The organism is Rossellomorea sp. YZS02 (genome assembly GCF_033963925.1).
Classification (GTDB): Bacteria; Bacillota; Bacilli; order Bacillales; family Bacillaceae_B; genus Rossellomorea.
Genome location: NZ_JAXBLY010000010.1, coordinates 57,672 through 115,342, shown reverse-complemented (window position 1 = coordinate 115,342; position 57,671 = coordinate 57,672). Strand labels below are relative to the sequence as shown.

The following is a 57,671-nucleotide window of genomic DNA, read 5'->3' as shown; positions in this document are numbered from 1 at the left end:
TCTAATTTACGAACGACAATAGTACTTTAGGATTTACCCATATATTGATTTGGTTAGAAGAGTCCGAGGAACTTCTTCTTCTTAATCAACTCAGGTATTTCTTTATAGATTGTTTTTCCATCTACGAGCATCTCTGCATTTTCTGTAAAGTAATAGACCATGTCTATTCCATACTTTTTCTCTGTATAATCCATGGCTTCTTCCATCTTGAACGTGCGATTATGTATATTATGTGCATCGGATGCAATGAAGTGTGTCAGGTTGGCTTGGATCAGCTGCTGTGAAAATTTCTGGATGTTCTTGCCGAAGTAGCCGACGAGACTGGATGCGGTTAGCTGTGTAACGGCTCCGTTTTTGACCAGTTTGTAGAGTTTGTCCGGTCGTTCGATGAGTTCCGCGTTTCGTTCCGGGTGGACGATGACGGGTGTCAGGCCTTCTACTTGGATATCGTAGAGAAGGCGGTCTGCGTATCTTGGTACGGAACTGGACGGAAATTCTATGAATATGTATGGGCTAACTTGGTTTAAAGGTAAGATATCTCCCCGATGATAATCTCCTAGGATCTCTCCATATATTCGGCACTCCTGCCCAGGCAGGACAGCCAAATCAATCTTTTCACTTCTCAATCTCTCATTCAACGAATCTACTAAGTGAAGGATATCAGGCCTTCTATTCTCGTATGATCCGTTCATATGATGGGGAGTCGCGATGATCGTATGAATGCCTTCTGATACGGCTTTTTTTGCCATGTCGATACTGTCCTCGATCGTTTTCGCACCATCATCGATTCCAGGAAGGATATGGCTGTGTATATCGATCATGTTGACTCCTCCTTTAATAGGTCATTCGACTTATTTTTACTTCATCTATCATTTTACTCTACTGGGTATCGATGTAAAGGGGTGAAAATTGTCGAAACTCTACTATTTTTTCCCATAATAGTAATAATAGCTCGTATCTTTGAATTCACGGTTATTTAAAACGACGCCGAGCAGTTTTGCTTTGGCAGCATCCAAGGTTTCTTTCGCTTTCTGGGCACCTTCAATTTCAGTGGTACCTGAGCTGATCACAAGGATTGTACCATCACATTGATTCGCCAGAACCTGTCCATCGGATACGGCCAGGATCGGTGGGGTATCAAAGATGACCTTGCTGTAGTTCTTATATGCTTCTTCCAGGAAATGAACCATGGCTCTCGAGCTCAGAAGTTCAGCAGGATTCGGCGGAATCGGCCCACATGTGAGCACGTCCATATCAGATAAATCCGTTGTATTTGTTACGTCCATCAGCTCTTTTTGTCGTGTCAACACGTTGGTCAGTCCAAATGTGTTGTTCAATCCAAATGTATAATGAGCCGTTGGTTTACGCATATCCGCATCTACCAGCAGGACTTTCTTGCCTTCCTGGGCAAACACCACTGCCAAGTTAGCTGCCGTAGTTGACTTCCCTTCACCGGGACCAGCGGAGGAAACCATGAGGGAGCGAATTTCATCATCCACTGAAGAGAAATTAATATTCGTTCGGATCGTCTTATACTGCTCAGAAATAGGAGACTTCGGTTGTGTCTTGGTAATCAGTTTCCGTTGATTGTTTATCTGCTTCGTTTTCTTAGCCAATGGTCTCACCTCTTACGCTCGATTTCTGATTGCTTCGACGACTCTTCTTCTCATGCTGATCTTCTATCCGGGTAATGGAACCAAGAACCGGTACTCCCAATAGCTTTTCAACTTCCTGTTCTGTTTTAATCGTATTGTCAAGGAATTCGAGTAAAAATGCTAATCCGACACCCAACATTAATCCAACGACTGCAGCGATGGCAATGTTCAGTAAAGGCTTAGGCTTGATCGGAGACTGCTTCTCCCCAACTTCTGCTTTGGCTAGAATACTGACGTTATCAACATTCATAATATTCGGAATTTCTTTTTGAAAGACTGAGGCCGTTTTATTGGCTATTTCAGCGGCTACTTCAGGATCAGTATCCTGAACGGATAGATTAATAACCTGTGAGTCGCTTTCACTTCCAACCGTGATTTTTTCATTCAATTGAGAGGTGGTCATATCAAGATCTAAGTCCGATATGACTTTATCCAGAATGGTAGGACTTTTAATAATGACATTATACGTTTTCATCAATTGGAGATTCGCCTGGATTTCACCTTGATTCAGAATAGGTTGATCAGACTTCGCTTGGTTAACTAACAGCTGTGTTGAAGATTGGTAAACAGGGGTCAATAGAAAATAGCTTACCCCTCCGCTTACTAAGATGGCTGTCAGGGTAATCAGAATGATTAATTGCATTCGCTTCTTTAATGTATCCATCAACTCGCGTAAGCTTATTGTTTCTTCCATAATTTCCTCCTAAGGGCAAAAATATGTATTATTATATCATATCATGTTGTTTTTCTTGTGGAATCTTGTCATAATTTTAATATACTTGTAAAAATACTTTACTCTATTAAACTATAGAACCAAATAATTGAAAACCCCTTTGCCAAAACTGGCAATAATTACTTCTACGGGTATCGATACGGAGGACCAATCTATGAAGAACTTATCTCTATTTTTATTAGCCGCCCTTACCATCGCCTTTCTGATACTCGGGAATATGTACTGGCAGGATCGAACGAATATTTCTGCTGAAGCTCCTGACGATACAGAGGTGACAGATACTGAAACTGTTTCTAAAACAACTGCTAAAGACACGGATGCTGAACCGGTCTATGAAGAACTGACAAGTAAATGGCCTGAGAACGCCCGTGCACAGTTTCTGGAGGCTCTTAAGGCAAAGAAAGTCTATAAGGTTGCCGTTGTCGGCTCGCCGTCACTTGGTACCGAATCAGGTGGCTGGAGTGAACAGCTAAAACAGAACTTAATGGATACGTACGGAGATCACATCGAAGTGATGCTGTTTCAAACGGATACCACCTCCACTGAGTTTGTGACAGGATCTGTTGCTGAAGAAGTCACCGCTTATCAGCCTGACCTTGTTCTGTGGGAGCCTTTCACATTGAAAGACAATACAGTCGGTGTCTCTCCTGAAGACACAGCTTATAGTGTGAATGTGTTCCTTGCAGACTTACAGGAAGCAAATGAAGATGTCACGCTGATTCTGCAGCCGGGGCAGCCGCTGTTCGGTGCTGTCTACTACCCTCAGCAAGTAGGGGAATTGAAAGCTTTTGCGGAAGAGAATGGCTTGACCTACCTTGATCACTGGACTGCGTGGCCGAAGAGTGATGATGAAGACTTGCAGGGGTATTTGACTGAATCACGGGATGTGCCGAGTGAAAAGGGGCATGAAGTGTGGACCGGGTATTTGACGGACTATTTTATTTCTCAATAATTTATATTATGAAAGACCTGTGACGAATGTGGTTTAGTCGTTTCAGGTCTTTTCATGTTAGGAAGGGAATAGGTCCTTTTTCTCATTTGTAAATTCAACATTGTAATTGAAGAGTCATCATCCCAATTTCATCCAAAAAAGTACTATACTTGTATTATCACAGTTTAGGAGGGAATTTATGGGCAAGCTATCGAAAAAGAGTTTCATTATTATATTGGTTATGATGTCGCTCGCACTAACCGGTTTCTCATCCGGCGCATTGGCAGAAGAAACGACGTTTAAGGACGTAAAGGAGTACACGTCGTTTTATGAAGAAATTATGTTCCTTCACGGGGAAGAGATCATCTTTGGGTACGAGGATGACACGTTTCGCCCGACTGACGGGGTGACACGTGCTGCAGCAAGTGCGATGATCGGCCGTGCACTTGGATTGGACGGCACGAAGAGGGATTCATCATTTGAGGATGTGCCTGAGCAGAGCTTTGCTTCAGGTTATATCGCATCAGCCGTTGAAGAAGGAGTTATTAATGGGTACAATGACGGGACTTTCCGTCCGAATCAATTGGTGACTAGAGGCGAGATGGCCATCTTCATCTCACGCGCCTTTGAGTTGACGTCTGACACTGAGGCTGTCTTCCAGGATACGACTCCGAGCATGGCTTCGTTTGAAGCGATCCAAGCCGTCTACGGCAACGGAATTGCCAAGGGATTCTCTGATTATCGCTTCTATCCTTATAAAACGATAACAAGGGGGGAATTCAGTGCCTTCCTGGCAAGAGGAGGCACAGTATCATTTCAACAGCCGGTTGAGGACGTGAAGGCAGTTGAAGTTAAGCTGGATGTGGATAAAGATTTCAACCTGACACTCACTTCTCACAAAAATGGTGAGGTGATTCATGCGAATCCCCTGCAACCTATTAAAATCGTGACATCGACTGAAAGCGATAAGCCAAGCTTTAAGTATCCTGGTGGTGTCTTAACGGAATTTGAATACGGTTCATACTACGCACCCCGGGCTTTAGGTGTGGGAGAAATCACTGCTGGCCTTGTCGGGGACCCCGTCACCATCCCAGTCACGTATATTCCAAAGACAGCTGAAAACCAAAAGCCCATCAACGGCTACGTGGCGGAACTGGCATCCCATAAAATCATGACAAGCTGCCCAATGTCCCTTAACGGAAGTACGGCACAGGATGTGATGGATTATTACGGAACAGAGCCGGACTCCGAAGGTTATTTAGGTGGAGGATATGGCAGAACATACGGCCAATGCACCTATTATTCCGAAAGTGATACAGATCTGACCAAGAAGATCGTCACGATTGATTTTACGAACGAAGATGATTCCGTTACTGCTCCTGCCTTCAAGAAGATCGTCGGCACTCCGGATTGGGAAGGAATCAGTGAACTGGACGGTTACTGGACTCAGCTTTATCGCCTGGATGGAATGGAGTTGTATGCTTCTTACTTTGATAAGGGCGCTCCGCTTCATACCTTGCGTTTGAAACATCAATAAATATGATCAAAGGGACGGACCTCGTGGAGGTCCGTCCCTTTTTATTGGGCCATGCATTAGTATTCACTTACATTTACGCCTTCCGCGTTCACTAACCGGGCTGTATCTCCTTCGTTGTTCCAGATATAGCCGCCAGTCCACTTTAAGTACGCAGGCGGGTTGTGGACTGCGTTTTGACCAGATGTTACATGAACGGTGCTGCCCGCTTTCAGGATAAAGTTAGCGGGGAAATCATACGTTTGATTCCCTTCTACGCTGACTAATTTCCAGCCGGTCATGTTCACATCATTGTTTCCGTTGTTCTTGATTTGAACCACTTCTGTGTCTAAATTGACGCTGGTAATGGTTAGATTTCCTGGTACGGGTACCGGGTCTTGCTTGAAACGGTCATCCAGTGCTCTTGCTAAGAAGGCAGAGAATTGATCACGTGTGACATCCTGGTTTGGTCTGTATGTACCATCGGTGTAACCGCTTGTGATTCTTTCAGCCAGGATTTGAAGGATCGAATCCGAAGCGGCCATGCTTGGAGAGACGTCACTGAAAGAAGTCTCCGCCTTGACGGTTAAATCAAAGGCTCTTGCAAGGAAAATCGCCATTTCCCCACGCGTGACGATTTTACCGGGCTTAAACGTCCCATCCGTGTATCCGGAAATAATCTTGGATTCCACCGCTGACTGGATATAGCCGGAAGCAAAGTTGGATTCACCTACATCATCAAATGTCGTGGCTCGTTGTTCTCCATCCAATCCAATCGCTCTTCCGATCATTGCAGCCGCAGCAGCCCGTGTGACCGGTTTGCCTGGCGCAAAGGTACCGTCATTGAAACCATTGATGATTTCTTGATCGGATAAGTATGTAATTTCATCAAAGAATGTGTGAGTGGTCGGAACGTCTGTAAAGCCTTTTGCAGAAGCAGAAAATGGCGTTATGATCCCAATCACCATTACAGCTGCTAATAAAGAAGTTGCCAATCGTTTCATATTCTTCTCTCCCTTCTATTCTTCTACACAAGTAAAGACACTTATCGTTAGGTGCCTTTGTCATAATTCTATAATACTATTAATGTCTTTGGTGGGACAAGGGACCTGTCCCTCTGTCCCACCTGGATTTAATTGGTTAAAGTTACCATTTGCATTAGTGGGTTATCATTCCAATTTTCTTTAAAAACATACTATACTTGTAATATCACAGTATAGGAGGGAATTTATGGGCAATCTACCAAAAAAGAGTTTTATCGTATTGGTTATGACGCTGCTCGCACTGACCGGTTTCTCGTCCGGTGCATTGGCAGAAGAAACGACGTTTAAAGATGTGAAGGAGTACACCTCGTTTTATGAAGAGATTATGTACCTTCATGGAGAAGAAATCATCTTTGGCTACGAGGACGACACGTTCCGCCCGACTGACGGTGTGACTCGCGCTGCAGCAAGTGCGATGATCGGCCGTGCGCTTGGATTGGATGGCACGAAGAGGGATTCCTCATTTAAGGATGTGCCTGAGCAGAGCTTTGCATCAGGTTATATCGCATCAGCTGTAGAAGCAGGCATTATCAATGGATATAATGACGGGACGTTCCGTCCGAATCAATTGGTGACCAGGGGCGAGATGGCCATCTTCATCTCACGTGCCTTTGAGTTGACGACTGACACGGAGGCAGCCTTCCTAGATACGGCTCCGAGCATGGCTTCGTTTGAAGCGATCCGGAAGGTGTATGGAAATGGGATTGCGAAAGGGTTCTCGGATTATCACTTCTATCCATATAAAACGATTACGCGTGGCGAATTCAGTGCCTTTCTTGCGAGAGGGGTAGAGGATTCGTTCAAGCAGCCGGTGGAGGACGTGAAAGCCATTGAGGTTACCCTTGCTGAGGAAGAAGACGGCAGCCTGACTCTTACCTCACATCTGAGGGGTGAGGTGATTCATGCGAACCCACTCCAGCCTGTGAAGGTGGATACTTCCACTCTGAGTGATGTGCCAAGCATACGCCATGCTGGCGGCATCTTCAGGACATTCGATTATGGATATTACGGACCGAGTGCTTTAGGTGCAGGGGAAATCAATGTATTCCTTGATGGAAACTCTATTACTATACCGGTCACCTATATTCCGAACACAGCTAGGAACCAGAAGCCGATCAATGGCTACGTGAAGGACTTGGCTTCCCATAAGATTATGACAAGCTGCCCGATGTCCCTTAATGGCAGTACCGTCCAGGATGTATTGGATTACTATGGGACAGAACCCGAATCGGAAGGTTACTTAGATGGGGGCTATGGAAGAACATTTGGTGACTGCACTTACTATGCTCAAGGAGAGACCGATGTCACGAAGGAAATCTTAACCATCGATTACAAAAATGAAGATACTTCCATCACACCATTTTCCTTCAGGAGTATAGTCGGCATACCAGACAGGGAGGGTGTCAGTGACGTAGATGACCGCTGGTTGCAATACTACCGAATAGGCGAAATGGAATTGTATGCCTCCTACCTTAAGCAAGATACACCACTTCTTTATTTACGTTTGAAGAGTCATTAATGAATGAATGGGACGGACCTTGCGAGGTCCGTCCCTCTTTTTTTGTGGGACAAGGGGACAGGCACCTTGTCCCACCTCGAAGACGGTTGGTCTTAGCTGGGACGAGGGACCTGTCCCTCCGTCCCAGCTTCTAATTGTTTGATTCTCGGGGCAATAAGGGGAAGGTATTTCTGATCTTCCATCAGCTCAAAGATGAGTTCTGATTTTTTAAAATAGCGGATGGCTTCCTGAATGTCTTTTTGCAGCTCCAGGATATACCCTTTTTGATAATGGAATTCTCCTAGCAGATACATATTTTCATGCTCTAGGCACCATTTGATTCCTTCATTGCAGTATGTCAGAGATTCTTCATCATTTCGGAGGCGGGTGTGTACCCTGGCAATGTTATAAAGAAGCTTCGTTTGAATGCGGATATCATTCAGATGAGGGTGGGTCTTCAAGCGATGTGCTACTCGATCATAGAGAGTCAATGCCTCTTCATACTGCTCCAAGGAGAACTTGATGACCCCCATGGAAAGGATGATTTCCATTTCTCTTTCTGATAAGACCTTTTTGTCATGGCCAGTTACATTCAGTGCATATATTAACGTGTTGAATGACTTCTCTCCTTGATTTTCCACTTCTTTTTCGTAGATTCCCTTATGCCAGTAGAGAAGCTGAAGGTGAGTAGGATTCGTATGAAAGAGTGGGTTCTTCTCCTCTACTCTTACAATGTCCATCATCTCTTCATACTCCATCGCCTTTCTCAGGCGGGTCAGCTGCTTTTCTACTTCTTCGATATAATCAATCCTTGGAGTGGACCCCACTTCCAGGAAGTAATTAAGATTCACGCCCAGTTTATTGGCTATTTCATACAACGTCGAGGCATTCGGATAAATGTCACCCTTCTCAATCCGGCTGATCAGGGCCTGTGTACAAATCCCCTTCGCGAGCTCTTTCTGCGTGAACCCAAGAGCTTTGCGCATCTGGACGATTTTCTTTCCAATCGCTTCATAATCCATGTGGTCATTCCTCCTTTGCGATGGGACAGGGGGACAGGTTCCTTGTCCCGGGTGTGTGGGAAGTGGGACGAGGGACCTGTCCCTATGTCCCACTAATCCTCCTTGGTGGTGAGTTCGCTGATTTTGTTTCGTAAGAGCTGTGCATATTTGTCGTCGTTTTGAAGTTCGAATACGATTAGTGCTTTATTGAGGTAGTCTTTGGTGAGATCGAGTTCTCCTTTGAGTTCATAGTTGTAACCGATGTGATAGTGGAGTTCTCCAAGGGCGAACATACTGTCTTTCTGGATACACCACTGGATACCCCGTTTACAGTACTGGATGGACTCATCGAATTTTTGGATTCTCGTCAGGACTCTGGCTATATGATAATGAAGCCTTGTGGTGATGGTTAAATCTATCAAGTGAGGCAATGCTTCTATATGAAGGTTCACTTCTTTAAAGATCTCCAGCGCTTTATGACTATCATCATTGATATAGAACGCTCCCATGGTCATCAGGATCTCGAGCTCTCTTTCTGACCATACCTTACTGGATACCTGCGTTAATTTGATTGCCTCTTCCATTGTAGCCGAGGCTTTAATATGATCCTTCTCCACTTCAAACTGATAAATCCCTTTGTGCCACAATAAAAGCTGTAAATTTTTCTTATTATGTGAGAAGAGCGGATTGCTCACCTCTATTCGAATGATATCCATCATTTCTTCATATTGAAGACTTCTGCGTAGAACCTTTAGCTGATTCTCCACTTCCTGTATATAATCGAGTCTCGGCGTCATTCCGATATCGAAGAAGTAGTTGACATCAACTCCCAGCTTCTGGGATATTTGATAAAGGGTCGATGCATACGGATATACAATCCCTTTCTCAATTTTACTGATCTGGGCTTGTGTGCATATACCTTCTGCAACATCTTCTTGAGATAGACCGATATTTTTACGCAATTCCCTTATTTTTTTTCCGATTGCTGAAAAGTCCAATAGTTTTCACTCCTAAAAATATTCCTAGAGTTATAATTCATGCAGAAAAGTATGTAAATTGCCTTTAAAATGGGGATTAAATAGGTTAAAAGACCTCTGACTGACTTTTTTAGATTTTTAAATTTATGGTTTAATATAGTTAACAATAGGTGTATGCTTATATGATACCGAAATTTCACATTTTTGAAAAAGGAGGAAAGTCCTATGAAAAGACGTATTCTTGCATTTTTAACAGCTTCTATCCTTGTTCTTAGCTTTGCTGGAGTCGGTTCTACAAGTGCTGCGGGAGTTGCTCCAACATCTGCTGAGCTACCTGCTCTATACTAATTTACCAAAATATATTGAACATTCATATAATAAAACATTCACAAAGGCATTTCCTCCACTGGAAATGTCTTTTTTCATTTATTTACCACTTTTATACTGTAATATTCCTATTACATAATTGTAACATTCGTTATATATTATTCTGGTAACTATTTTATATTTCGGAGGAAAAGAAATTGAAAAAAGGGTTTATATCTTTGTTTGTTGCTTTGATGGTTCTTGCTTCCACGAACTTGACCGCATTTGCTGCTTCTTTCACTGACATTGGCGGTACGTATGCCAAGCCTTATATTGAAGCACTATCCGCTAAGAACATTATCAGCGGTTATAACGATGGGACTTATCGTCCACAGGAGAAGGTCACTCGTGCACAGTTTGCCAAAATGCTCGCGCTTGCCCTTGAGCTTCCTGCAAATCCTGATTCAGCTAAAGGATTCAAGGATGTAAAAGATTGGGCAGACCCGTATGTTGGAGCCCTCGTGGATTCTGAAATCACTAAAGGGATTCGTCCGGACTTCTTCGGAGCGGATAACCCGATTACCCGTCAGGAAATGATCGTTATGTTCGTCCGTGCCATGGGTATGGAGGATTACGCACATTTAGTTAACCTTTGGTCTGAATTTGAAGATGAAACTAAAATCTCACAATTCGCCTATACACACGTAGCTTTCGCTGAGCAGATCGGATTCGCTGAAGGAAACAAAAATTTCTTCATGCCGACTCAAACGGCAGACCGTGCCGCAGCAGCGAAGTGGATCTATAATTTCACGATCGATTCAGATAAATACTTTGAAAATTCATTGAATGTCATTGCCTTCAATACGGTCACTCTTGAACACCTGGAATCAGTCAAGGTGATCGACGATACCACCGTCCAACTCCAAAATTTTGACGGAAGTACTGAGAACCGTGAATTGGCTCCATTTATGGATGAGTTGATGGTTCGCTTGAATTATGAATATCTGTACTTCCTTGACGGATATTTCTGGAACGATTCCAACAGCTCAGTAAAAGATAGTATCGTTCAAACAACGGTATCTTTCTGGGAGTCTGAATACAGCAGCTATACGCTGAAGGTAACTTCTGCGGATGCCAAGTCCCAGCTGAAAGCCTATTTGAATACGTTCTACTCAAATGAAAGAAATATCCAAATCTCCATTTTGGAAGATATGGAGTCATTTGCTCAGAAAAAAGGCATCATTGTTCAGAAATAATCTTCAAATCCCACTGATTTCGGTGGGGTTTTTTATTCAGGAAAATAATATTAATATTGGAAATTACTTCTTGTTAATAGATAATAAAGTAGATTCGTATCTTTTTAAGGAGTGATGGATGGTTGAAAAGAGTACTCATTTTGTTTTTGTTCTTATTTATTTATCTTTCTGCCACAGCTTTTGCTGATGATAGTGGCATGTATGTGAAAACAGTCATCAGCACCGAACTTGTGACCCCTGAGAAAACGGTGACTGTGGAGACAGGTACGATTCTTGAAGTGACGAGTCGATCTGGTGATAAAACATATATAAGGTGGAACGATCTTGAAGGATATGTTCCTTCATCTGCCGTCACGGGTGTCACAGATTGGGAAGCTCATCCAGACATAAAGCGTTTTGTTACAACAACAGATGCTCCTTTGTTCTACAAAGAAGGAAATGCCTTCGTTAAGAAAGCCAGGCTGTTAAAGGGGGAGGTCTTTGAAGGGGGCGGGAAAGAGGGCGATTACCACCTTATCAAGCTCGGCACTCACACAGCTTATATCAGACTGAATGACACTTCCCCTCTTTTAACAGGAAACCTTCCTTCAGGTGTTGCGGAAGGAAAGCCTCATAAACGGTTTCGGGTGGTCAGTCATTACACGGCAACATTGTACTACGAAAAGGACGGGAAGCTCACCGCCTTTTCCCGTATCGTACCCGGTGTAAAGCTCCCTCTCCTTGCCCAGCATGAGAACTTTTTCATTGTGGAAATTGGCGGCCGAAAAGCCTACGTGAAGAATTCAGATGTTTCGGTCTACACAGGAGATTATGTCAATCCCCACAAGACTTATACATATGAACAAATGGTCACAGACCTGGTAGAGCTGCAGCTGTGGTATCCTGAATTTGCTTCACTTGAACGAATTGGCACTTCAGTCGATGGGCGTTATCTATATGCCTTTCGACTTGGTACAGGTAAAGAAGAAATCCTGGTAGACGCCTCCCACCATGCACGGGAGCACCTAACAACCAATCTCGTAATGGAAATGATCGATAAGTACTCTTATGCCTACCAGCAAAACCAGAAGATTGGCGGCTATTCCATAAGAGATCTTCTTTCTCAAACCACCATCTGGTTCGTACCCATGGTGAATCCAGATGGCGTGACGTTAGTTCAGCGAGGCCATTCGAGTGCCAAAAATCCGGCTCAGGTTCTTCGTTTAAATAATGGAAAGACAGACTTCTCGGCATGGAAAGCCAATATCCGCGGGGTGGACCTGAACCGTCAGTACCCTGCCGATTGGGAAAACATCTGCTGCAACCCAGGTAAACCCGATCCACAAAACTACAAAGGAACCAAACCATTAACCGAACCTGAAGCACGTGCTTTATATGATTTCACCAATGCCCATACATTCAAAGGGGCTCTCACTTACCATAGCTCTGGAGAAATTCTTTATTGGTATTTCCACCAGGATGCCAAACGGAAAGCAAGAGATCTGGCGATTGCAAAGAAAATCTCCCATAAGACAGGCTATCGACTTGTGAAACCTACGAAAAACCCAAGTGGTGGAGGATTCTCCGACTGGTTTACCATCTCTCAGAAAAAGCCTGGATTCACTCCGGAAATTTCCCCTTATGTAGGGAATAAACCCGTTCCGGTTTCGAGCTTCGATTCGATTTGGAGGGAAAATTACACAGTACCATTGCTTTTGGCGAATGAGAAAATAGATTAATAGAATGAAGCTTAGATCACAGTGCCCCGCACTGTGATCTTTTCTTCTAGTTCACGACACAAAATTGGGACTCCTTATTCATTTTAACTCCGATAAATTTACAAGATTTTTAAATCATTAACAATTTTTATTATTCTTGGACTATTTTATTTATTTTTCCTATGCTATTATTAATCTGTTTGACACTACACAATTAAGGGGAGATTTTTTTTGAAAAAGAAAACACTAGCAGGTGCTGCTCTCGCTTTAGGTTTAATTGTTCCTCAGGTCACACCTTCCATTACATACGCAGAAGTCATGGACAAAGACATTGTTAATCTTCGCATTCTCGAAACAACCGACATCCACGTTAACCTCGTAAACTATGATTACTATCAGGATACAGCGACAGATAAATATGGACTGGCTAAAACGGCTACCTTGATCAAACAAGCCCGTGCTGAATCTCAGAACTCTTTGTTATTTGATAACGGAGATTTGATCCAGGGAAATCCGCTTGGGGATTACGTAGCAAAGGAAGATCCGCTTCAGGATGGGGAAACTCACCCGGTCTACAAAGCCATGAATCTACTAAACTATGATGCTGGGAATGTTGGGAACCATGAATTCAACTATGGTCTTGATTTCCTCGGTACTTCATTGAAAGGATCCAACTTCCCATACGTAAATGCCAACGTGTACGTAGATGATAAAGACGGTAACCCAGACAATGACAAAAACTACTTCACACCATATGAAATCCTTGATCGCACTGTAGTCGATGAAGATGGTGAATCTCATTCCATTAAAGTCGGAGTGATCGGATTCGTTCCTCCACAGATCATGCAGTGGGATAAAGCGAATCTTGAAGGAAAAGTCATCGCCAAAGACATCATTGAAACAGCGAACAAATTCGTTCCTCAAATGAAAGCTGAAGGTGCAGACATCATCGTCGCGATTCCTCACTCCGGTATCGGTAACGTGACACAGGAAGGCATGGAAGAGAATGCAACCTATGACCTTTCTAAAGTAGAAGGAATCAACGCAATCCTGTTTGGTCACTCCCATGGCGTGTTCCCTTCCGCTACATATGACGGAATCGAAGGCGTCGATGTGACAAAAGGAACGATCAACGGCGTGCCTTCTGTTATGCCTGGGTCTTGGGGAGACCATCTTGGACTGGTTGACCTTGAACTCGAATTAAAAGACGGAAAATGGAATGTGACGAATACACAAGCTTCTACTCGTTCCATCCTGAACCCAGACGGGACTCCTGCTGTTGAAGCTGACCAGGCCATCCTTGATGCCGTAAAAGAAGAGCATGACGCTACAATTGAATGGGTACGAAGTGCAGTAGGAGAAACCACTGCTCCAATCAATAGCTATTTCGCTCTTGTAAGTGACGATCCATCCGTCCAAATCGTGACGAACGCACAGAAATGGTATGTAGAAAAGTACATCAAAGGAACGGAATACGACGGAATTCCTGTCTTGTCTGCTGGAGCTCCATTTAAAGCAGGTACCCGCTCTAACCCGGATTACTATACAGACATCCCTGCAGGAGAACTCGCGATCAAGAACGTATCCGACTTGTATCTCTATCCAAATACACTTCAAGCCGTCCTTCTTACAGGTGCTGATGTGAAAGAATGGCTCGAAATGTCTGCAGGTCAGTTCAATCAAATCGATCCTTCTAAATCTGAAGAACAAAACCTTGTGAACGGCAACTATCGTTCTTACAACTTTGACGTAATCGATGGAGTTTCCTATGAAATCGATGTCACCGAGCCTTCTAAATATGATGCTGAAGGCGTATTGGTGAATGAAAACTCCAGCCGTATCAAGAATCTTACTTTCAATGGCAAAGCGATTGATCCGAATCAGAAGTTTATCGTTGCGACCAATAACTATCGTGCAAGCGGTAAATTCCCTGGCGTGAAGAACTCAGAAATCATCGTGAAATCACCAGATGAGAACCGTAACGTAATCATCGACTACATCATGGAGAAAAAGACCATCGATCCAGAAGCTGATGGAAACTGGTCATTTGCCCCTGTGAAAGGAAATGCAAATATCGTATTTGAAACTTCCTTAAAAGCTCAGGATTATATCAAGGATTCCAGCACGTATAAATTCCTTGGTAAACAGGACAGCGGCTTTGGTAAATACTCCATCAAGCTGAAAGAAAGTGACACTCCAACTCCTGGTAAGAGCTTCAAAGATGTAAAGGACGGCCACTGGGCTAAAGACTACATTACGAGCTTAGTTGAAAAAGGAATCGTTAAAGGTAAGACCGATACCACATTCGAGCCGGAAGGAAACATCACTCGTGGAGAATTCGTTTCTTTACTTGCTCGTACTTTAGACTTGAAATCCTCTGGCAAGAATCACTTTAAAGACGTTGCTGGTGTATTACAAGAAGACATCAACGCAGCTTATGAAGCAGGTATCACAACTGGTATCAACAGCACTTCATTCGCTCCACACAGTCAAATCACAAGGGAACAAATGGCTGCGATGTTGGTACGTGCCTATAATACGAAGACAGGGAAAGAATTCAAACCATCCGTGAAAAACACCTATAAAGATGCGAAGAAAATCTCTCCTTCCTTCAAAGATGACGTGTTGGCTGCAATGGAACTTGAATTTATGAATGGTTATAAAAACGGTACTTTTGCCCCTAAACAACAAGCAAACCGTGCCCAGGCTGCGAAGACGATTTATATGTTTTTGAATAAATAATCTATACCATGAAGAAACCCCCGTTTTGTGAATCGGGGGTTTCTTCTATCTTTATCCTTAAAGACTTGCTGGCAGGATTGTATTTTTATTCATCATTATTTATTCTTATAGGAATATTCCTAGAGTTATATAAAACCGGAAAAACAGGCAGAAATGGCACTAATTTAATCTAATATTGTTCATATTGCTTAATAGCCCAAAATACCTCTTTTTTTTATTTCTGATAGGATAAAAGTACAATAACAGAAAGGGGGCTTTACGTTGATACACGAAATCAGCATGAAAGTAACTCCTATTTTTCAGGATAGTGATTTGTCGATCTCGTTCCATTTTGAATTCAAACAATCCAAAAATAAGATCGGTGAGGCCTTTGTTTCGACCTATCAAACCAAAGAGTCCACCGGAGAACTTCGCTCCTTCAAAAACGGAGCACGTATAAAGGAAAATAAAATTGCCATCATCAATCGATTTGAGGTGGTCGGGGGATTGAATGAGCCCTGCCTAAAAAAATTAAAACATTTCCTGGCCGTTATCGGAATCACTGAGATCATTGATGATTCTTCATTGGAGCTGGCTGTTAATTAATGAATAAAAGTGTGGGTTCTGTTGGAACCTGCGCTTTTTTATGTGGACTGAGGGTATTTACGAAGCATGATTGGTGGTTTTATATAAAGTAAACTATTACTGCCAAACTATATATTGAAATATAGACTACGAATCCTATTTTACCTATGATGGCAAATAAGCCTTCCTCCTTCCTAAATATAAACAGCCCCACGATACTTATACAAACAATGATCATAAACATCGGTGAAACTGCAAGCTGCGCTAACTGAGATGACATACTCCATTCTCCCCTCTTTTCATTAACTGGCTTCTGGTTCTTCTATCGGAACGGAAGTTTGAATATCTTCTTCAACAATGATAATGGTGTCTAATTTTTTTTCGGTTTCATGATCTACCTCTATTACAAATGTCTTTGGAGATGCATCCGCAGTACAAGGGCCATCTGGTTCACTTAACAAGATCGTCAAGGCATTTTCTTTTGAATTTTGTTCAATATCACTTAACTCAATGGGACAGCTACCTGACTCTGTAAGACCGATGAAAATGACACTATTTTCTTTAAAATTGACAGTTGGCTTTTCCTTCTCTAAGTTATATAAACTCCAATCATGTTCATATTTTGTCTGATTATCAGCTTTTGTGACTTCATATTGAGAAAAAGGTACTTCTTCTCTTTGATATGCCGTTTGATTAAAGTTTGATGGTAAGGTTTTTTCACTTGCAATTTATTTATATTGGACCATGTCATTGCTACAACTGACCAGCATCATAAGCAAAGCAATGAACAAAATAAATCGATTCATGATTAACCTCCATATTTCGCATCCTGTTTTTTCACCATAATGACTTGGTAGCAAATAATCCAGTTATTAAAACGATTGAGCCTCCTAAGATAATGAAAAGGAACGCTTTCTTCCCATTTACTCTCCATTCTTCGGCTCCGTTAACGATGAAACCCAATCCCATTAGAAGAAAGGCGATAAATCTGAGTATGTAAATATCAAATATTAATGAAATGAACATGGTCAAATAGCCTATATAAATCATTCCGCTCATTAGAATGGGAATAGGATGCTTGATCTCTTCCTTTAGTATTTCTTTCTCAGCTTCTGGTAGTTTTCTATACTCTCTTCTGGCTGTATGTGTTCCTATCATAACCAGTATGATCACCATGGATATAGTAAAAATAATCAAGGGTGTTCCTCCACTAGTTTTTAACTTGATTGATATTTCAGGCGTAAAACAAAAGGGTCGATTACATTTTTCTATTACCTACTATCGGTTCGGTTAAGAACATCGTTTTTATAGCATTCTTTTTAGAGGTAAAGTGATGAAGTGAGTGGAGCATATTGTTATTTCACTTTAATCACGAGGAATTTATAGACGGAGTTGCTGTTATAGTAAATAAGAGCCCGAAACAGATTCACTGGTTTAGCAGTGTTTCTGTTTCGGGCTTTTCCATTCTTACATTTCGTCTAACACGTTAAGCATTCTGTAAAGCATAACAGCTGTTTCGGCACGTGTTGTGTCAGCCTTCGGATCAAAGCTGTGGTCAGCACGTCCTTTGATGATTCCAAGTTCATTTGCCTGATAAACAGATTCTTTAGCAAATGCACTGATGCTGCTGTCATCTTTAAACTTGTTATCGGATTCAAGACCCTTCACAAGTGATGCGTCTTTGTACTTCACAGCACGGACAATCATCGTCGCCATTTCCTGACGGTTGATTTCAGCATCCGGATTGTAAGAACCATCTAGGGATCCTTTTACAATTCCTGCACGGTATGCCGCTTCAATCCCAGCATAAGCCCAAGCTTTGCTCTCTTTCACATCTTTAAAGACTCCTTCATATGAAGTCATCGGAAGGTTTAAAGATCTTGAAAGAAGAACCGCAAACTCTGCACGTGTCAGCTTCTGCTGAGGAGCAAACGTATCTTCTGTCTTACCACTCGTGATCATACGGGAAGCAAGAACTTCGATTTCGTCTTGTGCCCAGTGCTTTTGAATATCTTTGAACGTCTTATCACTTTCCATTACTGCATACGTAGAGAAATGATCTGTTTGGAAAACGAAATTATCTCCAACCACTTTTCCTCCAACATACTCCCATTTGTTCGACTCTTCATTTAAGTAGAACGCAGCTACTTTACGCTTGTCATCGAACGTTTTTCCTTTAACGGATAGCTCAACAGTGACTGGCTCTGTGAATGAGGAAACCTTCGTTTCTTCGCTTCCGTCCAGGAGTGAAATCGTGAAATCATATACGTTTGATTTTAGCATCTGTGAATCTTCTTTCGGAACACCGTTTGAATCTACTTGATTAACACTTACTTTCACTCCATCTTTTGCGTCCTTAGAAAGATCATTCATCACTTGTGATGGGATTTCGATATTTCCTGCTTTTGTCTTAAGGACAGTTGCTTTGTTCGTGTCAGCAAGGGCTTTGACTGCTTGTTTGTTCATAACAGCCGTTACCTTCGATTCCGAACCTTGTGTAAGTTCAACCTCTACCTTTGAATCAGCATTCTTGATCGCTTCTTCAATTACACTGTTATTTACAATGCTTTCGTCCCCACTTAGAATGGAGATTTCTTTTGTCACTTCATGACCTGCTAGATCGGTCGCTTTAAATGTGAATTTATTTTCACCTTCAACCAATTTCAACTTAAGATCAACCGACTTTTCATAGCCTTCCATTACATATGGTTCTACCAATTCGTTGTAGAACACTTCGCTTCCGTCTTGATATAATCGGATTTCATCAAAGTTATCTTTGACTTTTACCGTTACATCAACCGAATCTGTTGAACTTCCAACAGAGGAAGGTACATCCGATATTTCGAGAGTTGGTGCAGTTGAATCGACGAAGAATCTGCGTTGGAACTCAATCTTGTTGTTGTTGCCGTCTACTACAGATACGTCAACCATCTTGACGCCATCTGAATCAAACGTAAGTTTTGTTTCAAACTCATAACGTTGCTTTTCTTCGTTCCATTTTACTTCTACTTTCTTTCCGCCAATCATTAATTCTTTAATACCTGTTTTATCTGTTACATATCCCGTCACGACTGGCTCAAGTGTATCAACCACGCCAAGTGCTTCAGGAGTCATCCAGTGAATATCCGGAATCGTAGAATCCCCCAAACCAGGCACGCGGATCGTAGTCATGTTTCCAGCATAGTCCACTGCTACTACATCAACGAAGTCAATGTCTTTAGCTGCAGTTGTTAAAGAATAAGCTGTAGAGTCACCTGCAAGAGCTTCTTTCGACTCACCATTAACCTTCACATCCAGGTAAGCTACTCCAACACCTTTATCATTCACATCTGAGAATGATAAAGCATTTGAAGCTTTGTCATATTCCACATTAAACGTTGGAGCCGTTACGTCCACCTTCACAGGGAACTTGAATGACTGCCATTCAGCGCCAGGATAGTCAATGATGGCTCTCACTTCATAGAAATAGTCACCTTCTGCAACTGCATCCGACTTCACTTTTCCATCCCAGCTGCTTGCTGATTTGATTGTGTATTCCGTATTTGGCGTTCCATCATAATAATTCTTACGCACATGGTTTTCTGTTCGGAGAGTGCGTAGTTTATTCCCGTCTTTGTCCAGTACATTGTATTCAACCTTCTTTGCATTTCTCAGGAATGAAAGAATCGGCATTGTCGTGTCTGCCACTCCATCTCCATTTGGCGAGAAGGCAACAAGATCTTGACTATACTCCCCTTTTTCACCTGCAAATTGGTCGAATCCAAGGAAATCCAAACCTTCTGGAAGATTGGCTGCCAATCCAGTTAATCCATAGAATGTATTTTCTACATCAGTTAGAGGAGCATCCAGGATAGGTGCTTTTGACCAGTCTCCATTAAATCCTACATAAGGGATGGAAGCTGCGTGCTCCCCTTCACTTGATAGTGTCAGGTAACCTTCAACGAAGTAACCGTTTTTGAAGACTGAATTGATGTCGACAAGGGATTCAATATCATCTCCGTATACTTTCGCTTCAGAAAGATCAATTGCTACATTTACTTTTACCGTTGAATTTGCTGGTATTTCAAGCTTTTCGATTTGTTTGTCATTTGACGTAATAGTTACTTTAGTGTCTTGAATTTCTTGAGCTTCAAGAACGTTGGCTGCGTAACCTAAGAATCCTTCATTAGCAAAGTCTGTTTGAACGTTTGCTGATACATCATAGGTTACTGCTTCATCACTGAAATTCTCTACATCAACAGTGAAATTCACGTTGTTATCCACTTCTTTAAGAGCGACTTTAGCGATTCCACTTTCAGATTCCGTTACAACTACCGGCGTAGCCAGTGCTGAATGAAGTTGCATTACACCGGCACCCTGACGGCGAGGAGAATATGGATTACTCCATCCAAGGGCATTGTTCACTAAGCTCTTATCCATTACCGGCACAGAAGTGTTCATCATAATATTCTTTGCCATATTAACTCGATCTGCACCTGATAAGTTAAATTCCTCATCCACACGCTGAAGAACTAATGCTGCCCCACCGGCAACGTGAGGAGCTGCCATCGACGTTCCACTCATCATGCCATACTGGTCATCATTTAATGTAGAGTAGATTTTACCACCTGGTGCTGTGATTTCAGGCTTGAAATCCAGGTTAGGTGTGACTCCCCAAGAAGTGAATGTCGACATTGTATCGGCAGCTGGATTTACAGCAGCTACTTTTGATCCGTCGAACACTACCTCCATTTTCTTTCCTTCTTTTACTTGAGCTTCTAATTCATTTCCGGCAGAAACACTTAATGAAACCATTGGAAGTGTCTTTGCGTCAAGAGCCATATTTACATAATCACCGTGGCTTTCAGCCCCTCTGACAATGACACCTGCAGCGCCATGTCTAATAGCCGCTTCTTCAATTTTCGCATAGAAGAAACCACCTGTTCTTACAACAAAAACAATCTTCCCTGCAACATCCTTACCTTCATAGTACTGATCTTCTCCAGTACCAACATATACGACTTCTTTTTTCTCATCTTTAAATAAATCCAGGAAATTCGGTGTGTCCTGCTTTTGATATCCGACTGTTCCATGCAGTTCTCCATCAAAGTAAACCTTCATTCCTTCTACATTAATCGTAGAATTTTCTAATGAAGCTACCTGTAATGATTCACTGGAAATACCAGGGGAACCAGCTACCCCGATATCAGGATTAGATGCCATCGGATTATAATATCCATTACCAAAATGGGCAGAGTTACCAGCAGAAATGGACATTAATACTCCATTTTCAACCGCACGGGAGACCGCTTTTTGCTCAGGATCATCCGGTAATACGAAAGATGCCGTGGATCCTAAGCTCATGTTTAGAACATCTGCACCTAAAAGAATCGCGTCATCGATTGCTTTTACATAGATATCACTCCATGTAGATGGCATTTCCGGATCGTTACCAAATACTTTCAGCGCAAGGAGCTGTGCTTCAGGAGCTACCCCTTTGATGCCGCCATTTTCTTCATCACCATTGGCTCCGACTGTACCGGAAACGTGCATGCCGTGCATGGATGCGCCGGCACCAAGGTCACGAATTTCAGAATTTTGGTCCATATAGTTATAACCATACGGAACTTTTTCTGTATAAAATTTACCTGGCAGATCATTTTCAGATACCGAAGCTTTTACATCAGATTCTGTTAGTTTGACTTCTGTATCATCTGATAAAACCATGTCACGGTGACTAGGATCAATTCCTGTGTCAATGACTCCGACAACCATTCCTTGTCCTTTGAAACCGTAATCTCTCCAAGCTTCCTGGGCTTGAACCAGTTCCTTACTGTAGATCATCTCTGGTTGTTCAACGGGACGCTTGTATTCATTTACAATATGTACGTCTTGAACATCAGACAATTTTTCGATGAGTTTGATCTTTCCGTACTCAACCTCGGCACTAAATCCATTAATAACAGTTGTGAAGCTATTAAAATATTTTGCGCCAACACTTGCTTTATTCATTTGATTCTTAATTGTATCTTGAGCTTCTAACGCTTTACTTTGAAGTTTAGATTTAGTGGATCCCGCTAAATCCTTGTATCTTGTTTGCTTTTTGTTAGCATACTCAATGCCTGATTCCCCATCCAATTCTACTATGACACGCACTTTGTCTTTAGCGTCATAGTTTAAACCTTGTTCAGAGATCGTTTTAGGACCTGATGTACTTGGTTTTTGCTGCTTTGGACCAAGTGCCGCAAAAGCTGCATTTGATAGGGTCAGCAATAAAATTAATAGTATTGCAAAACTTTTCTTCGCCACTCTATTCCCTCCTGTTTGTTTTAGTACTATTAAGACCCAAAAATAAATCTTAATATTTAGAAATCTACCACAATTTTCATAGTTTGTATATTTAATATCCATAATTTGATTGATGTTTTTTGTCGTAATTTGGAATTTTAGACATTCATATGACCTATTTCGTGTATTAGAACGAGGAAAAATCTTATTTTAAGATATTAATCTGATAGGTTCAAATTGTTATGAATCTTCAAATTAATACTTTTAGATGCTTTCATAGAATAATTTTTGGTTTACTGAATAAATTGTCTTAAATTTTCTTAAGGTTCATTAAATATAAGTAATTAGAAAGGCCCAGAGTCCATCGGCTCTGGGCCTTTCTATGAAGTCATTCATTTTCCAAGGTTGCTAAGAGGAGCAGGCTTGCAATTCTACTTGTCATGTCTCTAACATCCAGGGTTGGGTCGATTTCTACGATGTCCATCGTACTGACTTTCGGGTGCTGCAGCGCGGTTTGGATCGCCTCTGTGAGGGTATCCGGGTGCATTCCCCCGGGACCGATCGCCGGGCAGCCGGGAGCATATGTCTGATCGAGGACATCCATGTCGACGGATAGGTAGATGGTGTCGACTTGCGATTCTAGTTGGGACAGGGATTTTTGGATGAGTTTCATCATGCGATGTTGTCTGACGTCCTTCATCGTGTAGACCGTCACGCCCTGCTCGATGGCATAGTTATGATAGGCTTTGGCATTGGCATAGTTTCGGATTCCGATTTGGATCAGGTGCTCACCTTGGAGATGGCCTTCTTCTATCAGTCTTCTGAATGGTGTGCCGTTGGTCGGCCCTCCATCCTCCGTGTTTCGGAGGTCGTGATGGGCGTCGAATTGTATGATCCCGACTGTGCCCTTCGTTTCTTTGATGGCTTTGACCGTTGATGTGGTGATAGAGTGGTCGCCTCCTAGGATGATGGTGAAGGGTGAGGCGTTTGCTTTGATAGCCGCTTTGGTTGATTCATAGATTCGTTGATGCGATTCTTCGATGGAGGTCGGGTGCATGATGATGTCCCCGAAATCTATGATCGTTTTCTTGTCTTCGTGGAGGTCCGTCCCTCTCTCGATGTTGTAGGTTGTGAATGAGTTCAGGCACCGCCTGATGGCGTCGGGTGCGAAGCTTGCTCCTGAGTGGGAGATGGAGGGTTTGGATAGGGGAGCGCCGATGATGGCGATATCCCCTTTCTTTCCTTCTTCCCATGGTGTCAGGAGTTCGGCCGCTTTCGTTGTGTAGCGGTCTTTGAACTGTGCCTTTCCTGCCGGTTTAATGTGTTGAAATGTGCTCATGAAGCTTCTCCTTGCGGTAGATAATCCGGCCGTCTTTCATGACGGTGTTGGTATGGTTGACTCCGTAGTGATATGGGACGTAGTGATAGTTCGGTACATCCCAAAGGACGATGTCCGCTTTTCTGCCTGTTACTAGTTTTCCTGCCGAGTCTCCCCTGTTGATCGCATAGGCTGAGTTGACGGTGACGGCGTTCCAGATTTCCTCCGGCGTCATTTTTAATTGTAATGATGCCAGGTTCATGATGAACTGCAGGTTCTCTGTCGGTGAGCTTCCCGGGTTGAAGTCCGTGGAAATGGCGACGGCCGCTCCCGCTTCCAGCATGCCTCTTGCGTTGGCGAATTTGCCTTTGTTCAGATAGAAGGACGTCCCTGGCAGGAGGACGGCGATCGTGTCGGTTTCGCCCAGTGCCTGAATGCCTTTATCGGACGCTCCCACTAAGTGGTCTCCGCTAGTGGCTCCGATTTCCGTTGCCATTTCTGTTCCTCCGAGTGGATCGATTTCGTCGGCGTGGATTTTGACGGAGAAGCCTTTTTCTTTGGCCGCTTTTAGAAACTCTCGGGACTGCTCGACGGTGAATACGCCTGTTTCGCAAAAGATGTCGACGAACTCGGCTAGTTGTTCTTTTTCGATGTCGGATAGCAGATCGAGCATTTCCTGTAGGAATTCATCGGAGCGGTCTTTGAATTCCGGCGGGATGGCGTGCGCTCCAAGGAATGTGGAGACGATTTCTGCTGGGTGCGTGTCGTTCAGTTGTTTAGCTACTTTTAATTGTTTTAATTCGGTTTGGCGATCGAGACCGTAGCCGCTCTTCGCTTCTACTGTTGTGACTCCGTAAGAAATCATTCTATTTAGATGGAATCGTGCTTTTGTAAGTAATTCCTCTTCTGATGCTTCGCGGGTGGCACCCACTGTCGATAGAATGCCGCCACCACGCTTCAGGATTTCTAAGTATGGGACCCCTTGCTGCTTGAGGGCCATTTCGTGTTCACGGGAGCCTCCGAAAACCAGGTGCGTGTGCGGGTCGACGAGACCTGGTGTGACGAGCTTCCCTTCTGCGTCGATTCGTTCCGTTGCTTTAAGGGATTGTGCTTCTTCGTGTGTGCCGATCCAGGCAACAAGGCCGTCCTTGATGGCAATGGCCGAATTTTCTAAGACAGGTAGACTGCTCATTGCCTCTCCTTTTAGAGGTCCGTCCCCATGATCCATTGTCAGGAGCTGGCCGATGTTGTCGATGATCGTGTCGAATTGTTGTGTTGTGGTCATCTTATTCTCCTCCTTTGTTCATTGGGATGTGGATGTTGTGCTTTTCGGCTGTTTTCTCAGCGATGTCGTAGCCTGCGTCGACGTGGCGGATGACGCCCATTCCAGGGTCTGTTGTCAGGACTCGTTCAAGGCGTTCCTGTGCAAGGTCCGTTCCGTCTGCGACAACGACCATTCCTGCGTGTAATGAATAACCCATTCCTACTCCACCGCCGTGGTGGAAGGAAATCCAAGAGCCGCCTGCCGCTGTGTTGATGAGGGCGTTCAGGATTGCCCAGTCACCCACTGCGTCACTTCCGTCCTTCATGCTTTCCGTTTCACGGTTTGGTGAGGCAACAGATCCGCAGTCCAGGTGGTCTCGACCGATGACAATCGGTGCTTTCAGTTCTCCGTTTTTGACCAGTTCATTGATGGCGAGACCCATCTTCACACGCTCGCCGTAGCCAAGCCAGCAGATGCGGGAAGGCAGTCCTTGGAATGCCACTTGCTCCTGCGCCATGTCGATCCAGCGGTTGAGGGCTTCGTTTTCTGGGAAAAGCTCTTTTATGAGACGATCTGTTCTATAGATATCTTCTGGATCACCTGACAGTGCCGCCCAGCGGAATGGTCCTTTTCCTTCGCAGAATAGTGGACGGATGTATGCCGGTACGAAGCCGGGGAAATCGAATGCATTGTCGACTCCTTCATCCTTCGCGACCTGACGGATATTGTTGCCGTAGTCGAATACGATGGAGCCTCTGTGCTGAAATTCGAGCATCGCTTCCACGTGTTTGGCCATGCTTTTTTGTGAAAGGGCTGTGTAGGCTTTCGGATCCTGCTTGCGAAGCTCCGCAGCCGCTTCAAGTGTATACCCTTCTGGTACATAGCCGTTTAATGGATCGTGAGCAGATGTCTGGTCGGTTACGATATCGATTTTGACGTCACGCTTGAGCAGCTCATGATGAACCTCTGCTGCGTTTCCAAGTAACGCGATGGAAAGAGGCTTGCCTTGGTCACGAGCTTCATATGCCATCATCAATGCTTCTTCGATGGAATCGGTTTTCACGTCACAGTATTTTGTGTCGAGGCGTTTTTGGATGCGCTCTGCGTCTACGTCTACAGCAATCACGACTCCTCCGTTCATTGTAACTGCGAGTGGTTGTGCTCCACCCATTCCGCCTAGGCCGGCTGTAAGGGTGATCGTTCCTTTAAGGGAGTTGTTGAAATGCTTCTTCGCCAGTGCCGCGAACGTTTCATATGTCCCTTGCAGGATTCCTTGTGTCCCGATATAGATCCAGCTTCCCGCCGTCATTTGGCCGTACATCATGAGGCCTTTTTGATCAAGTTCATGGAAGTGCTCCCAGTTCGCCCATTTCGGAACGAGGACTGAGTTGGAAAGCAAGACCCTCGGAGCTGCTTTATGAGTTTTGAAGACACCAACCGGTTTTCCGGATTGGACGAGCATGGTTTCATCGTTCTCTAAGTTTCTTAGCGTGTGGACGATGGCGTCAAAGGACTCCCAGTTACGAGCCGCTTTCCCGATTCCGCCGTAGACGACTAGCTCTTCAGGAATTTCTGCTACCTCGGGATCAAGGTTATTGTAGAGCATCCGGAGAACCGCTTCCTGCTCCCATCCTTTACATTCGAGGTCCGTCCCTCTTTTTACGTGTACGATTCGTTTGTCTGCCTTAACCATTTGTCGTTTCCTCCTTTGTTTTGGTTGTTTTGATGAGTGTGCTTAGGGTTGTTTGCTGCAGCCATTCGTTGGCTTTTTCTATGTCTTTCGAGAAGATCCGATCCTTTGTGATGGAAGGAATGACTTTTCTCGCTGCTTCGTAAAATTGTTTTGTCTTGCTTGCCATGAGGTCCGTCCCTCGATGTTCCGCTGCCTGCAAGTTGCAGATGAGCTCGACGGCGAGGACTCTTCTTGTGTTCTGCAAGATTTGATAGGCGTGGCGTGATCCGATCGTACCCATGCTGACGTGGTCTTCCTGGTTGGCTGATGATGGGATCGAGTCGACGCTCGCCGGATGGGCCAGGGTTTTATTTTCCGATACGAGTGATGCCGCGCAGTATTGCATGATCATGGCGCCTGACTGCAGTCCCGGCTGCGGGCTTAAGAAAGGCGGCAGGTCATTGAGCTGCGGGTTCACAAGACGCTCGATCCGGCGTTCTGAAATGTTGGCGAGCTCTGCCACAGCGATCTTCATGAAATCCATGGCAAATGCAATTGGCTGTCCGTGGAAGTTCCCTCCTGAGATGATCTTTTCTCCGTCGTCAAAAATAAGCGGGTTATCCGTCGCTGCGTTCATTTCGATTTCAAGCTTTTCTTTTACGTAGTCAAGAGCCTGCCATGATGCTCCGTGAACCTGAGGGATGCACCTTAGAGAGTAGGCGTCCTGCACTCGGAGCTCCCCTTGCTTCGTTGTAAGCTTGCTATCTTGTAAGTAGTCCCTGATTCTTTGAGCCGTTGCGACCTGTTGAGGATATCCCCTCACTAAATGAATATCTTCGTCGAAGGCATCCATGATTCCTCTTAATCCTTCCAAGGTCAGACTGGCGATCATTTCACTTTGGAAGGCGAGTTCCTCCGCTTCCAGGTATCCGATGACGCCCATTGCCGTCATCGCCTGGGTTCCGTTGATGAGTGCCAATCCTTCTTTCGCCTGTAGCTGGATTGGGAAGATGTTTTCTTTAGATAGGACTGGCAGGGTTTGATGTACTTCACCCTGATAATGGACCTCACCTTCTCCCATCAGTGCCAGTGCCAGGTGGGATAGCGGCGCTAAGTCCCCGCTTGCTCCTAATGAACCCTGCTGCGGGATCACCGGATGGATTCCTTTATTGAGGAATTCAGCTAATCTTTCTACGATGACCGGTCTAACACCGGAATACCCTTTTAACAAAGCGTTACATCTCAGAAGTAGCATCGCACGTGAAACGTTCTCAGGGAATGGATCACCCACTCCACACGCATGAGAATGAATCAGGTTCAACTGGAGCTCCTCCACATCTTCCGCATCGATCAACACATCACTGAACTTCCCAAAGCCCGTGTTGATCCCATACACCACACGCTTCTCCTTCACAATCCTCTCAACCGCCGCGCGACTCTTCCTCACCCGCTCCATACTCAGCGGCGAAAGCTCCACGTGCTCCTTCCCATAAATAACCCTCTTCGCCTCATCCAAACTCAAACTACAACCCGTCAACTCTACCATTTCGGCTCACTCCTTCTATATTAGGGACGGACCTCAGAAAACAAGCTATTTTCGGTTCATTCCCATTGTTATTTGCTTTTATTACTGGTTTTTTTTCTTTAACGCTTTAACTTGCCGAGGGACGGACCTCCCGGCCCACGTTCCCACACAAAAAGGAGACTCGACCAAAGACAGACTTCTGCCTTTGGTCGAGCCTCCTTTCAACTAATATCTCTAGGCTCTCATTATTTAAATATGATTGATTCCAAGTCCGATCGTTTCGTGCTCCAATCCCTTGATGGGCGCACCGATCGTCCCGTATAACGCTACGGCGATCCATTCGCCTTCCTCTTCACTTTCATATGGAGTGCCCCTTACAACAGAGAATCGCAATCCCACGGTTCGAAGGATCTCCCCAAGTTGCGTATGTCCCCGGGTGACTCCGGTCAAGGCTTCCATAATCGCGTGGTACAAAGCGTGCATCTCCCGGTAAAGATCTTCCCGGACAAGGTCACTCCGCTTCGCCGCCGTTTCAATCGCGGCCACGATCTTCTGACTGTCCATCGATCCAATCTTCCCGGTGCAGTAGCTCCAATTCAGTTCATTGAAATGACGGTTCCATTCGTCCTCTTCCCTGTCTACGAGGAGAAGAAGCATGGCATTCTTTCCGATACGAGTATGATCTGTCTTATCCAAGTGGCATTCGCACCTTACATGAAAATTCTAAAAATACTAATAACTACTTTCATTGTATGGTCTGATTCTTAAGAGGTCAACGAAAAAAGTGGTGATTTTAGAAACTTAGAGAGGTAGTTTGGTAGCGTGGTAAAGGGTTTTGTGGCGGAGCAGAAGAACGGGATGTGGAGGTCCGTCCCTCAAAAAAAGACGTACCTATTCAGATTAGGTTCGCCTGATCCTCCTTTACTCTTCTTGTTTTTTGCCTTTTCCTTTGAATATTTTAGGGTTGTTCATGAGGTAGGTGACGGTGCTGTCATCGGACTTCAGGCACAGGTAGGAGAGGATGTCCTGTGTGTCTTCTTGTGAAAGTGGCCCATCCACAGGATAGAGAGGCAGGATTTTCAATTGGTCGACGCCTTCTCGCCTTTCCAGTACAACTTTACAGTCCTTTGGTGTGTTATCCCCGATGCGGACAAACTTAAACGGGATCGAATGCTGTCGGTCGATGGGGACGGCAAACAATGTGGTGAACCCGACTGTTTCAAGAATCTTGTCCGAATACATGATGCTCTCGAGTGCATGGGAGAACCCCGGAGGCTGATTCACAACAACCAGCTTATTGTAATAATGCTGCCCCTGAAAGACGACTAGAGGCTTCTTTGATTTTTTGACACTTCTTTTGGTAACATGAAAATCCTCGAATACCAGAATATATTCTTTTTTCATTGTTTCCTCCCCTTGGAAATAGTTATTTTGTCCTACACAGTATAAATTTCGACATAATTATAGATAACCCTCTAAATTTTTCCAAAAATATTTACTTTTTTTCACTTTTTAATTGTATTTTTGTCGAGAGCTTCGTTCTGGACTTCTTTTACTACGTACTTCTTATAACGTTCGACCTGAGGTACCGGAAAGTAATTGAGAGTGCGTTCCTTTGAAAGAAGTGGGTGATCAATGGAGTGGATGTAGGAAGGATAACTGCTCCAAGGGTAAGACTCGGGGCGGATGGTGAGCTTGCCTTCTACGGGATTTTGATGAATATATCTGCTCGCTTTGATGAAATAGGATGGTGTATCGATTTTAGTGGACCCATACCGTCCTTGGAAAACATGTCCGACATAGTCATATTTTTTGTTGAAATACACGGCATAGCGGGTGTGGAGGCTGCGGATGATCTTCTCCAGCGGGACATCGTGGGTTTCGATCAGCAGATGAATGTGGTTGGGCATCAAACAGTATGCGTGGATCGTAAATGGATATTTGTCCTTCGTCTCTTGCAAATACAATAAATATTTCTTGCGGTCCTCATCATCATGGAACAGATCCTGCTTCCTGTTCCCTCTCGCGGTCACATGATAAGTCGTTCCCGGACTCCAATCCCGAGGGGTTCGAACCATAACATCACTCCTTCTCTAATTTTCATCATCGTACCCTTTAACTATTCGACACAACTTCCCAAAATCCTCTTTTTTGTTTGAGGGACGGACCTTTAAATTCATTCATTGAGCTGAATTCATGAATCGGGTAGAGGTCCGTCCCTCAAGATTTTAGTAGTTGTCCTTTTTGTAGTAGATTAATAGATGATTCCCACTATATTTTGTGCTGAGTACTAAGGATGAGTTTGATTTAAAACGGACCCATGTGACCTGTTTCTTTTCTCCCCTTATGGTCAGAAGTCCGATTCTCCCCTTTTTTCTTTCCCCCATTCCATCTCCACCTTTACCCCCAAATCGACAAAATTACAATTATATTTACATTTTAATACGATTTGCTGTAATTTTGTATACTTTTTCCAATTTATTTATATTCGTAATCAAAATAAGTATTTCAAAACGTGTAATTTTCTAATACCTGCACACAAAACCTTTATCTTGAAGAAAAAAGGGATAGTCGGTGAAAACAATGGATTTACATGTAGAGCTACAACATTACCGCAATGACGTACTAGAACTTACCCAGAGAGAAGCCGCCCTTCGTTTAAATATCAACCAAAGCACGCTATCAAATTATGAAAATGGCACAAGAGACATCCCCTACAAGATGCTCCTTACCTTTAAAGAAGTCTATAAAATCCCGACCCACGAAATGAACAGGATCATGTACGGTGAGAAGAGCGACAGCCTCGGACAAAGTCACGATCCCATGATCCTGCGTGAACACTTCGAAGACGATGAGACAAGAGAAATCATGAAAATCCTTCAAGATTACCCAAAACTCAAGCGAACCCTGTCATCCCTCTCCTACTTCACAGAAAAACGCAAAGAGAAATTCACTTCTCAGGTCTACCACCTCTACCAAACGATGAAGGACTGGTAGAGGGACGGACCTCCATTTCAGGAACCGAAGCCTTGTTAAATCAAGGATTTGGTTCCTTTTTAGCTTTGAGATAGAGGTCCGTCCCTCAAAAAAAGCGCTTAGATCCCTGATTTCGGGGTCTAGAGCGCTTTTTGGTTTGAATCTATGGTATATCCTGATTGTAGTTCTTGTTTGAGCCAGTGGATCATTGTGTTGGTGTCCATGTTTCCTTGTTGACCTTTGTCGAAAGCTTTTTGGATAAGGTTCAGAATATGCTGGTCATTGCTCTCATTTCTCTTCAAAAATGACAACCTCCTACATCATTAAACAGTTTATATCACTTTATTACACTATTAGACGGGTTTTCAAACATCAATTTTATGCTATATTACCAGAAAAACCCACTGATTGGAAGATAAAATTTATTAAGAATACTCTTGAAAAATGACTATTTACCTATTCAATCTCTCTCTACTCTTACCGATATAATAGTGGTATGGACTGATCAAAGGCAAAATCATCGAAAGGTGATGACGCAAAACTATAGGGGCTACTCATGCCAGCCAGTTGCCAAACCAAGGAGGGATTGTTTTGTCGTTTTTGACACCCGAAGAAATAGTAGAGAAAAAGAAAGCTCGTAAAATGTGGATGTACATAGGCTTATTTGTATTTACCATTGCACTAGTAGCAGGAACTACTTTCTTAACCTACAACATGTAAAAAGCGTCTTGTGACGCTTTTTTAATTTTATTAACTTTCATTCTACAATTTATGGAAAGTTTCGTGGTTTTTCGATAGAATAGGAGAAGGAATCTAAACTAGTTGGAGGCAACCATTTATGCATAAAGAAGTTAAACTCATCCGGGGATTGAGACAACCATCCTACTTCTTTTATCAATTGAAGGAAACGGAAGTATTAAAAGGATATAAGCAAAAAGTAATCCTGGTTTTCCTATTATCCACCATCGTCTTTGGACTCGTCTCCTCATTGGGAATCGGAATGGATCCTCTATCAAAGGAACTCACCACCCTCACACCAGTAACATACGAGATGGAGAAGTTCTTGTTTCTATTAGGAAGAATCATCTCGGGTCTATTATATGCGGCCATCATCCTTTTCGTACCGGCCCTGATTTTCTGGACCATTTCAGACGAAGGGGAATATCGTAAGCTTGTCATCACCCAATGTTTGGTCTTACTCATCTTATTAATTGAAAGACTAACCTACATTCCATTGTCACTTTTTCTTTCACTTGATTGGTTCTCGTCCCCTCTATCACTCGGAGTCATCACACAATACATAACAAGTAAACCGTTGTTCATCTATTTACTTGGCAGTTTCTCCTTGTTTAAGATATGGGTCTTTTATATCCAATATAAAGGAGTCAAACGACTTACCCTGCAAAAAAACTGGCTCATCTGGCTCGTTATTCTGTTAACGAATCTACTATTCTGGAGTGTTACTGCATTCCTGGCATACCTTGATTTATCTACATTAATCTAACTATCTAAAGGCTGTGAACAAACATGCATAAACGAACCCTATTCTATACCACCCTCACCGTGTCGCTCCTTTTTATAGGTGCCAATACATATCTCATCGAAAAGGCGGACAGCAAGGTCGACCGGGAAGTCCGCGTCGCCGAATGGGAACCCGTCAACAAAGGGGACCTGGCAAAAGAACTGCCAAAAGCAGGTGTGGTTGCATCAGAAGAAGAAAGCTACCTCTATTTCAATGACGAATTCGGTTCATTCAAAAAGTTCCTCGTCAAAGAAGGAGATCAAATTAAATCCGGGACCCCTCTTTATGAATATGAAGTAACCGATCAAACCCAGCAAAAAAGCGTCCTGGAATCAGAGGCCGATCAGCTGGAAGATGAAATTGAGAGCATCGAAGACAATATTTCAGATTTGAAACGACTGGAATCTTCCCTTCCATCGGACTCTAGCGACGACAAAGAAATTCCCATCGACGCTAGCGCCCTTCAATCGGAATATGACCTAAAGAAAGAGATTGCCGACAAGGAACTGGAAATCGACCGCCTGGAGAGTCAGATCGATAATCTGGAACGTCAAATTAAGGATATTGAATCCTACGAAACGACCCTGACCGTGCAAAGCAGCGTGGACGGAACCATCAAAGACCTTTCACATGCCGTCGAGAATCCTTTAATCACGATTGCATCTCAGTCCACCATCGTCACAACGGACCTTACGGAAAAAGAAATTACGACAGTCGATGAAAACATGAACGCAACCGTCCAATCGGATGTTGAGAAAAAGACCCAAAAAGGTACGGTCACCAAAGTGGCCACCCTGCCTAAAAATGATCCTCACATCCAAACAGACAGCATGTACCCTGTAGAAATCAAGCTTCAGGACACAGAGAACGAGTTGCTCCCAGGACATCACGTCTTCTTATCTATCATCACGGAAGAAGTAAAGGGTGCGTTTGTCGTTCCAGTAACGGCAGTTGAGAAAGATGGAAAATCAAAATATATGTGGATCCTGACTTCAAAAGGCACCGTCGAAAAACGCAAAGTGGAAACCGGACTTGCAGTCGACGGACAGCAGCAGATCACATCCGGAGTGAAGGCTGGGGAATACTATATCGTATATCCTGACGACATTCCCGCGTTACAAAAAGGCGCTGCGTTCATCACGGCCCTCGATTGGGATAAGGTGAAGCTGAGAGATTTGAAGAAATTTAATCGACCGACGATTCTTGAGAATTTATTGTTGGGGATTTTGGAACGGAAATAATACAAAAAACCAAGAATGAGCTGTCACTACATTCTTGGTTTTTTTGTATTTTCAATGATTTCTTCTAATTCTTTCATCCATTATAAAGAATAGGATCGAACAGCACACTGCAGCTGCAGAAATGCCGGGATGATAAAAATACGTCACTGCCCCAAATCCAATATGTATAAGACCAGACACCCAAAGTCGATTTCCCATAAACCTCATTGCTATCGCTTCCGCTACGATTGAAGCAGGTATACCATACAAAAAATTCCCCAGCAGACTAAATAGAAGGATCATCAGCATCGAAAGGAAATCGATACTATACCCATCTCCATCAAAAAGAGAAACGAAAAAGTAAAAGACGAATAATCCAATAGTAAAGCCGATCGATGTATAAAGCGCTGCCCTCACTTTACGGGGACCGTATTTTAATAATATATTCCTCATACCTGGGAGCACCAGGACTCCGAGCGCCAAGGCCACCAAGCCTAAGACCTCTAAAGGAGCTTGCGAGACCATTAAAATCGTCACGACAACCACCATCGAAAAAATAATCATGAAATTCTTTTTAAACACGTTCTTTCACAAACCTTTTTATTTTCATTGTACAACAGCTGAAAACACGCAGAAAACCCCTTTTACATACATACTCCTCCCCAACCAACAAATACTAACTTTTAACACTCAAAAAAAGGAGCGCTCAACCCGCCATGAAAACACTCAAACGCCTAACCACCCTAACCATCCTCCTATCCCTACTCTCCTTCACCCTGCCCTCCACCTGCATATTCGCCGCCCAACCCCACAAAAACGTCATCCTCCTTATCATGGACGGTACCAACTCCGACATCCTAACCCTCTCCCGCTGGTATCGAGGGACGGACCTCCAACTGGATAAGATTCTGACTGGCGGCGTCCGGACATACTCCGCCCAATCGGCAATCACTGATTCCGCTGCAGCCGGATCGGCCATGGCGACGGGTGTGAAAACCAAAGCGGATTTCATCGCAATGAACCCTGATGGACGCCCCGCTCTCACCGTCCTTGAAGGGGCAAAACTGTCAGGCTACCGGACCGGCATCGTGGCGACCTCCCCTGTCCAGCACGCCACCCCTGCCGCCTTCACCTCCCACACCTTGAACCGGGATGAATTCGGGGATATCGGTGAGCAGCAGGTGTACCAGGGTCTGGACGTGGTGTTGGGAGGCGGTGCTGCGTGGCTCAAACCACAATCCAAAGACCACGCAAAAGACGACGACGGCATGCTGAAAACGAAGGAAGTCAGCCGGGAAGACGGGGAAAACCTGGTTAAAGTGATCTCGTCGTCCGGCTATGACATGGCCCTGAGGAGGGACGGACTTCTTAGAAAAGCACAATCCTCTAAACTGTGGGGAGTCTTTGCGGACGAAGACATTTCTTATGAATTTGACCGTGAGACGTTAAAGCCTGATGAACCTTCTCTGGCGGAGATGACAAGCGTTGCCATTAACCGGCTTTCTCAAGGGGAAAAAGGGTTCTTCCTCATGGTCGAAGGAAGCAAGGTGGACTGGGCCGCTCATAAAAACGATCCTGTCGGGATGATCAGTGAGGTGTTGAGCTTTGACGATGCAGTGGGAGAAGCACTCGACTTTGCCCGTAAAGACCGGAATACCTTGGTCGTTGCCGTGACGGATCACGGAAACAGCGGTTTGACCCTCGGGAATCAGGGAACGAATGGGGATTATAAAAATCTGCCTGCCGAGAAGTTCATTGAGCCATTGAAGAAAGCCAAACTGACTGTTAAGGGCGCGACCTCCCAGCTTAAAAAGAATCGGACTAATTTAAAAGAGGTTCTTTCAAGCTATGGGTTGGGGAACCTGAGCAGCAAAGAGTATTGTGCGATGGAAGATGCCAAAAGTGTCGAGGATCTCGAGAGTGAAATGGTGAGGCTGATGGCAAAGCGGGCAAACCTCGGATTTACTACCCATGGTCACACCGGTGAAGATGTTTTCCTTTATGCTTATGGGCCGGGGAAACCGGTGGGGTTAATTGAGAATATAGACATTCCGAAGGTGATATCTTCGTATATGGGATTTTCATTAACGACTGGTAAGTTCGCTACCTGGTACGTGGACGGAAAGGAATATTATCGTGGTAAGGGATTTAAGGTGAAAATTGAGGGACGGACCTCCAAAAATCCAGTAATGGTGGCGACGCGTGATGACCAAGTGCTACGTTTTCCGGAAAATAAAGATTTTTATTGGAGAAACGGTGACAAAGTGGGGTTGAAGAGCGTGAATGTGTATGATGGTGAGACGTTTTATGTGCATGTGGAGGAGTAAGCTGGGGATTGTGTAGGTTTTGTTGTGGGGACATTAGGTTTATTTTCAATTCACCTCACAGCGTATGAAGGAAGATACGACACTTTTGCGTGATCAATACGATATTGATCAGCGACTAGCCGGATGTATTATCGACTCGCCCTCCCCTCCCCACGGTGCCTGGCACCAACATGACCAACCGTGCCAGGCACCACCTCCTCACACCATTCGACAAACTCCCCACCCTCCTTTCCACCACTTCCCCCACCACATGTTCCTTTTCCCCCTCCTTTTGCGTTATAATAAAAGAATGCGATTTTATAGATTGGAGAGGTTGGTTGATGTCGATTCGTATTCAGGAGTTGAAGGATAAGTTGCTTCCCATGAGTCAGTCGATACAGGGTGAGCTGGACCCGAATCTGGATGAGAGCAAAAACGTCGTGTCGAAGGGCCTTCTTTTGTTCCGTCAGAATCTGGTTTCGAATGTGAAGGTCCGGGATGATGAAGTGTCGGCGGAGGTGCAGGATGTGACGCCTGTGACCCTTGAGCTTAACTTGTTATTTCCCTTGTTAAGCAAGTGCTCGTGCCCACAGAATCAATGGTGCCGGCATCAGATGGCGACCTTCTTTATGCTCTATAACAAGGTCGGCCGGGTCAGTGAGTGGATACAGAATTGGCGGAGTCAGTCACAGCCTGCCACTCAACAGGAGCAATCACTGGATGATCTCATGAAGAAGCACGGCAACCTGAAGAAAGCCAGTGATCTATTAAATGAACGGAAAACACGGGGCAACACACCGGAAGAATGGTGGCAGTTCTTTGACTCCCTTTTGAAAAATGAAGATTTGGAGTTACTTGAAAGACAGCCCTATTTAATGGATGTCCTCGTGCAGAATATTACGAAGCGATTTATGAAGGAAGCTCCCTTCGAACGGGAATGGAAGCCCCTTTATCAGCTTTTCGCTACCCTTTATCTATCGATTCACATCGATCTTTATTTGAAAAAAAGGAACGTCGAGCTGAGCCGGGAACAATATAGCATGTATGATTTCCTGTTAGGCGAAATGGAAGATGCTGTGGAGAAGCTGTCCATCCACGCCATGCCGTTCAGCTTCGATCCGTATATTGCTTTTTTGAAAAAGAAGACGATCGAGATGAGCGATTCCACTGAGAACAGTACGATGATGAAGGCGGAAGTGTACCGCTTCCTCTGGTACTACCTGTTCAAGCAGAAATCGTGGCGCCGTGAAGAAGTGGCGCGATTGGAAGAGACGGACAATGAGGATACAACCTTTTACAACGTTGCCCTCCTACATCAATATCTCCTTCTGGAGGATCTGAATAAAGCAATTGAAGTGGTAGATGAGCTCGGGACAGAACTCGTTGCTTTTAGTGAATTCTGGCTCCGTAAATTTTTTGTCGGAAAGCGTTACGAAGTCGGCTTCTTCCTGGTCCGGAATATCCTCTCAAGGATGCCGGATCACCTCGGGACCCTGGATTATTATGAGGCAACCCGGTTCGTCCGCTGGTTCGTACGGATATTGCCGATGGATTGGCTCATGGAAAAGGACAGCGCCCTCGTGAATGAGCTCCTGCTCTCCATGTTGCCGTACAGCTTCTTTTCGTACAATGAGTACTTGATCAGCGCGAAGGCCTATCGTGAGTGGGTCGAGCTTCAGAGATATATGAACTATAGCATCGGTGAAATGGAAGGCATGGGCCTCCGCGACGTGACGAAGGAAGCGCCTGAATTAGCCCTTCCCATCTATTACACCGGCGTCATTACAGCAATCGACCAGAAAAACCGCGACAGCTACAAGCTGGCTGTCCGTTATATGAAGAAAATCCGGACGATTTATAAAAAAACGAAGAAAACGGATAAGTGGGACGTCTATCTCACCTATATCCTCGACAAATACAAGCGATTACGTGCGTTCCAGGAGGAGTGCAGAAAGGGTAAGTTAATCGATGCTTAAACTGTCTTCCGTCAAGATTAATGTCCATACAACTGAATACGAAGACCGTTTCTTCATCACTGCGGAAAACGACAAAGGAGAGCTTCTCCCTCCAAAGGATTGGAAGGGCCAGCTGTTTCTTTGGCATGAAGAAAGCTATTATGGGACCCTGCTTGAGGAAACTGATGGCGGGATTCCCGTCACCCAGTGGCAATTCCTGACCTTACTTGCAGGTGAGCACTTCAGCGGCATGATCCAGTGGGACTGGGATGAAACCGGGCAGGCGTGCATCGCCATCGCCCCGGTCATCTACGAATCGGTAGAAGCCGGACGCTGGCTCCCGCGATTCGAGGAATGGCAGGAAAAAGGACTGCAGTTCCATATTCCGGATGAAGTCTGGTCGAACTTTAACGACGAATTCTGGGAGGAAGAGCTCCCCGGTGGAGGTCCGTCCCTCAAATCATTGACCGAATCCTGGTTTCAGGGTGCGTTGAATGAGGCGATGGCGTCTGGCGGATCGAGTGCGATGAAGCGGATCCAGAAGCTGAAGGAGAGTACGCTGACTTCAGAGGAGTTGGATGCTTACTTTGATGAGAGACGGTGGAGTGAGTGGATTTCAGGCGGCGATGAAGAGCTGCCGTTCTCCATCGGGCTCCGCATAACGGAACCCCTCGACGAGGATCAGTCCTGGGAGCTTGAAACGGTATTGCGGGACAGAAAGAAAGCGAGTCGAATCATATCCCTGACTGAGGACACGGTCCCTCCTTCCTGGAAAAAGCATCTCTCCGACGTTTCGGAAGAACAGGAACGCTGGATGAAGATGATGCCGATTCTCCGTGACACGGACGGTTCCCTGCGGACGGCCCTCGGTGAGCACGATGCATGGGATTTTCTATCCGTTCTGAGCGAGAAGCTCATCGACCTGGATATCGAAATCCTCCTCCCATCCTGGTGGGAAGCGATGAAGGACGCACAGGTACTGGTGAAAGCCAAGCTCAAGAATACCGACACCAGCTACCGCCCTTCTTTCGTCGGATTGAACGCCATGCTCGATTTCGACTGGCGCTTGTCCATGAACGGCGTCAATTTATCGGAAGATGACTTTAATCAACTTGTGGACGATCAACGTCGCTTGGTGAAAATCCGAGGTCAGTGGATGAAGCTCGACCCTGCCATGATCCGCCGTATTCAGCAGATGATGACGAAAGCGAAGGCTGAAGGAATCTCAATTCAGGATATGCTGGAGCAGGAACTGGTCCCACGGGATGGAGATGAGTCAGAGTTGGATCCTGATGACGACGAGCATGATCCATATAAATACGCCCGCATTCAGCTGGAACTCAACCGATCGATGAAAAAAATGATCCATCAACTGACAAATGTGTCATCAATTCCGCTGACGGAAACGCCTGATGATTTTATCGGCGAGCTCCGTCCTTATCAGCAGCTTGGGATGAGCTGGATGCTCTTTTTACGGAAATTTGGATTCGGTGCATGTCTGGCCGATGACATGGGTCTCGGAAAAACGGTTCAGCTGATCACGTATCTGCAACATGTGAAGAAAACCGAGAAACCGGAGACACCTTCTCTGATCATCGCTCCAACCTCAGTGCTCGGAAACTGGCAGCGCGAGTTGGAGAAGTTCGCACCGGATTTGAAGGTTCACCTTCATTATGGACCGACCCGTGCGAAAGGCGAGGACTTCGCTTCTACTATTAAGGATGTCGATGTGGTGCTCACTTCATACGGCTTGTCTCATATTGATTTCGATGAGCTGTCGCTTGTCGAATGGACCTCGATTTCCCTTGATGAGGCGCAGAATATCAAGAATGCCAATACGAAGCAATCCCGGGCGATCCGCAAGCTGAAGGGTAAGCATCATATTGCGTTAACGGGGACCCCGATGGAAAACCGTCTATCGGAACTCTGGTCCATCTTTGACTTCCTGAACCACGGCTATCTCGGTGGTTTCACACAGTATCAGAAAAATTACATCGCTCCCATCGAAAAAGACGAGGACGAAGCAAAGGTCAAAGAGCTTCAGGCCAAGATTAAGCCTTTCTTATTGCGTCGAACGAAGAAAGACCCTGAAGTCGAGTTGAATCTTCCTGAAAAACTCGAGCAGAAAGAGTATTGTCATTTGACGGCTGAGCAGGCGGCACTTTATGAGCAGCTCGTGAAAGACACTCTTGCGAAAATCGAGACTTTGAGCGGATTTGAGCGCAAAGGTCTGATCCTGCAGATGCTGAATCAGCTGAAGCAATTATGCAATCACCCTGCTCTCTATCTGAAGGAACCGGATCCAAAATCGATCCTGTCCCGCTCTGAAAAAATGCAGAAGCTGAAGGATATTGTGGAAACCGCTCTTGAATCGGGAGAGGCCTGCCTGATCTTCACTCAATATATTTCCATGGGTGAAATGATTCAGGAAGTGATGAAGGAAGAGTTCAATGTGAAGGTGCCGTTCTTGAACGGTAGCATGGCGAAAGGTAAACGGGATGAACTTGTGGAGAAATTCCAGAACGGTGAGTTCCCTGTCTTCCTGCTATCACTGAAAGCCGGCGGTACCGGATTGAATTTGACTGCCGCCAATCACGTCGTCCACTACGACCGCTGGTGGAATCCCGCCGTTGAAAACCAGGCGACGGACCGTGCCTACAGGATCGGACAGAAACGATTCGTACACGTGCATAAGCTCGTATCATCAGGTACGCTTGAAGAAAAAATCGATGCCATGCTGATGAAAAAGCAGGCTCTGAACGATGAGATCATCCGCAGCGATCAGTGGGTGACGGAATTGTCGGATCAGGATTTGGAATCTTTGTTGGTGTTGGAGTAGTAGGATTTGCCTCTTTCCTTTTTGGGGAAGAGGTTTTTTGTTGGTTTCCGCTTGAGTAATGGATATATTTGGAGAAATACGCAATTAATAAATAAATGACGCAATTAATTTTAAAATGACGCAATCACCCTTTAAAATGACGCAATCACCCTTTAAAATGACGCAATTATTTTCAGAACGACCCCTTCCCTCACTCACACAGCCCAATCTGATCATAATATCCATGCATAAACCGGTTCAAACGGGGAATTCACTCTCCCAGCTGCCAAGTTTCTCTCAATTCTGTCTCATTTTACACCAAAACCTGTCCAAACCTACTTATTCTATTAATCTCACGTCATTTTACAAATATAATTGTAAAAACCACTCAACCTAAAAAAACACCAGCCTCCCCAAAAGGAAACCGGCTCAACATGAAGATAATAAGGGGAATAAATCACTTGCTCACTTGCTACACATGTTTATGTCTAATGAGGCACTACAGAGGCATCTTGCGGTGACCGTTGGAATTTGAGACATTGCTTATAGGTTGGATCATGCGTATGGAATGAATTCTGGGTTGAGGCTTAAGATGAGGTTTTCATCGTAGGGTATTCGTACCCTTGTTCAAGGGCTGTTACACGTTGTGATAGGTAGAAATGTTCGACATTGAGTTTTGCTACTTTTTTAATGAGATCCTCCGTCATTTTTTCCAATCGATCGATTCTTTGTTCAAGATCTTGCAGTGTGGTCACGACTCCCTCTCCTTTTTTATCATGTTAAAATGGTAATTCAATTGGCTCTTTCTTACTCGATTTTGAAGAAATTGTTGTGGACGACTTACTGTCCAGGAAGCGCACATTTTCAGCGATGACTTCCGTAATATACGTTCGTTTTCCCTGATCATTATCAAAATAGCGGGTCTGGATCCTCCCCGTCACTCCAACGACTGATCCTTTCCTGCAGTATTTTTCCGTGTTTTCGGCGGCACGATCCCATATCGTACAGAGCACGAAATCCGCGTCAACTTGCCCTTGCTGATTTTTAAATGGCCTTTTCATGGCGATCGTGACACTAAGTACAGATTTTCCTTCCATTGTTTTTCTTGCTTCGGGATCTTTGGTCAGCCTTCCCACCAGGGTCACTTGGTTGATCAATCTCACTCCTCCTTTCTCTTAAGCTGTTTTCATCTTACAACCACTATGCAAATCTTGTAAAATCGTGAATTTCCGAAATTCGAGGCAAAAAGGGCTTGAATTTCGGAAATTCCCCTAGGGAGATTTGGTGACATTTGATCAAAAACGAACAAAAATACACAAAATTACAACTTTCGTCCTTTTTTTCATCAGCGATTGTATTAGGGAAACATTTCGCCCTGTGATATAATTTGATAAAACCTTTAAATGGGAGATGTTCGTTCATGAAAACCTTTAAAGTGATTTCACTGCAAGTTGTGGAGAATGATGAACTGCGTGACTTTGAGCTTGTGGACGGTCTGATTATCAATAAAGAAGACGGACAAAAAACGTGGCTTGTCGAAACGTATTTGTCGAATGAATACATCGAGTTCTTTCAAAAGGCCCAGCAAAGTAAGGAAGATTTGGAGATTCAGGTCGTGATTTCCCATGAAGCCAATGATCCGGCCGCTTTCATGACATCCATCCGCTGTATTAAAGAAATGGATGAGCACATTAGCATTATGTTCGAGGGAAAATTGAAGAAACAGCGGAATGAGTATGCGGAAATATTGCTTGATGACTTAGTGCAAAAGGGATATTCCGGGGATGAATTGGTTCGAGAGTTCCGCGAAAAGATGGTGTCGAAGCCGAGGATTCCTGCTACGGCACGGCCAAGCGTTTAATGATGCAAGATGAAGGAATTTTCATTGTGAATTTTATGATATAATTGGAATTAATATGGTGACTTCTTATAAGAAGTTCAAGGTAGGTGTCCCAAATGATTGGAGAGAGAGTTAAAAAATACAGGCAAGAAAAAAGGATGTCGATGACCGAGCTTGCTGAAAAAGCAGGAGTGGCAAAGTCATACTTAAGTTCAATTGAACGTAACCTTCAACAAAACCCTTCTATTCAATTCCTTGAAAAGGTTTCTACTGCTTTAGGCATTCCTCTGGATGCACTATTATATGATCAACCTGAAGAACAGAATATAGATCATGAGTGGCTAAAGATCGCTGAAGAAGCAATGGATTCAGGTATTTCCAAGGAGCAATTCCGGGAGTTCATTGAGTTCAATAAATGGAAATTAGGCAATAAATAAAGTCTTGCGATAGAACTCGCAAGACTTTATTTATATTAAATCACTTTGTACTCGGCTTTCATTTCCTGGGATTGACTGTGAAGAAATTCCCTAATTTCTTTTTTAGAAATTCCAGCGTCCAGTGCTTGTTTAATAAGTTCCATCCATTCGAGATCAAGTTCACGATTTGTCAACATAAATTCCCTCCCAAAATACAGGTATGTATTCCAGGCAATCCAGCCATCTTAGTTTTCAAATAACCACACCTTCTTCATCCTTCAGTTTCTGTTCACCCTATTCAAGATGCTAATTAAGATATGCTTACTTTTAAACCTTAGACCTGTGACTTTGCGTCCTCATCTTTCAATAAGTTTGCCTTTATCTGACTCTTCCCTTCGAACTACTTCGATTATACTACCAAATCATATGACCACGTGTTGTTTTTTGTCTATTCTGTCAATTTAATATACACTATATTTTTACATATTATCCCATATTACAACAAATAGAGGTGTATTAGCTACTGGTTTATTAAAAATGCATGTTTGATTATGTCGAAAAAGCTATTAAATGATACTATTTTTATAGCTTTCTAGTTTTTTCTTAAGAGGCAGGACTTTTCCATTAATATTCTGGTAATTACTAGCATTATAGAACGGTTGGTTCGATAAATCATTCTTACAGGTTGGACATACCCATTCACCAGTTTCCGTGCTACTATAAGAAGGTCTTGTGCAACGTCTACAAACCTTTTTATACATTTCATCCCCCCTTCCTATATATTTATTATTCTTTTTTCCTTAATAGACGTTTATTTAGATAAATAATTATGAACCCCACTGTAGTTAAAAGTGAGCCCAACATTAATAAAAAGTAAAGATTTGTAGAGGTGTTAGGGAGCTTGGGTCCTTGAGATTCAACTGGTATTGATGGAATATTCTTAAGGTCAGAGTTCACAGGTGTAAGAGGATTGTTGATTGTATCTTTGGGGTCATCAGGTAGTGTATTTCCGTCTGAAGGCACTACTGTAATTATAATTTCAAAAAAAGCTGAGGTTCTTTGAAAATCATTTCCTAATTCATATGGCATTATCACTTTAAATTGGAGGGATTCAGTTTTTTCGCTTTCTAATTCTTTTGGCTTGAAACCTTTGAAATTCTTTAATTTATCATCAAAGATCTTTATAGAATTGTTTCCTGCGTAAACTTTCAATTCTAACTCGTTAAAAAGCTTCTTATCTGATTGTTTGTTATTGACTTTGATTGAATAATGAAAATCTTCTCCCCCTCCATTTTTTATTTTCAAACTTCTTTCAGCCCAGTCACCTGGCTTCATATTTGAAATTTTAAATAAATACTTTTCATTTGGAATTAAAATGAGGTTTTCTTCATCTGCATAAGTTTTATTTACCATGCTTGAGATCAAAAATAGGAATAAGAATATAATGACTACTTTTTTTAGATTCATCTTTTTTTCATCCCCTACACTCAACGAATGGTTTTTCATTGTTAAGTTGTTCTTTTTAATGAACTTAAAATCCATTATATGATCTTTTGTTTGAAATGAAAATCTTTAAATACATCTAAATTTCCTATAAAACAATACCAAGATCCCTCTTTCCTCTCAATATCTTCAAAAAACAACCTTTTCCTTACTTTATAAAAAACAAATCGTTCTATATAATGAATAGTAAAGGAGTGCGGGAGACATGGTAGGTGATAAAATTAAAAGCTTAAGGGAAGAAAAAGGGTATACAATAAATGAACTTGCTCATTACTCAAATGTATCAAAGTCTTATATTAGTTCTATAGAAAGAGGTATCCAAAAAAATCCTTCAATAAAAATTTTAAAAAAAATTGCCCTTACATTAGACACTTCTCTAGAAAATATTCTTTCATCGGATAAGAATAAAATACAATTAGACGAGGAATGGATTGAGCCTCTTAATAGAGCGATTTCCCAAGGTTTAACTAAAGAAGAATTTATTGAATTTCTTTCTTTTGTCCAATTTAAAAGGAGGAATCTCCATGATTAAAAGCTATTTTTTTGTAGGAGGAATGCTTATTTTAATTGCTGGTTTGACTTGTGTCTTTTATTCACTCTACCAAATAAATAGCCATGCGAGAGAAGAAAGTAGAGCAATGGATATAGCAAAGACATCTATTTTACAGCCCCCTCCAGAACGAATTCACCCCGTTTCGACTACTTCAGAAGTACCAATCGAATACAATTTTAAAAAAGGTGATGTGATTGGGCTATTATCCATTCCCCGTTTAGAAAGGGAGGTACCCATTATAGAAGGAACGGATGGGAAAGAACTTAAGAAGGGCGTCGGTCATTATTCTTCCACCTCTCTTCCACAAGAAAAAGATCAAATATTCCTGGCTGGTCATAGAGATACTGTCTTTAGGAATATAGGAGACCTCAAATCAGGAGACCTTCTTTCAATTAAGATGCACTCCGGAACTTACTCATATGAAATTTTCAACTCGTTTATTGTTGATGAACATGATACCACTGTTATCAGACATACCTCCCCTCAAGAAATCCTTACGCTTTCTACGTGTTATCCTTTTAACATTTATGGAAGTTCGAGTGAGAGATACATTATTGAAGCAAAAAGAATATACTAAAAACCCCTTTTTCCATAAGAGAAAGGGGTTTTCTTAATCATTGTATTTAAATAGCTTATTAATGATTTCCTTCTAATCGATCAATCAAATATTTAGCTTCCAACTTACAAGAATAATCATAGTCCGTACCAGATTGCTTCTGTAAGTTTTCCAGCATGTCAATTTGTTCTGATGTCGGTTCTTCCGATAGAATTTTTTCCATCGTTTCATTGATCTTTAGTGCTAATTCTTGATGGAATTCATCATCATTTTTAGTCTCATCACTGAGATTCTTGTACCAGGAAGCATGTTCATTTATGTATGTACGCCAACTAGAGATGAAGTCCTGGATATCGAATTTATCTTCCTGCCACTGAATCGAAGCCATGTATTGTTCGAATGAGGTTTTTATTGAACGGGTAATACTTATTTTTGTACCCGATGATAAGTTTTTTAACATGTATGTAAAGTACCCCCTAATCAGTATCCTATACGCGATATTATTTTTACTATAACATAACCATTTGATGATATGTAGAATATGAACACGAGAAAAATATGGTAAACCTTCTAAAATATATTATACTATTATATTTTACAGTAATGCGTAAACTACTGCAAATATCAGGAAAAAAGCAGAGGCGACCTTCCGTCACCTCTGCTTCCTATTCTTACTCGTCCTTATTATCTTTATCCTTCATATCAATATCATCTTCTACAGCGTCTTCCTCAGGCGTGTTTTTATCCTTCGCCGCATCTTTGTCGCCTTCGACGTTTTTGTCTTCAGACTCAGGGTAGTTCTCTTCATTCATGTCCCCGTTGTCGTTCATGTCGTCATTTTCATCCATGTTGTCGTTCTCTTCCATTGGCGCTTCGTCTTCCGGAGGAGGCTCCTGGTTGGCGTTACATCCTACAAGAAGGAAAGCAGCAAGTGCTGACCCACCAAGGATCGATAATAACTTTTTGCTCATGATGTATGACTCCTTTCTGTATGTTCAATTAGTGTAAGACCGTTACGTTGGTCTTTTGTTAGCTTTCCCGGAAATTGAATTTACTTGCATGGGGGAGAAATTATTTGGGATGTTAAAAATAGGGACTGTTAGAGTGGGATGGTTTTGAACATAAGAAAACCGGACCTTATCAGATCCGGTTTCGTAAGCATGATTCTATTCCTGCTTATCTCCAAGAGCAAACATCATCTCTAATTCACAAGCCACTTCGCCATCAACCGTTGCAACACCTTTTCCTTTGCCGATCGGCCCTTTAAAGCGGATCATTTCCACTTCCAAGCGGAGCTGGTCCCCTGGCTTCACTTGACGCTTGAAACGGCATTTGTCGATGCCAGTGAAGAAGGCCAGACGTCCGCGGTTATCCTCCACCTTCAGCATCGCTACAGCTCCGACCTGAGCCAGTGCCTCGACGATCAACACGCCGGGCATCACAGGATAACCCGGGAAGTGACCATTGAAAAATTCCTCATTCGCCGTCACATTCTTAATCCCGATCGCCTTCTTGCCTTCCTCCACCTCTAAAATCCGGTCAACCAGCAAAAACGGATAACGATGGGGAATAATCTCTTTAATCTCATTAATATCAAGCATCTATAACTCCTCCTACCAATATGTATGTACACCTTATTGTACAGAAACAAGGGTAAGAATAGCAAGGAGGGACGGACCTCGAAAACAGGCACAATACTCCAAGAGAATCCCTGTATATCAGTAATCTTCATCCAAAAAGGACTCAATCTCGAGGTCCGTCCCTCCCCACTGCTCTTCGCCGCAATGTCCACGATTAAAAAGAGGGACGGACCTCGAATTTCAAGCTCCCTCCACAGCAGAATCCCGTCATAGCAGGATTTCTTGCGAATAAAGCTAATTAATTCGAGGTCCGTCCCTCAAAATTATTTCTTCACTACGATATCAATGATATGCTGCCAGGTTTCGGCTTTAAAGACGTCGGCTGCGTTGCCGTTGCCGATGCCTGCGAAGCCGATGACGGCACCCAGTGCGAGACTTCCTGCAAGTAGGAGGATGAACAGAAGGATTCTGAGCCAGATTGGGAGCATGCGAACTCGCACCCAGCGTGACGGCTTGGATTCGTCCTTTTGCTTTGCCTTCTTTTCTGCTTTTACTGATTCTCTTGTCGCTTTTTCTTGCAGTAGCTCTTTTTCACTCATAGCATTTAACTCCTTTTAGCGTATCCCATTTACAAGGCCCATCATCTGATCTGCAAGGGAGATCGAGCGCGCCTGAAATTGATATGATCGTTGGACATTCAGCATGTCCGTCATTTCCTTACTGATATCCACATTCGATCCTTCTAATGAATTCTGGACCATGGATATAGCAGTCCGTTCTCCTCCAGTTACGTTCGTCAGTACTTCATCTTCCGTCACGCCCAGTTCATTTAGGTTCTCGGCTAACCCTAACAGATTGCCTCCAAACTGCTGAAGGAACTGAGACTTTTCGATTGTCACAACGCCCAGATTGAACTGTTCTTCCGCTCCGCGGGAATCCCTGACTGTGAGAACCCCATTATCGCCCAATTCAAAGGCAGAAGCATCTTCTGAGAACGTCATAACGTTATCATTTTCATCCAGGATCGGCAAGCCGCTTCCGTTCACGAGGATCGATTCCCCATTCCCGGTCGGACTGACGAAGAATGCTCCGTCCCTCGTGTAGCGGACGGCACTCGAGCCGTCTTCCTGAGATAGGACTTTAAAAAACTGGCGATCACTGGTCAATGCAAAATCCAACGCACGGCCTGTCGCTTTCAACGATCCCTGATTCAAAATGAGTTGGGACTGCGATAGCTTGGCCCCGTTCCCTTCCCGGACTCCAAGAGGGGTGAGCCTGCCTGCTTCAAACTTATCTACACCCTGATTTTTCACCTGCTGGACGAGCATCTCGGAAAACGAGGCATCCCGGCGCTTATATCCGTTTGTATCTGCGTTCGAAAGATTATGACCAATCATATCCATTTGTTTCTGCAACTGGCCTAATGTGTTGGTTGCTGTAATCATCGTTCGATTCATGACACGTTCTCCCCTATTATAAGGTATTCAGTGGCGAAATTCATTTACAATACTTGCTATCCATTGACACGGCCGATTTCATTGGCCGCCTTTTCCATGCTGCGGTCATAGGCTTGAAGAACCTTCTGGTTGGCTTCAAATGCCCTGTAAGCCGACATCATGTCTGTCATCGTCCGTGAAGCGTCGACATTGGACCGCTCCAGAAAGCCCTGCTTCGTGTCAAAAGAAACGTTGTCCTCGTCATAGGCATCAGGTAGAGCCACATTGCCTTCTGTGGCAAACAGACCGTCTCCCTGCTTAACCAGCAGATTCGGATTATTCGAGTATCCCACTCCCAATGTAGCGACAGCGTTCCCGTCCACTACAATCTGACCGTTCTCTCCAACCGTGAACTGATCACTATCTAGTTGGATCCTGTCACCATTGTCATCCAAAATATAAAAACCGCTGTTCGTCGTGAGGAAGCCGTTTCCGTTCACCGTCAGATTTCCGTTACGCGTATAGCGGGGACTTCCATCCGGTCCTTCCACCGTCAGGAACACCGATCCCCGGATTCCTGTCTCTCTGTCCACCGGCATAGAACCATCCAACAGGGCCACATCCAAGCCGCGCCCGGTTTCCTGAAGGTCACCTTGAATAAAGGAAGGAATCGTTTCCTGCATGTAAACACCTGTATTCAGTTTCCCCACTCTTTGGTTAAACGGAAGAGTTAACGTTTTCTCAGTAGGAATCGAAGTTGAATCCACCCGGTCCATCAGCATTTCCGGAAACGCCCGCATCGAAGCCTGATCCGCCTTATAACCCGGTGTGTTGCTATTGGACATATTGTTCGTCAACATCTCGGTCTTCCTCTGTTGAGAAAGCATGCCGGATGCTACTGTATAAAATCCTCTAAACATCTACTTTCACCTCTTAACGGTTATATCGGATCAATGTTGCAATCGTTTTACCCGATTCTTCTTCTTGAAATTTTATCGATATTCTCGAGCATCAAACCAGTTCCCACGGCTACACAATCCATCGGGTTCTCCGCAATCAATACAGGGACTTTCAATTCTTCTGCAAGAAGGGTATCCATTCCATGAAGTAGCGCCCCACCGCCTGTTAAAATGACTCCGCGGTCAATGATATCCGCTGATAATTCAGGTGGAGTCTTCTCAAGTACATTCTTCGCTGCCTGTACGATGACCGCCACTGATTCACGAAGCGCCCCTTCGATTTCTTTGGACGTCACAGTGATGGTACGAGGCAGACCCGATACCATGTCACGGCCGCGGATGCTCATTTCCCTGCGGTCTTCATCAAGCGTCTCAGAGAATACCGTTCCGATGTTCACCTTGATATCTTCAGCCGTACGCTCCCCGATCAGAAGCTTGTACTCTTTTTTAATATAATTCAGAATTTCGTGATCAAATTTATCCCCGGCCATTTTGATGGACTGACTTGTTACGATGTCACCCATGGAAAGAACCGCTACATCCGTCGTTCCTCCACCGATGTCCACGACCATATTACCCGTTGGATTGAAGATATCCATGCCGGCACCGATTGCCGCTACTTTAGGCTCTTCTTCCAGGTAAATCTTCTTCCCGCCGCTCTTTTCAGCCGCTTCCCTGATCGCCTTTTGCTCAACGCTCGTGATGTTTGTAGGACAGCAGATCAAGATGCGTGGCTTCGAAAGGAAACCCTTTACATTTAACTTATTAATGAAATGCTTCAACATTGCTTCTGTTACATCAAAGTCGGCGATGACTCCGTCTTTTAACGGGCGGGTCGCCACGATATTCCCTGGAGTACGTCCGACCATGCGGCGCGCTTCTTCTCCAACAGCCAATACCTTACCAGTATTCTTATCCAGCGCCACAACCGATGGCTCATTCAAGACGATTCCCTTTCCTTTTACATGAATTAATACATTAGCCGTACCAAGGTCAATCCCAATATCTTTCGCAAACATCTTGTGTTTCTCCCTTCTTCTCCTACAAATTCATGAACTTCATTCATCTATGATTTCACTAGTATGTCATTACGTTTTAACGTTAAGGCAGAACTTTCACCTAATTAATTATTTTACCATAAATATGTCGAAGTGAGATGGTATTTGTCAAAAAAATGTATTGAGATTGTTATTTAATTGGAAATAGATAGGTGGTTTAGGTGGGGATGTTACAGGAGTGTTAATTTTTAATGGGGGATGTTGATGTTTTTATTCAGTTGCTGAATGTTTCGGGGAATTCAGCTGTTGAATATTAGCTGTTTTTTGACAGGTGAAATGCTTCGTGAAATTAGCTGCTGAATTTCAAAGGATATTCACCTGCTGATTTCCCCTCATTATTCTTCTGCTAAAAAAACGGGAATAATCAGCAGTCTAATTCCGTACAAATTTTAACAGCTGAACTTCACCAAAAATTCAGCAGGCAAACCAAACATCCACCCACAAACATAAAAACACACCAAGCATGACCCATCATTCTGGGGCTTGGCGTATTTTGGTTAGCTGTGGAGCTCTTCTTTTTTGTACTTTTGCTTGGTTGCCTCTCCACCTCGTAGATGCCGGATTGATTTATGGTAATCAAGTATGGTTTTGACTTCATTTGCGAGATCCGGATTAATTTCTGGCAGTCGTTCTGTTAAATCTTTATGGACAGTACTTTTGGACACGCCAAACTCCTTCGCAATTACACGAACAGTTTTCTTCGTCTCCACGATATACTTACCAATCTTGATTGTTCTCTCTTTGATGTAATCGTGCACACCACTCGACCTCCCTAAATTGGATGTGAGAAGTGTGAAATGAGACTCGCTTTCGCATCAATGAAATAGTACAGACCCTTTGCACATGGGCAAACGGCAGAAAGCCTTATTTAGGACGGCAGCTTCCTGATGTTACAACGTATAAACAAATATTCAGCTAATGATCAATGGTATAACGACGATTCCTCACCTCAAACACTCTCTATTTTGATAGGTTTGTTTCATTTTATTAGCTTGTGCCCACATATATGCACAAAAAACACAATAAGGACAAGGTTTCGCTTGAATTTTCTGAAAAATAATGGAGGGACGGACCTTCCCGGGGAAATTTCATACAGTCACAAATTATTCGACATCATGTGTTTATATTCTCTTTCTCTCCACTATTTCCTGAGAAATGAGTCGATGATTTCGGTAAATTGTCTGATAATTAATGATTTTCTTTATATGAAAGCCGTTAATCTAAAGAGTTCCACTTTCCGCGTGCATTGGAGTATCAAGGTTTTTGCAAAACCTATCATAGTTCAATAAGAATTGTACATTATCTCTCATATGCAATGCCGTTTCGATAACCATTTTATATGGATGCTATTGAATATCTTATCTAAATCTAAGGGGGCCGCACTGATCGGTTGGTTGGAGTCCAGGTTAATCCCCAGAGCTGATAAATAGGCGGAAGAATTCCGGTTAATTCATCGTTCTTATTAAAAAAACCTGAAATAGTCGGAGAAATTCCGCCTATTGACTTAAAAACAAAAAATTGGAGTTCCTTTTCAATGGATAAGCGGAAAAACTCCGCTTATTTCCCCCTAAACAAATTTCATTTTGAATATAAGCGGAAAATCTCCGCTAATTTTACTTATGCTGGCTCTTTAAGTACGATGAACCCCATCACACGTATATACCTAATAAAGAAACTCGCCGAATCGACTTCGACGAGTTCTGCTTTTTATATACCAAATATGATGCTACTACAACTGCCACCTCAAAACGGAACGGTTTAGTTTCACCCTCAGCAGAGCTATAACCATCACCCTTTAAACTCCACCTCATCATCCACCCAAACTTCCCCATCCTTGAACGTCATTTGTTCCGGATAACGTAGGTCCATGACTTCCTCCTGGATCTTCTGAGAAGGAGCTTTCGTCATAAGGGACACGACGATATTGGCAATCGCTGCTGACGTCGCCCCGAACACTCCCGCTCCTGTATCAATGATTCCAAAAAGGGTCACACCTGAACGTGCCAGGAAGATATACGTGAGTGTCACGGCGAGCCCAACAAGCATCCCTGCGATCACTCCCTGGGCGTTGGAGCGCTTCCACCAGACGCCGAGTAACAGGGCCGGGAAGAACGTTCCTGACGCCAGGGCGAACGCCCAGGCGACGATCTGGGTGATGACCCCTGGGGGATTCAGCGCAACCACTCCCGCCAGGACGGTTGCCACCACGATCGACCACCGTGCAACCGCAAGACGATTCCGCTCTGTCGCATTCGGTTTGAATACGCGGTAGTAAATATCATGTGCAAAGGAAGACGAAATAGCGATCATCAATCCACCGGCCGTCGATAATGCCGCTGCCATGGCGCCGGCCGCGACAAGCCCGATGACGAACACGCCGAGGTTCGCAATCTCAGGCGTCGCCATGACGACGATATCATTCGAGATGATGATCTCCTTCCATTGAAGAATTCCATCTCCATTCGCATCGGCCACCTGCAGTTTCCCCGTGTCCACCCATGAAGTGGTCCAGGCTGGCAGGTCACTGATTTTACTTCCCGCTACTTTGGTCATGAGAATAAAACGGGAGAACGCCGCATAAGCAGGAGCCGAAAGATAGAGAAGTCCGATGAAGAGAAGAGCCCACGCCCCTGACCAGCGGGCCGCCTTCATCGTCGATACCGTATAGAAACGGACGATGACGTGGGGAAGTCCCGCTGTCCCGGCCATCAAAGTGAACATGAGGGCCAGGAACTGCCACTTCGTCCCGTTCGTAAAAGGAGCGAAGTATTCCGACACGCCAAGCTCACGGTCAAGCTCCCCGATTTTACCGACCAGTTCCCCATAGGAAATCCACGGTGCAGGATTCCCCGTGATTTGGAGGGACATGAAAATGACGGGGATCAAGTACGCAATGATCAACACGATATACTGAGCCACTTGTGTCCACGTGATCCCCTTCATCCCGCCGAACGCCGCGTAGAAGGCGATGAGGACGACCCCGATCATCGTACCGACCTTGGCATCAATTTCGAAGAGACGGCCGATGACCACACCCGAGCCCGACAGCTGACCGATCGAATACGTGAAACTGATGATGATCGTACAAATGGCGGCAATGACCCGGGCGGTATGACTGTTATACCGGTCCCCGATGAACTCCGGTACCGTGTACCTCCCGTACTTCCTGAGCTGCGGTGCCAAGAGGAAGGTCAATAATAAATATCCTCCTGTCCACCCCATGATATAGGCAAGTCCATCATAACCAAGGATCATGACGGTACCTGCCAGTCCAATGAATGAAGCCGCACTCATCCAGTCGGCCCCGATCGCCATCCCATTAAAGACCGGTGGAACCCCGCGACCAGCTACATAGAAATCCGATGTCGCCTTCGCCTTGTTATAAACCGCGATGCCGATATATAACGCAAACGTCAACAGAATAATAGACGTCGATACGATAAACTGAGTATCCATTCATTCTTTCCCCCTGTTTCTTTTCTTTTTGATTTAATGGTCCAGCGTTTTCCCGTAGCTGATCTGTTCGTTCTTCCTTTCATCGAGTCCATATTTTTTATCGATTCCGTCACTCACCTTGGCATTGACGTAAAGGAGAATGATGAAAATGACGATTGACCCTTGTGCCCCCATGAAATAGTGAAACGGAAATCCGTTGATGGTGAACGAGGACAAACTTTCGGCGAACAGCACCACACCAAAGGAGGAAAGAAGCCAGATGACTAAGTACAGCGCCATATATCGATTTTTTTCTTTAAAATACTGATCGGCTTTCGCTCTATCAATCTTCTTCATGTATGTAACCCCTCTTCAAACTCATTATTTTAAACTGAAAATGAATTTCACGGTTTCAAAAAACGGTACCGGGACGATGGCGATCTGAACAATAAAATAGATGAATAAAGACAGAAATGGAATGGTCAGAAAAAATGCCCGTTTTTTCCTGAGGGCGAGGATGATGCATCCACCTGTGATAAGTAAAAATGCCATGAAGTAAATCAACGTTTCACCTCCTGTTAATTCTTAATTTTCTGAATTTTATTTATGGAATTATTATCTTCACTGGGAAATGCCTGGTCAATAAAGAAATAACGACATGTCCACGACACATTTTTATTTTTCATTTTACTAAAATAAGGATATTGGTGACTGAGACGCCAGATGTAAATGCAACCGCATTGAAAACGTTTTCTTAGCAAACTTTCCACCTTGTCGAATTTCCAAGGAAATTTTTTGGCATAAAAAAAAGACTGACCTGTATAACGGCCAGTCTTCATTTATTGGTTTATTCTTCGTCTTTAGCGTTGTCTTGGCTTTCTTGTTTCGGTTTAGCCTGGTCCTGCTTTTCTTCAGTGGACTCGTTTTCTTCAGCTGCATCTTTTTCTTCCGTAGCTTTGTCTTCTGTTGCTTTATCTTCAGTAGCTTTGTTCTCGCTAGCTTGATCTTCTACGGCATTTTCTTCCGCTGCTGCTGCATCCGGCTGTTCACCTGAAACTTTCTTGTCTTCAAGCTGTGCTTCTTGAAGAGTGGCAAGAGACTTATTGAAGTATTCCAGTGGATTCACGGCTACATCCGCTTTGCGGATTTCAAAGTGTACGTGAACGCCAGCTTCTTCATTGAATAAGCTCTTTCCTGCTTTGGCAATGGCTTGTCCTTGATCAACTACATCTCCAACCGCGACTTCAAAGTCTTTCACTGATTGATAACGAGTCACGATGCCTTTGCTGTGCTCGATCTCAATCGTGTTACCAAGTAGGGAATCTTCTTGAACCTTTGTGACCGTTCCGCTCATAGCAGCCAGCACATCGAATTCTTTTCCATCTTTAGAGATGTCGACTCCTTGGTTCGGGTAGTACATGTTTCCATACACGACTAGGGCAGCTTCCTGTTCTTCAGCTGATGCTTCAGTGTCGTAGAATTGTTTTTCGATCACTGTATCTTCAGGACTTGAAACAGGCATTACAAAGTTTTCCAATGAACGATTGACTTCTTCTGCAGGCTGGTTGAACTCATTATCAGTAGGAACTCCATCATAGCTGTAATCCTTGGCTTTCTCGTTAACATCATTTCCTGCCTGGTACCACAGAATCCCCGTGATAATGATTGCTGCACTTGCTAAATAGATTGCTGGGTATGCCCAACGTCTTTTCAAAAAGTTTTGAGAAGGGTGTTTCTTTTCTTCCTCTCTCATTTTCATCACCTCTGCAATCATTCTGAACAGAATTCTGAAAATATATACACAACGGAAAAAAAATTTTAATTTCTTATGTTTCGACAAAGTGGGAAGGATTATGTATGTTTTGATAAAAAAGATCGAAAACATGTGACAAACCTCGGAAATATGGGGTTTTGACATTCAAGTGATGCCCCTGCATGGTACAATGATAGAAACAGAAAGGACGACTAGTATATGAAAACGTTACTGAAAGTTGTGCTCTCAACTGCACCTTTTCTATATATGATTCTGATCTGGATCATGTCGGGCAATCCCGATGATGCCGTGCTGCGTATCCCGGATGAAGGCGTGGACCGGTTTGTGAAGGAGTCCCTTCACTTAGTCGAGTTCGGCATTTTGTATGGACTATTCGTGATCGCCCTGCTGGCACACGGAAAGCTTCGGTTCACATTGAATTTCGCGGTGGCACTGATTGCCATCTTCTACGGGTTTGTGGATGAAATCCATCAGTCCTTCGTTCCATATCGTTCTTCCACGATGATCGATGCGGCCAAAGATCTGATCGGGGTGACGGTCCTGTTCTGGATCGTGAACCGTACCTACTTCAGGAATCCTGATCACGGCCTGACGAAGACGATGAAGAGATTGGAAGACTATTTAAAAAAGGATTGAGTCTCGGTCACTAGACCTGACTCAATCCTTTTTCTTATCTTTGTGCCGTTACCTTCTGAAGGAGTTTAGTGGATTCTGTGATTTTGACATCTTTATAGTAATGGGTCACGATGTCTTGATAATCCTTGCCTTCCTTCGCCATTCCATTTGCTCCGTATTGACTCATGCCGACCCCGTGGCCGAACCCTTTTGTGGCGATGACGATGTGGTCGTCTTTTTTATACCAGGTGAAGTCGGATGATCGGAGTTCCAACTTTTCTCTTATATCACGGCCGGTGAATTTCTTGCCGTTTATTTCGACGCTCGCCACTCTCTTGCCTTCGGTTCTTGACGTAATCGTGCCGACGGATCCATCCTTTGGCAAGGTCACGCCAAGTTTCTGCTCGAATTGCTGGATCGGAATGATTTTCTGATCCTCGAATTTGGGTGATGCTTTATCCCAAGGACTCTCCACGCTGCGTAAATACGGAATATCATCTGCCCAATAGGCTTCTGAGTTTTCGGTATAGCCGTTGCTTGTCGAAAAGAAGGCGGCCGTTATCGGCTTATTGTCGTATGTCAGCACTTTGCCCTTCGTCTCAAGAACGGCTGCTGAGATCTTCTTGATCTTCCAATCGTAATCAGAGCCCCACAGGGTGGCCAATTCCTTTTGATTTTTATACACCTGATGGGAGACGGTATCCGTCACATCGGCTCCCTTTGGCACGGATGGATCTTCTGCGAGAAGCTGGTTCACGATATACGTCCTCGCGGCCAAAGCCTGTGCCTTTAAAGCTTCCTCTTCAAAATCCGCCGGCATTTCACCCGCCACCACACCTACAACATACTGCTCAAGGGGCAGCTTTTCGATGAGATCCTGACTGGAACGGTAGACCGCCACCTCGACCGAGTCTGCCAATTCTTCAACGGGCGGGTTTTTCAGCTTTTCGTCCAAATTGGCCGTTTCCTTATCTGATGAAAAGGGGAGTACCAGCAAAGTGGGTACAATAAAGATGATGCTGATAAAGATTGAGAAGATGATCACTACGGGTTTCAACTGCTTCATGTTCGCGGCCTCCAATGAAAGATTAAATAGGAGAATGTCCTAGCACACTTCTCCACTCTCTTTCATATGTATGGTAGTGGACAAGCAATTATGAGTGGGAGTTCGGAGAGTTTTTGGATAG

At 43.9% G+C, this 57,671-nt stretch carries 56 protein-coding genes and 2 riboswitches; of the genes, 20 read left to right on the top strand and 36 right to left on the bottom strand.

All coding sequences use genetic code 11. The features are described 5' to 3' along the window. Window positions 1-53: 53 nt before the first annotated feature. The 3 genes from SLH55_RS11715 to SLH55_RS11705 form a co-directional block, all read right to left on the bottom strand. Window positions 54-821: a tyrosine-protein phosphatase gene (locus tag SLH55_RS11715; protein ID WP_320323472.1), complete on the bottom strand. Its 768-nt coding sequence runs from the start codon at window positions 819-821 to the stop codon at window positions 54-56. Between the two features lie 102 nt (window positions 822-923). Next, entirely contained in the window at window positions 924-1,625 is a 702-nt protein-coding gene (locus tag SLH55_RS11710) for a CpsD/CapB family tyrosine-protein kinase (protein ID WP_320323471.1), read from the bottom strand. Beyond that, window positions 1,609-2,349 (bottom strand): YveK family protein, encoded by a 741-nt coding sequence (locus SLH55_RS11705; protein ID WP_320323470.1) that lies wholly within the window; start codon window positions 2,347-2,349, stop codon window positions 1,609-1,611. The genes SLH55_RS11710 and SLH55_RS11705 overlap by 17 nt, the downstream gene beginning before the upstream one ends. Window positions 2,350-2,542: 193 nt before the next feature. Between SLH55_RS11705 and SLH55_RS11700 the strand changes: the two genes are divergently transcribed. Continuing rightward, on the top strand, window positions 2,543-3,340 hold the full coding sequence (locus tag SLH55_RS11700; protein WP_320323469.1) for an SGNH/GDSL hydrolase family protein: 798 nt from the start codon (window positions 2,543-2,545) through the stop codon (window positions 3,338-3,340). A 178-nt stretch (window positions 3,341-3,518) separates the two neighbouring features. Next, window positions 3,519-4,856: an S-layer homology domain-containing protein gene (locus SLH55_RS11695; protein WP_320323468.1), complete on the top strand. Its 1,338-nt coding sequence runs from the start codon at window positions 3,519-3,521 to the stop codon at window positions 4,854-4,856. A 56-nt stretch (window positions 4,857-4,912) separates the two neighbouring features. Here SLH55_RS11695 and SLH55_RS11690 read toward each other — a convergent pair whose 3' ends face one another. Beyond that, a complete protein-coding gene (locus SLH55_RS11690) occupies window positions 4,913-5,836 on the bottom strand; it encodes an S-layer homology domain-containing protein (protein ID WP_320323467.1) in 924 nt (307 codons plus the stop codon). A 226-nt stretch (window positions 5,837-6,062) separates the two neighbouring features. Between SLH55_RS11690 and SLH55_RS11685 the strand changes: the two genes are divergently transcribed. Continuing rightward, window positions 6,063-7,394, top strand: a complete 1,332-nt coding sequence (locus SLH55_RS11685) for an S-layer homology domain-containing protein (protein ID WP_320323466.1) — start codon at window positions 6,063-6,065, stop codon at window positions 7,392-7,394. A gap of 92 nt (window positions 7,395-7,486) precedes the next feature. Here the strand turns inward: SLH55_RS11685 and SLH55_RS11680 are convergent, their stop codons facing one another. Together SLH55_RS11680 and SLH55_RS11675 are read right to left on the bottom strand one after the other, a co-directional pair. Then, the gene (locus SLH55_RS11680) at window positions 7,487-8,395 is read right to left on the bottom strand and encodes a helix-turn-helix domain-containing protein (protein WP_320323465.1); all 909 of its coding nucleotides are present in this window, start codon (window positions 8,393-8,395) and stop codon (window positions 7,487-7,489) included. Between the two features lie 92 nt (window positions 8,396-8,487). Further along, window positions 8,488-9,372 (bottom strand): helix-turn-helix domain-containing protein, encoded by an 885-nt coding sequence (locus SLH55_RS11675; protein WP_320323464.1) that lies wholly within the window; start codon window positions 9,370-9,372, stop codon window positions 8,488-8,490. A gap of 204 nt (window positions 9,373-9,576) precedes the next feature. Between SLH55_RS11675 and SLH55_RS11670 the strand changes: the two genes are divergently transcribed. The 5 genes from SLH55_RS11670 to SLH55_RS11650 all read left to right on the top strand — a co-directional run bounded on the left by SLH55_RS11670 (window position 9,577) and on the right by SLH55_RS11650 (window position 15,937). Then, window positions 9,577-9,699 (top strand): hypothetical protein, encoded by a 123-nt coding sequence (locus SLH55_RS11670; protein WP_320323463.1) that lies wholly within the window; start codon window positions 9,577-9,579, stop codon window positions 9,697-9,699. 176 nt (window positions 9,700-9,875) lie between these two features. After that, entirely contained in the window at window positions 9,876-10,913 is a 1,038-nt protein-coding gene (locus SLH55_RS11665; RefSeq protein ID WP_320323462.1) for an S-layer homology domain-containing protein, read from the top strand. 122 nt (window positions 10,914-11,035) lie between these two features. Further along, window positions 11,036-12,631 (top strand): M14 family metallocarboxypeptidase, encoded by a 1,596-nt coding sequence (locus SLH55_RS11660; RefSeq protein WP_320323461.1) that lies wholly within the window; start codon window positions 11,036-11,038, stop codon window positions 12,629-12,631. Window positions 12,632-12,841: 210 nt separating this feature from the next. Continuing rightward, on the top strand, window positions 12,842-15,352 hold the full coding sequence (locus tag SLH55_RS11655) for a bifunctional 2',3'-cyclic-nucleotide 2'-phosphodiesterase/3'-nucleotidase (RefSeq protein ID WP_413787089.1): 2,511 nt from the start codon (window positions 12,842-12,844) through the stop codon (window positions 15,350-15,352). A gap of 261 nt (window positions 15,353-15,613) precedes the next feature. Further along, entirely contained in the window at window positions 15,614-15,937 is a 324-nt protein-coding gene (locus SLH55_RS11650) for a hypothetical protein (protein WP_320323460.1), read from the top strand. A gap of 281 nt (window positions 15,938-16,218) precedes the next feature. On the opposite strand, the gene SLH55_RS11645 is transcribed toward SLH55_RS11650, so the two are convergent. The 11 genes from SLH55_RS11645 to SLH55_RS11595 all read right to left on the bottom strand — a co-directional run bounded on the left by SLH55_RS11645 (window position 16,219) and on the right by SLH55_RS11595 (window position 30,349). Next, complete coding sequence (locus SLH55_RS11645) at window positions 16,219-16,386, bottom strand: hypothetical protein (RefSeq protein WP_320323459.1); 168 nt, start codon at window positions 16,384-16,386, stop codon at window positions 16,219-16,221. A 367-nt stretch (window positions 16,387-16,753) separates the two neighbouring features. Then, window positions 16,754-17,113 (bottom strand): hypothetical protein, encoded by a 360-nt coding sequence (locus tag SLH55_RS11640; RefSeq protein WP_320323458.1) that lies wholly within the window; start codon window positions 17,111-17,113, stop codon window positions 16,754-16,756. Window positions 17,114-17,383: 270 nt separating this feature from the next. Continuing rightward, window positions 17,384-22,204: a S8 family serine peptidase gene (locus tag SLH55_RS11635; RefSeq protein ID WP_320323457.1), complete on the bottom strand. Its 4,821-nt coding sequence runs from the start codon at window positions 22,202-22,204 to the stop codon at window positions 17,384-17,386. 367 nt (window positions 22,205-22,571) lie between these two features. Next, complete coding sequence (hutG, locus tag SLH55_RS11630) at window positions 22,572-23,522, bottom strand: formimidoylglutamase (protein WP_320323456.1); 951 nt, start codon at window positions 23,520-23,522, stop codon at window positions 22,572-22,574. Beyond that, the gene (gene hutI, locus SLH55_RS11625; RefSeq protein WP_320323455.1) at window positions 23,500-24,786 is read right to left on the bottom strand and encodes an imidazolonepropionase; all 1,287 of its coding nucleotides are present in this window, start codon (window positions 24,784-24,786) and stop codon (window positions 23,500-23,502) included. Before hutI ends, hutG begins: the two co-directional genes overlap by 23 nt. A gap of 1 nt (window position 24,787) precedes the next feature. Beyond that, window positions 24,788-26,458 (bottom strand): urocanate hydratase, encoded by a 1,671-nt coding sequence (gene hutU / locus SLH55_RS11620; protein WP_320323454.1) that lies wholly within the window; start codon window positions 26,456-26,458, stop codon window positions 24,788-24,790. Continuing rightward, window positions 26,451-27,983, bottom strand: a complete 1,533-nt coding sequence (gene hutH, locus SLH55_RS11615) for a histidine ammonia-lyase (protein WP_320323453.1) — start codon at window positions 27,981-27,983, stop codon at window positions 26,451-26,453. The genes hutU and hutH overlap by 8 nt, the downstream gene beginning before the upstream one ends. 228 nt (window positions 27,984-28,211) lie before the next feature. Continuing rightward, window positions 28,212-28,658 (bottom strand): hut operon transcriptional regulator HutP, encoded by a 447-nt coding sequence (hutP, locus tag SLH55_RS11610; RefSeq protein WP_320323452.1) that lies wholly within the window; start codon window positions 28,656-28,658, stop codon window positions 28,212-28,214. A gap of 225 nt (window positions 28,659-28,883) precedes the next feature. After that, window positions 28,884-29,366, bottom strand: coding sequence for a hypothetical protein (locus tag SLH55_RS11605; RefSeq protein WP_320323451.1), 483 nt, complete (start codon window positions 29,364-29,366; stop codon window positions 28,884-28,886). 101 nt (window positions 29,367-29,467) lie between these two features. Beyond that, on the bottom strand, window positions 29,468-30,040 hold the full coding sequence (locus SLH55_RS11600; RefSeq protein WP_320323450.1) for an REP-associated tyrosine transposase: 573 nt from the start codon (window positions 30,038-30,040) through the stop codon (window positions 29,468-29,470). A 150-nt stretch (window positions 30,041-30,190) separates the two neighbouring features. Next, on the bottom strand, window positions 30,191-30,349 hold the full coding sequence (locus SLH55_RS11595; RefSeq protein ID WP_320323449.1) for a hypothetical protein: 159 nt from the start codon (window positions 30,347-30,349) through the stop codon (window positions 30,191-30,193). 196 nt (window positions 30,350-30,545) lie between these two features. Here SLH55_RS11595 and SLH55_RS11590 point away from each other — a divergent pair, with 196 nt between their 5' ends. Beyond that, window positions 30,546-30,959, top strand: coding sequence for a helix-turn-helix transcriptional regulator (locus SLH55_RS11590; RefSeq protein ID WP_320323511.1), 414 nt, complete (start codon window positions 30,546-30,548; stop codon window positions 30,957-30,959). A gap of 119 nt (window positions 30,960-31,078) precedes the next feature. Here SLH55_RS11590 and SLH55_RS11585 read toward each other — a convergent pair whose 3' ends face one another. Then, entirely contained in the window at window positions 31,079-31,240 is a 162-nt protein-coding gene (locus tag SLH55_RS11585; protein ID WP_320323448.1) for a hypothetical protein, read from the bottom strand. Window positions 31,241-31,438: 198 nt separating this feature from the next. Continuing rightward, window positions 31,439-31,513: riboswitch (cyclic di-GMP riboswitch) on the top strand. Window positions 31,514-31,529: 16 nt separating this feature from the next. On the opposite strand from SLH55_RS11585, the gene SLH55_RS11580 reads away from it, so the two are divergent. From SLH55_RS11580 to SLH55_RS11570, 3 genes are all read left to right on the top strand, one after another. Continuing rightward, entirely contained in the window at window positions 31,530-31,658 is a 129-nt protein-coding gene (locus tag SLH55_RS11580) for a hypothetical protein (RefSeq protein ID WP_320323447.1), read from the top strand. A 118-nt stretch (window positions 31,659-31,776) separates the two neighbouring features. Next, a complete protein-coding gene (locus SLH55_RS11575; RefSeq protein WP_320323446.1) occupies window positions 31,777-32,442 on the top strand; it encodes a hypothetical protein in 666 nt (221 codons plus the stop codon). A 23-nt stretch (window positions 32,443-32,465) separates the two neighbouring features. Continuing rightward, the gene (locus SLH55_RS11570; RefSeq protein ID WP_320323445.1) at window positions 32,466-33,701 is read left to right on the top strand and encodes an efflux RND transporter periplasmic adaptor subunit; all 1,236 of its coding nucleotides are present in this window, start codon (window positions 32,466-32,468) and stop codon (window positions 33,699-33,701) included. Window positions 33,702-33,752: 51 nt separating this feature from the next. On the opposite strand, the gene SLH55_RS11565 is transcribed toward SLH55_RS11570, so the two are convergent. Further along, window positions 33,753-34,217 (bottom strand): hypothetical protein, encoded by a 465-nt coding sequence (locus tag SLH55_RS11565; RefSeq protein ID WP_320323444.1) that lies wholly within the window; start codon window positions 34,215-34,217, stop codon window positions 33,753-33,755. Between the two features lie 179 nt (window positions 34,218-34,396). Between SLH55_RS11565 and SLH55_RS11560 the strand changes: the two genes are divergently transcribed. The 3 genes from SLH55_RS11560 to SLH55_RS11550 all read left to right on the top strand — a co-directional run bounded on the left by SLH55_RS11560 (window position 34,397) and on the right by SLH55_RS11550 (window position 40,780). After that, the gene (locus SLH55_RS11560) at window positions 34,397-36,007 is read left to right on the top strand and encodes an alkaline phosphatase (RefSeq protein ID WP_320323443.1); all 1,611 of its coding nucleotides are present in this window, start codon (window positions 34,397-34,399) and stop codon (window positions 36,005-36,007) included. 320 nt (window positions 36,008-36,327) lie between these two features. Next, the gene (locus tag SLH55_RS11555; RefSeq protein WP_320323442.1) at window positions 36,328-37,962 is read left to right on the top strand and encodes a hypothetical protein; all 1,635 of its coding nucleotides are present in this window, start codon (window positions 36,328-36,330) and stop codon (window positions 37,960-37,962) included. Next, complete coding sequence (locus tag SLH55_RS11550) at window positions 37,955-40,780, top strand: DEAD/DEAH box helicase (RefSeq protein ID WP_320323441.1); 2,826 nt, start codon at window positions 37,955-37,957, stop codon at window positions 40,778-40,780. Before SLH55_RS11555 ends, SLH55_RS11550 begins: the two co-directional genes overlap by 8 nt. 566 nt (window positions 40,781-41,346) lie before the next feature. Here SLH55_RS11550 and SLH55_RS11545 read toward each other — a convergent pair. Next, window positions 41,347-41,514 (bottom strand): hypothetical protein, encoded by a 168-nt coding sequence (locus tag SLH55_RS11545; RefSeq protein ID WP_226675602.1) that lies wholly within the window; start codon window positions 41,512-41,514, stop codon window positions 41,347-41,349. A 24-nt stretch (window positions 41,515-41,538) separates the two neighbouring features. Continuing rightward, complete coding sequence (gene ssb, locus SLH55_RS11540) at window positions 41,539-41,916, bottom strand: single-stranded DNA-binding protein (RefSeq protein WP_320323440.1); 378 nt, start codon at window positions 41,914-41,916, stop codon at window positions 41,539-41,541. A gap of 263 nt (window positions 41,917-42,179) precedes the next feature. Here ssb and SLH55_RS11535 point away from each other — a divergent pair, with 263 nt between their 5' ends. After that, entirely contained in the window at window positions 42,180-42,620 is a 441-nt protein-coding gene (locus SLH55_RS11535) for a YwpF-like family protein (protein WP_320323439.1), read from the top strand. Window positions 42,621-42,715: 95 nt separating this feature from the next. Beyond that, window positions 42,716-43,036 carry a helix-turn-helix domain-containing protein gene (locus SLH55_RS11530; RefSeq protein ID WP_320323438.1) on the top strand — a complete coding sequence of 107 codons (321 nt, stop codon included), beginning with the start codon at window positions 42,716-42,718 and terminating at the stop codon, window positions 43,034-43,036. A gap of 35 nt (window positions 43,037-43,071) precedes the next feature. Here SLH55_RS11530 and SLH55_RS11525 read toward each other — a convergent pair whose 3' ends face one another. Both SLH55_RS11525 and SLH55_RS11520 read right to left on the bottom strand, forming a co-directional pair. Then, window positions 43,072-43,212 (bottom strand): anti-repressor SinI family protein, encoded by a 141-nt coding sequence (locus SLH55_RS11525; RefSeq protein ID WP_320323437.1) that lies wholly within the window; start codon window positions 43,210-43,212, stop codon window positions 43,072-43,074. 30 nt (window positions 43,213-43,242) lie between these two features. Beyond that, window positions 43,243-43,402, bottom strand: a riboswitch (cyclic di-GMP riboswitch). 399 nt (window positions 43,403-43,801) lie between these two features. Further along, window positions 43,802-44,557: a hypothetical protein gene (locus SLH55_RS11520; RefSeq protein ID WP_320323436.1), complete on the bottom strand. Its 756-nt coding sequence runs from the start codon at window positions 44,555-44,557 to the stop codon at window positions 43,802-43,804. 166 nt (window positions 44,558-44,723) lie between these two features. Here SLH55_RS11520 and SLH55_RS11515 point away from each other — a divergent pair, with 166 nt between their 5' ends. Beyond that, complete coding sequence (locus SLH55_RS11515) at window positions 44,724-45,050, top strand: helix-turn-helix domain-containing protein (RefSeq protein ID WP_320323435.1); 327 nt, start codon at window positions 44,724-44,726, stop codon at window positions 45,048-45,050. Next, on the top strand, window positions 45,043-45,648 hold the full coding sequence (locus SLH55_RS11510) for a class D sortase (protein ID WP_320323434.1): 606 nt from the start codon (window positions 45,043-45,045) through the stop codon (window positions 45,646-45,648). Before SLH55_RS11515 ends, SLH55_RS11510 begins: the two co-directional genes overlap by 8 nt. A 58-nt stretch (window positions 45,649-45,706) precedes the next feature. On the opposite strand, the gene SLH55_RS11505 is transcribed toward SLH55_RS11510, so the two are convergent. The 12 genes from SLH55_RS11505 to SLH55_RS11450 all read right to left on the bottom strand — a co-directional run bounded on the left by SLH55_RS11505 (window position 45,707) and on the right by SLH55_RS11450 (window position 55,848). Beyond that, window positions 45,707-46,087 carry a hypothetical protein gene (locus SLH55_RS11505; RefSeq protein ID WP_320323433.1) on the bottom strand — a complete coding sequence of 127 codons (381 nt, stop codon included), beginning with the start codon at window positions 46,085-46,087 and terminating at the stop codon, window positions 45,707-45,709. Window positions 46,088-46,298: 211 nt separating this feature from the next. Next, complete coding sequence (locus tag SLH55_RS11500; protein WP_320323432.1) at window positions 46,299-46,598, bottom strand: hypothetical protein; 300 nt, start codon at window positions 46,596-46,598, stop codon at window positions 46,299-46,301. Between the two features lie 195 nt (window positions 46,599-46,793). Beyond that, window positions 46,794-47,228 carry a 3-hydroxyacyl-ACP dehydratase FabZ gene (gene fabZ, locus SLH55_RS11495; protein ID WP_138781100.1) on the bottom strand — a complete coding sequence of 145 codons (435 nt, stop codon included), beginning with the start codon at window positions 47,226-47,228 and terminating at the stop codon, window positions 46,794-46,796. 302 nt (window positions 47,229-47,530) lie between these two features. Beyond that, window positions 47,531-47,806, bottom strand: a complete 276-nt coding sequence (locus tag SLH55_RS11490) for a DNA-directed RNA polymerase subunit beta (RefSeq protein ID WP_219165449.1) — start codon at window positions 47,804-47,806, stop codon at window positions 47,531-47,533. Window positions 47,807-47,821: 15 nt separating this feature from the next. Then, window positions 47,822-48,664, bottom strand: a complete 843-nt coding sequence (locus SLH55_RS11485; RefSeq protein ID WP_320323431.1) for a flagellar hook-basal body protein — start codon at window positions 48,662-48,664, stop codon at window positions 47,822-47,824. Window positions 48,665-48,720: 56 nt separating this feature from the next. After that, window positions 48,721-49,563, bottom strand: coding sequence for a flagellar hook-basal body protein (locus tag SLH55_RS11480; protein ID WP_320323430.1), 843 nt, complete (start codon window positions 49,561-49,563; stop codon window positions 48,721-48,723). 47 nt (window positions 49,564-49,610) lie between these two features. Next, window positions 49,611-50,621, bottom strand: coding sequence for a rod shape-determining protein (locus SLH55_RS11475; protein WP_034765201.1), 1,011 nt, complete (start codon window positions 50,619-50,621; stop codon window positions 49,611-49,613). A 536-nt stretch (window positions 50,622-51,157) separates the two neighbouring features. Then, window positions 51,158-51,418: a sporulation transcriptional regulator SpoIIID gene (gene spoIIID / locus SLH55_RS11470; protein ID WP_034765200.1), complete on the bottom strand. Its 261-nt coding sequence runs from the start codon at window positions 51,416-51,418 to the stop codon at window positions 51,158-51,160. 1,030 nt (window positions 51,419-52,448) lie between these two features. Next, window positions 52,449-54,116 carry a sodium:solute symporter family protein gene (locus SLH55_RS11465; protein ID WP_219165452.1) on the bottom strand — a complete coding sequence of 556 codons (1,668 nt, stop codon included), beginning with the start codon at window positions 54,114-54,116 and terminating at the stop codon, window positions 52,449-52,451. A 33-nt stretch (window positions 54,117-54,149) separates the two neighbouring features. After that, complete coding sequence (locus SLH55_RS11460) at window positions 54,150-54,452, bottom strand: DUF4212 domain-containing protein (RefSeq protein WP_219165453.1); 303 nt, start codon at window positions 54,450-54,452, stop codon at window positions 54,150-54,152. A gap of 24 nt (window positions 54,453-54,476) precedes the next feature. Beyond that, on the bottom strand, window positions 54,477-54,659 hold the full coding sequence (locus SLH55_RS11455) for a hypothetical protein (RefSeq protein WP_219165505.1): 183 nt from the start codon (window positions 54,657-54,659) through the stop codon (window positions 54,477-54,479). 283 nt (window positions 54,660-54,942) lie between these two features. Further along, window positions 54,943-55,848 (bottom strand): M23 family metallopeptidase, encoded by a 906-nt coding sequence (locus SLH55_RS11450; RefSeq protein ID WP_320323429.1) that lies wholly within the window; start codon window positions 55,846-55,848, stop codon window positions 54,943-54,945. Window positions 55,849-56,067: 219 nt separating this feature from the next. On the opposite strand from SLH55_RS11450, the gene SLH55_RS11445 reads away from it, so the two are divergent. Continuing rightward, entirely contained in the window at window positions 56,068-56,505 is a 438-nt protein-coding gene (locus SLH55_RS11445) for a VanZ family protein (RefSeq protein WP_320323428.1), read from the top strand. A 34-nt stretch (window positions 56,506-56,539) separates the two neighbouring features. On the opposite strand, the gene spoIID is transcribed toward SLH55_RS11445, so the two are convergent. Continuing rightward, a complete protein-coding gene (spoIID, locus tag SLH55_RS11440) occupies window positions 56,540-57,550 on the bottom strand; it encodes a stage II sporulation protein D (protein WP_320323427.1) in 1,011 nt (336 codons plus the stop codon). Window positions 57,551-57,671 lie beyond the last annotated feature (121 nt).

What these genes read in the sequence shown, in the direction of transcription:
- SLH55_RS11715 (WP_320323472.1), bottom strand. Translation starts at nt 821, where the DNA reads ATGATCGATATACACAGCCATATCCTTCCTGGAATCGATGATGGTGCG.
- SLH55_RS11705 (WP_320323470.1), bottom strand. Translation starts at nt 2,349, where the DNA reads ATGGAAGAAACAATAAGCTTACGCGAGTTGATGGATACATTAAAGAAG.
- SLH55_RS11700 (WP_320323469.1), top strand. Translation starts at nt 2,543, where the DNA reads ATGAAGAACTTATCTCTATTTTTATTAGCCGCCCTTACCATCGCCTTT.
- SLH55_RS11695 (WP_320323468.1), top strand. Translation starts at nt 3,519, where the DNA reads ATGGGCAAGCTATCGAAAAAGAGTTTCATTATTATATTGGTTATGATG.
- SLH55_RS11690 (WP_320323467.1), bottom strand. Translation starts at nt 5,836, where the DNA reads ATGAAACGATTGGCAACTTCTTTATTAGCAGCTGTAATGGTGATTGGG.
- SLH55_RS11685 (WP_320323466.1), top strand. Translation starts at nt 6,063, where the DNA reads ATGGGCAATCTACCAAAAAAGAGTTTTATCGTATTGGTTATGACGCTG.
- SLH55_RS11680 (WP_320323465.1), bottom strand. Translation starts at nt 8,395, where the DNA reads ATGGATTATGAAGCGATTGGAAAGAAAATCGTCCAGATGCGCAAAGCT.
- SLH55_RS11670 (WP_320323463.1), top strand. Translation starts at nt 9,577, where the DNA reads ATGAAAAGACGTATTCTTGCATTTTTAACAGCTTCTATCCTTGTTCTT.
- hutG (WP_320323456.1), bottom strand. Translation starts at nt 23,522, where the DNA reads ATGAGCACATTTCAACACATTAAACCGGCAGGAAAGGCACAGTTCAAA.
- hutI (WP_320323455.1), bottom strand. Translation starts at nt 24,786, where the DNA reads ATGACCACAACACAACAATTCGACACGATCATCGACAACATCGGCCAG.
- hutU (WP_320323454.1), bottom strand. Translation starts at nt 26,458, where the DNA reads ATGGTTAAGGCAGACAAACGAATCGTACACGTAAAAAGAGGGACGGAC.
- hutH (WP_320323453.1), bottom strand. Translation starts at nt 27,983, where the DNA reads ATGGTAGAGTTGACGGGTTGTAGTTTGAGTTTGGATGAGGCGAAGAGG.
- SLH55_RS11605 (WP_320323451.1), bottom strand. Translation starts at nt 29,366, where the DNA reads ATGAAAAAAGAATATATTCTGGTATTCGAGGATTTTCATGTTACCAAA.
- SLH55_RS11600 (WP_320323450.1), bottom strand. Translation starts at nt 30,040, where the DNA reads ATGGTTCGAACCCCTCGGGATTGGAGTCCGGGAACGACTTATCATGTG.
- SLH55_RS11595 (WP_320323449.1), bottom strand. Translation starts at nt 30,349, where the DNA reads ATGGGGGAAAGAAAAAAGGGGAGAATCGGACTTCTGACCATAAGGGGA.
- SLH55_RS11590 (WP_320323511.1), top strand. Translation starts at nt 30,546, where the DNA reads ATGGATTTACATGTAGAGCTACAACATTACCGCAATGACGTACTAGAA.
- SLH55_RS11575 (WP_320323446.1), top strand. Translation starts at nt 31,777, where the DNA reads ATGCATAAAGAAGTTAAACTCATCCGGGGATTGAGACAACCATCCTAC.
- SLH55_RS11570 (WP_320323445.1), top strand. Translation starts at nt 32,466, where the DNA reads ATGCATAAACGAACCCTATTCTATACCACCCTCACCGTGTCGCTCCTT.
- SLH55_RS11560 (WP_320323443.1), top strand. Translation starts at nt 34,397, where the DNA reads ATGAAAACACTCAAACGCCTAACCACCCTAACCATCCTCCTATCCCTA.
- SLH55_RS11555 (WP_320323442.1), top strand. Translation starts at nt 36,328, where the DNA reads ATGTCGATTCGTATTCAGGAGTTGAAGGATAAGTTGCTTCCCATGAGT.
- SLH55_RS11550 (WP_320323441.1), top strand. Translation starts at nt 37,955, where the DNA reads ATGCTTAAACTGTCTTCCGTCAAGATTAATGTCCATACAACTGAATAC.
- SLH55_RS11535 (WP_320323439.1), top strand. Translation starts at nt 42,180, where the DNA reads ATGAAAACCTTTAAAGTGATTTCACTGCAAGTTGTGGAGAATGATGAA.
- SLH55_RS11530 (WP_320323438.1), top strand. Translation starts at nt 42,716, where the DNA reads ATGATTGGAGAGAGAGTTAAAAAATACAGGCAAGAAAAAAGGATGTCG.
- SLH55_RS11525 (WP_320323437.1), bottom strand. Translation starts at nt 43,212, where the DNA reads ATGTTGACAAATCGTGAACTTGATCTCGAATGGATGGAACTTATTAAA.
- SLH55_RS11520 (WP_320323436.1), bottom strand. Translation starts at nt 44,557, where the DNA reads ATGGATTTTAAGTTCATTAAAAAGAACAACTTAACAATGAAAAACCAT.
- SLH55_RS11515 (WP_320323435.1), top strand. Translation starts at nt 44,724, where the DNA reads ATGGTAGGTGATAAAATTAAAAGCTTAAGGGAAGAAAAAGGGTATACA.
- SLH55_RS11510 (WP_320323434.1), top strand. Translation starts at nt 45,043, where the DNA reads ATGATTAAAAGCTATTTTTTTGTAGGAGGAATGCTTATTTTAATTGCT.
- SLH55_RS11505 (WP_320323433.1), bottom strand. Translation starts at nt 46,087, where the DNA reads ATGTTAAAAAACTTATCATCGGGTACAAAAATAAGTATTACCCGTTCA.
- SLH55_RS11500 (WP_320323432.1), bottom strand. Translation starts at nt 46,598, where the DNA reads ATGAGCAAAAAGTTATTATCGATCCTTGGTGGGTCAGCACTTGCTGCT.
- fabZ (WP_138781100.1), bottom strand. Translation starts at nt 47,228, where the DNA reads ATGCTTGATATTAATGAGATTAAAGAGATTATTCCCCATCGTTATCCG.
- SLH55_RS11490 (WP_219165449.1), bottom strand. Translation starts at nt 47,806, where the DNA reads ATGAGTGAAAAAGAGCTACTGCAAGAAAAAGCGACAAGAGAATCAGTA.
- SLH55_RS11485 (WP_320323431.1), bottom strand. Translation starts at nt 48,664, where the DNA reads ATGAATCGAACGATGATTACAGCAACCAACACATTAGGCCAGTTGCAG.
- SLH55_RS11480 (WP_320323430.1), bottom strand. Translation starts at nt 49,563, where the DNA reads ATGTTTAGAGGATTTTATACAGTAGCATCCGGCATGCTTTCTCAACAG.
- SLH55_RS11475 (WP_034765201.1), bottom strand. Translation starts at nt 50,621, where the DNA reads ATGTTTGCGAAAGATATTGGGATTGACCTTGGTACGGCTAATGTATTA.
- SLH55_RS11465 (WP_219165452.1), bottom strand. Translation starts at nt 54,116, where the DNA reads ATGGATACTCAGTTTATCGTATCGACGTCTATTATTCTGTTGACGTTT.
- SLH55_RS11460 (WP_219165453.1), bottom strand. Translation starts at nt 54,452, where the DNA reads ATGAAGAAGATTGATAGAGCGAAAGCCGATCAGTATTTTAAAGAAAAA.
- SLH55_RS11450 (WP_320323429.1), bottom strand. Translation starts at nt 55,848, where the DNA reads ATGAGAGAGGAAGAAAAGAAACACCCTTCTCAAAACTTTTTGAAAAGA.
- SLH55_RS11445 (WP_320323428.1), top strand. Translation starts at nt 56,068, where the DNA reads ATGAAAACGTTACTGAAAGTTGTGCTCTCAACTGCACCTTTTCTATAT.
- spoIID (WP_320323427.1), bottom strand. Translation starts at nt 57,550, where the DNA reads ATGAAGCAGTTGAAACCCGTAGTGATCATCTTCTCAATCTTTATCAGC.